Origin of the sequence: Psychrobacter sp. APC 3426, assembly GCF_030408035.1 — a bacterium.
In the GTDB taxonomy this organism is placed as follows: domain Bacteria; phylum Pseudomonadota; class Gammaproteobacteria; order Pseudomonadales; family Moraxellaceae; genus Psychrobacter.
In genome coordinates this window covers 1-57,671 of the sequence record NZ_JASDCF010000014.1, presented here as the reverse complement: position 1 = coordinate 57,671, position 57,671 = coordinate 1, and the positions used below count along the sequence as shown (strand labels likewise).

The window sequence follows — 57,671 nt, the reverse complement described above, 5'->3', positions numbered from 1 at the left end:
AGACTTAATAATGATAAGCTATCAACGCCCGCTTGTAGCTTACCCAGCACTTCTTCCTCAAAGCGTTTCTTTTCATGGACGTTTAACGATATTTTGGCATAGATAGCAGTGCCCGTTATTTTCTCTAAAATCGCTGCTCTATCGCCAATATCAGACTTTAAAAACGCGGCAAAACTGCCCTGTGCTAGCATGATAGAGCGGGTAAATTGATTAAAATCCATGCCAATTAGGTCTTGAATATAGGCGGATGTCTTAGATTTCTTCTCTTCTAAAATCTTGCCAGTTTTGACCTCACTAATCTCATGCTTAATCGGTAATAAGTTGCCCTTGGCTTTTTTGTGGGCGCGATGCTGGTACCAGTAGCATTGATAGCGTTTGGAATCTATCTCGATGATGACTTCTGCCGAGCATTCCCCCGTACCTTGGGTCATGATTTCGTTCGTTGAGCCGGTAATATCACCCAATCTTGGCGTTTGACTATATAGTGCTAAGCAAATCGCATCCAAGATGGTGGTCTTGCCCGCGCCCGTCTGCCCAGTAATGGCAAAAATGCCTTCATTTAAAAAAGCCGGATCACTAAAATCAATGTGCCATTCGCCTTTTAGGGAGTTTAAGTTTTTAAGTCGTAGTTCAATCAGTCGCATGGGTAGGTCTTATTTTTATATAGAACAGTTATGAAGATAATAGTGGTAAGAAGTTAGCATCTAAATGCGCTGCTATTATTCGGCCTGAGTATCTTCATGACGCAGGTTATAAACAATTTGATCATAGGCGTCACGTAAGGATGATTTTTGCTCATCAGGAATATTGTGAGCAATTAAGCAGCGCTCAAATACTTCTTCCTCATTTAAATCTTGTAGGGTCTCAGAGATTTGCTGTTGGTTCAAAACTTTATTATAGGTGCGCGTGTTTTTAATTTTTAATACTTCACACGGCAAACCATCTACCATCGCCTGAATATGCTCACGCAACTCACTGACCACGTCATCACCCGTATAAATAATTTCAAGCCAAACAGATTCTGTTGCATCAAGAGCTTGAATGGTTTTATCGATAGTCTTATTAATAGACTCCAGATCACCTGAGATTTGCGCCAATTTTTGGAATGTTGGAATGGGTAGGGAAACCACTTGCATCTGACGTGACTCATCATCATGCAGCAGTTGATATGCTAACTTAGCACCTGTTTGAGTTAAACCTTCTTCAACCGTGCTTTCTTCCTTTACATCACTCTCTTTGCCCTCTACTGATTCTACTGAGTCATCAAAGTCAAACAAGTCATCTATAAAACCAGTTGACCGACTTGCTACTTTTTTAGCGGCTTTTTCTACCGACTTTTCAATCTTGGTCACTGTATTGGCAAGTTGAAAAGTAATACTTTCAGCGAAACTATTTGAGGTTAATTTTTGATCGCTAAAATAATTTTCTACTGCGCCAAACTGTACTAGCAATACTTGCTTTTGTTGCTTAGCCTCACCAAAGCCCATGGCGATAGGCGAGCCTGAATAGCGAATGCTCTCACGACCACCGACACGCTGCGGGACATGCAAATGCCCAAGTGCGACATAGTCAAACCCTTCATCAAACATATCAGCGGAGATCTTGCCGAGGGAGCCGACATAAAGTTCACGCACACCATCATCTTCAGTAGTCGTACCACCTGCTGCGAATAGATGCCCTGTGGCGATGATAGGAATGTGACGCTGGTTTGCTTCGGCTAACTCAGTTTGCTTCGCTTTGGCAATGCTAGCCACTTCATCATAATGAGCGCGAATGCCTTTGATAACGTTGGCATCTTTACTATCTGCGGACTCGCCAGCGCTGCTACTGCGTACATCTCTATCACGCAGATAAGGGACTGCGGCGATGATGCAATGTGGTGTGCCGTCAGCATCGTCTAACACCAAGACCTCATCGTTTAAGTCTTCACAAGCGGTGCCAATGACATGCACATTTAAAAACTTAAGCACGTTACTCGGTGCATCCAAAAAAGTAGGGGAGTCATGATTGCCCGCGACGATGACGATATGCTGGCAGCAAGATCTAGATACGCGCCCTAAAAACTCATAATATAGCGCTTGTGCTCTGTTACTCGGCGTCATGGTGTCAAAAATATCACCGGCGACGATAAGGACATCGACTTTTTGCGCGCTAATGGTGTCGTATAACCAGTCAAGAAAGGCCTCAAATTCTTCATAACGCATACGGCCGTACAGCCTGCGCCCCAAATGCCAATCTGAGGTGTGTAAGATGTTTAAAGGTTTAGCAGGCATGAATTTGGTATCGGCAGGTGTGGACATAGTTGCGCTTAATAATGGATAAGAGACAGCGATTATTCTAGCAAGAATTGGTGGGGTTTGCTCTGACTTAAAAAGTTAGTTTATTAGTGACCAAATAAATCAACTTTGTTTCCTATTTTAGAATACAATAGTTTGGTTGTAAAAAATGATATTGTCAATTTAAAAAGGAATTAGTATGTTTGAATATATCAAATCCTCAAGAATAAGAGTCTCAAGTGCTATGCTGGCTAGTGTAGCAGTGCTGTTTTCCACAACCGCTATAGCAGATAATAACTCAAAAACAAGATATGGTATTACCGTTACGAACTGCAATTTTGATCATGATGATGAAGATTTTTGTGCTGATGGACGTATGGAAACCTTCGCAAACGTAATGAAGGCTCGAAAAGCAAACTTCGCAAATGATAGACTACTTTATATTTATAAGCCAGAAGGTAGTAATGTCTATCAAATGGTCAGTGTAGACAAAAACAAAAAAACAGTAACGCCATTTTATTGGAGTTTTGGTGAGGCAACTCAATCCGTCAATGCTAAAGGCGAAAAGATAGAATTTGATTTTGATAAAGCGTCTAATGAGTTTTGTTTTAAGGGTAATATATATGCTTATCGCAACGCATACGATTATGACCCTAAGTACCATCCAGAGTTCTGTTTTGACTATGATAGAAGCAAAAATGCCTTTGGTTGGTTTAAGCAATAGTTTTATTAATCAGCATCAAGGTTATCCGGTAAAAATTAAAATAAAAAAAGCCAAGCTAATAATTCTTAGCTTGGCTTTTTAAAATATGCAGATCGCACTAGCCAATAACCAAATGCTCTAAACTATCTTCTTTTGACTCAGAAAGAGTAGTAATCATTGATAACGCATGAGCTTGTTGATTAACAGCTTTACCCTTTGGTGTTGTTGCTGTCCCGCCACGCAGCCAATTACTTTCAGTATTAGCTAGACTTTGCTCATGCTGCTGCAGATGTAGATTGTACCAAGCCAAGTCATGATGCAATGCAACTACGTCTCCCATAATTAATAAAGCTGGCGTGGGCAGTTGGTTCTGCTCTTGCTGAGCAACAATAGTCTCAAGCGTACCAGTTAATACTTGCTGATTGGGCATACTGGCGTTAGAGACGATAGCAATTGGGGTGTCGCTACTGCGCCCTGCGTCAATTAAACCTTCAGTCAAACGCGCTAGCGAATGCAAACCCATATAAAACACGACGGTCTCATCGGTATTTAAAAAGCTTTTAAAATTACTGTTGGGTGCGCCAGCCTTCAAAAATCCAGTGACGAAACGTACTGATTGTGAGTGGTCACGGTGAGTCAGCGGAATTCCTGCATAGCTTGCAGCAGCATTAGCAGCAGTGATACCAGGTACTACTTGATAAGGGACGCCATGCGCACGTAAGCTTTCAATCTCTTCACCACCACGTCCAAAGATGAAGGGATCGCCGCCTTTTAGACGAACGACGCGTCGACCTTCTTTCGCACTATTGACTAGCAGCTCATTGATACCAAGCTGCGCGACCGCATGGTTGCTGCGTTTTTTACCAACAAACACTTTATCGGCATCACGGCGGCATAAATCCAATACTTGCGGAGAAACTAACGCATCATAATAGACAATGTCGGCTTGCTGCATGAGGCGCAGCGCTTTAAAGGTAAGCAGCTCTGGATCACCAGGGCCTGCACCAACGATATAAACTTCGCCCATTGTATTTTTTACGGTTTGGGATTCTGTAGATGTATTGTCTACTGCATTTTCCGCACTGATAGCTGCTGCTGTATGATCCAAATCCGCTTGCAATTGGGCAGCAGCTTCCTTTTCATTACCCGCAAACATCAGCTGACTGACGTCACCTTCAAAGGCGCGCTCCCAAAACTGCCTACGTCCGGTAAGGGTTGGTATTTTGGTTTTGACTTCCGCGCGAAACTCACCAGCAAGTTTGGCCAGTTTGCCATAACCTTGCGGAATTAGAGTTTCAAGACGTGCACGCAGTAAACGTGCGAGTACCGGCGCTTTGCCATTAGAGGAGATACCAATCACAATGGGATTGCGATCGACAATGGCAGGAAATATAAAGTCGCATAAATGCGGAGTATCAACCACGTTTACTGGAATGTTGAGTTCGGTAGCATCAGCATGTATTTGATGATTCAGCCCTTCGTCATCAGTCGCGGCGATAATAACGCGCGCACCTGTCATGTAAGCTTTATTGTAGTTTTCATAAATAAGTGCATGCTTGGCTTTGTACTTAGTGTGGCTGAGCAAGGCTTGTATTTCAGCGCTGATACTAGGTGCAAGAATTGTGATACAAGCTCCAGCGCGACTGAGTAAGTCTGCTTTACGTAGCGCGACATCACCGCCACCAACGATCAATACTTTGCGGTCATCTAATTTAAAAAATAAGGGAAAGGTGTTCATAGCATCACCAATGATTCAATCAATATAAAATATGCCACCATTATGAGGTATCACGCGCTACGTCTCATGCAGTGAATTGGCATTAGCATATTCGTTTTTGTCATGATAGAGAGATGTTTTGATGATATGTGGAATAGCTGAGTCTTTAAAGTAGAGAGGAGAGAGGTGAAAAACCACAAGCTAATTCTTGAGCTTGTGGCTGTTATTTATATTAGATTTTTGCGTTTAAGGACTAGATTGAATAATATAAAACAACCTATTCAAATTCACTTAGCATCTTAGTAATACGAGCATCTTTTTGTTGCCAAATATCCTCTAACCAATCAAACATCATTTTTTTAGTAGCCTCGTCACGGTCATAACCGCCGTCCATGATGGCAGAAAACAATTCGTCCGGTATGGTTAAGCGAGTCACATCGACTCCCAAGCGGCGAATATTGCCCTTCCATAAATCATCATAGTCAGGCGCACCGTCTGGATAGACGATTGTGATATCTAAAATAGAATCCAATTCATTGCCTAACGCATTAAGCGCCAATGACAACCCGCCAGCGCGGGGTTTTAATAAATGCTGATAAGGGGATTTCTGCTGGTCATGTTTTTCTTTAGTAAAGCGCGTGCCTTCTAAGTAATTCAATAAGGCAAAAGGTTTGTTTTTTAATTGACGACAGGCACGCTTGGCCTCAATTAAGTTTTGTTTTTTAAGATCTGGATTCTTGGCCATCGCTTTGGCAGAAAAGCGCTTCATCATCGGAAAGTCTAAGAAATAAAAAGCTTGACCGATAACAGGAATGTAAATCAAATTAAACTTGGTAAAAAACCGCGTTAAAGGAAGCGTATCTTGGCTGATATATTGTACGATACTGGTATCAACCCACGATTGATGGTTACTTACCAGTAGATACTGCTTGTCTTCGCTCAAATCGTCGGGCAGGTTAATGCGCCAGTCTTTATGGGGTAGTGCGTGGTCAATCACGGCATTATTACTATTAATCCAGTACTTGGTAATCGCAATTAATGCATCATCAGCCGCTTTTGCTCCAGTCAATACTTTTGCCGCGCCTAAGCTCCAAATAGGCAGACCAACCATCGCACTGTTGGCCGTGAGGACGCCTGTACCGGTCAAAAAGGAGGCTGCTTTACCTACAGCTGGCAGCTTATCGTGCAGTTTTTCATAGAATGAATCGATTTTTTTTATAAAGGGCATAACAAATATCCATATTGATGAGCGCGAGTGCCTATAAGGATTGGGCAACTTCGTCCATGATTTGGCTTTAAAAAGTCAGCTTAATGACGTGTAGCCCACTAAGGCAAGCCATAGAATACCTCAATGTTAAACAATAAGACGTTAACGAAACGTTATTTCGGCTTATAAAAATACCCAACATAGCCTAACATTGAGTGTTAGATGACTATGTTAATCTAATCCACAGACAATTAGATAAGAAATTAAATTTACAATACATAAAATAGGGATAAGCACTATGAAATTACAAGACAGAGTAGCCATTATATTTGGTGGCACATCAAGGACTGGGCGAAGCGACTGCGAAAGCGTATGCTAACGAGGGTGCAAAAGTAGTCGTCACGGGGCGCGATGATGAAGACGGCAAGCGCATTGTCAATGACATGACAGATAAAGGTCAAGAAGCTATCTTTGTGCATGCTGACGTGACAAAGAAAGCAGAGATTCAAGCGGTGGTCGATAAAGCCTTAGAAACTTATGGTCAAATTGACATCTTGTATAATGGTGCCAGCATCCATGACGCTTATGATAATGCCGTCGAGTTAGAGGAAGATTTATATGACAAATTGATGGCTATTAATGTCAAAGCGCCATATCTTGCCTCAAAAGCGGTGATTCCGCACTTTATCAAGCAAGGGCATGGAGCCATTATTAATGTTGGCTCCCAAGCCACGCAAATGGCAGGCCCAGGCGGTTCCGCTTATGTGACCTCAAAGCATGCAGTGCTAGGATTTACCAAGCAGTTGGCATTTGATTTCGGTAGTCAAGGCGTCAAGGTGAATATTCTATCGCCAGGCTTTATCGAAACCCCAATGACGGACGGTATTGAGGATGAGCGTCTAAATCGCATACCAGCTAAACGTGCTGGCAAGCCTGAAGAAATTGCAGCGCTTGCTGTGTTTTTAGCATCCGATGACTCAAACTATATGCACGGCTCGAACGTCTTTATGGATGGAGGTTGGGTGCTGGGACGTAAATAACTCGCTAAAAAATCATAAGCTATCTAAATAAAAAAAAGCCCTTTTATTCTTTAAAAGGGCTTTTTACATTCAAACATGGTGATTTATTAAGTCAGCAATATTACAGCTGAGTATGCAAGCCACACTCACGGCTTTCTTCTACTTTCGTTGGATCAAAGTAGTCATGCTCGTTTGGCAAGTTGTGCTCATCTAAGTACACGTCTAGATCAGCATCTGTTTTTTCAAACAATGGCGCTACCTTTAGTACGCCGTCTTTTGATAAGCTAAGTACATCAAGCCCTTGACGGAATTCTGTTTGGTCTTTACGAATCGCGTTAAACCATACGTCAGGCTTTAGCTCAGCAAGGGCGCGGCGGAATGGCTCAAGTTTCACTTGTTCAGTGAACTCGCCATGTTGCGGGTTGTCAATGCCTGGGATGCCATTCATGGTGGCGTCACGATGGGCAGCGGTTTGTTTTGGAATATACGTCACGACGTTGAGATCAAGATCACGAATCAATTTGTTGGCAAACTGATAGGTCGCATCGGTGTTATAGCCTGAGTCTACCCACAATACCGTGATATCAGGACGCTGTTTGGCAACCAAGTGCAAAATTGCTGATTCATATGGACGGAAGTTGGTCGTGATGATTGGGTTTTTTGCTTGAGTCAGTGCCCACTCAACGATTTGCTCAGGTGACTTACCTTGCAGGTCTTGGTTGGCTTGGTCGATATCTAGGTTTGGGTGTAATTGGCTCATAATACATTCCTTAATAATAGTTACTATAAAAATGGGTCTTTAATATTGAGTTTAGGTTTTTGAGAACATCGGTAATGCTGAAGCGTCTCGACCATCATAGCTACTGGCTAGGGCAGTGAACGCTTGGCTAATATCAGATTTAGCATCATGCTCATTGAGTACAAAGCTAGTAGCACCAGCGCGCAGCAAATAAGCGATTTGATCACGACCAAACGCGCCTGCCATGCGAATATCACCTTCATAACCAAGCTGACGCAGGGTCTGTGCAAAACTAAAACCGCGACCATCCACAAAACTTGGGACATGAATGACGATCAAGTCTTGCGTCAATAAAAATTCTTTTACATCAGACAGATCATCAGCATCGGTGTTGGATGTGATCCACACACCCAATCGGCTGCTGTGCTGCTTGAGGATATCCAATACTTGCTCTAGCAAACCGTTTGCCAGTTTTCCATCAGCATTTAATAAATCTGCTAGTGGGACAAGTACATCAACTTTTTCTTGTTTGTGTAACAGCTCAAGTAAGGTCAGGTTTGATAACGCGATACCGTCAGGCAGCTGCGCTGTCGCTAGCGCTTGCCAAGTATCTTCGCCACTGATGTCTGCGCCATGGCTATCGAGCACATGATGATTAGCCATAGACCTTCTCCTTAAAGGGGGCGATACCAACGCGGTCAATCACGTCACCAAAACCCTCAACATCTTGTTCGTTAGTGCCGCGTATATCGAGATACACATCTAAAATGGTTTGTAGCGTGCTGGCCACATCATCCGCTGGCACCGCTTTTCCTAAGATTTTGCCCAATTTGGCGTCATTACTAGAGTTACCGCCAAGGCTAATCTGATACCAGTGCTCGCCTTTTTTGTCCACACCCAAGATACCGATATCACCTGTGTGATGGTGGGCGCAGGCATTCATGCAGCCTGACATGTTTAGGCGAATATCACCAAGATCATACAAGTAATCCAAATCATCAAACTGCTTTTCGATTTGCTCAGCGATATTGTGCGTAGTCGCATTGGCCAGTGAGCAATAATCCCAACCTGGGCAGACAATCATGTCGGTTAGGGTGTTGATATTGGCGCGTGCTAAATGCAAATCTGATAGCTGCTGCCACAATTCATAAAGCTCATTGGTTTGCACATCAGCGAATACCAGATTTTGCTGATACGTACCGCGCAACTCACCAAAGCTATAACGATCAGACAAATCGGCGAGGGCGTCCATTTGCGACTCACTGATATCACCTGAAGGCACGTACTTACCATTGACCAACCCTGCTTTTAACGAAATCACCACGGCGCGATAACCTGCAATTTTATGGGCGACCGTATTTTGGTTATACCAATTGGCAAAGTCTTTATCAGCGTTTAATTGCTGCTGCAAGTCCGACTGTACTTGGAGCGCATCAAAGCTTAGATAATCAGGTTCGGTAAAATAACTACTGGCTTTGTCAAAGTTGGCATCGGTTAGAGTTAATGAGCCATCTTTGGTGTGTGCTTCCCATTCAGCGTCGACCAGTTTAGCAAAGGCAGGACCGCCCATGCTCTCGACTAATATTTTGATACGCGCTTTGAATTTATTATCGCGGCGACCATGCAGATTATAGACGCGCAAAATCGCATCTAAATAGCTGAGTAAATGATGGCGTGGTAAAAATTTATTAATGGTTTTGCCAATCACTGGCGTACGTCCTAAGCCACCACCAACGATCACTTCAAAGCCAAGCTCGCCTTCTTCATTGGTTTTTAAATGCAGTCCGATATCATGCACCTGCGTCGCTGCCCGATCATTGGCGGTACCAATGACGGCAATCTTAAATTTGCGCGGTAAAAAGGCAAACTCAGGATGAAAGGTTGACCACTGGCGAATAATCTCACAATAAGGACGTGGATCGGCAATCTCTTCTTTATGAATACCGGCGTAAGGATCCGTTGTCGTATTACGGATACAGTTACCTGAGGTTTGGATGGCATGCATCTGTACCGATGCCAGCTCCGCCAAAATATCTGGCACTTCTTCAAGTTTTGGCCAGTTCAGCTGCATATTGGTACGGGTGGTCATGTGCCCATAGCCTTTATCATACTTACGGGTAATCTCAGCCAATTTGCGTAGCTGATAGCTGGCAAGCAAGCCGTAAGGAATGGCGATACGGAGCATAGGCGCATAACGCTGGATATAAAGACCGTTCTGCAAACGCAGCGGCAAAAATTGCTCTTCTGGCAGCTCGCCTGCCAAAAACCGTTCGGTTTGGTCGCGAAATTGGGCGACTCGTTCTTCTACCAAGGCTTGGTCAGCGTAGTTATATTGATACATGACGTAATCTCAATTTTTTAAACATAAAAGCAGCGACGAAAATGATTGGCGTGTGTAATCAATCTTATTGCCAGTCGCAAGGTAAACAATTCAGAGTCACATCATATAAGCTTGCGCCTGCAAACATAAATTCCTTTAAGACATATGTATATCCAAAGTCAGCATAAATTTTCATAACGAAAGTTAGGTAGCCTATGCTTATCAAATTTATCACGACTTATTTCATCACTACCTATAAAGGTTTCAAAAAATGACATCTACCACTGCTAACCAACAGCCATCAAAACTTGTTCCGCCACATGGCAGCAGCGATCTTAAACCGTTACTATTAAAGGGTGATACCCGCAACCAAGCATTGAAACTTGCCAGCAGCTTGCCGACGATTACTCTGAGCTCGCGTGAGCGTGGTGATTTGATTATGCTCGGTATTGGTGGCTTTACGCCGCTAAATGGCTTTATGAACCAAGCGGATTGGCAAGGGGTGGTTGATGATATGCGCCTGCAAAGTGGTGACAATGCTGGCTTGTTTTGGCCGATTCCCATCACGTTATCAGCGCCTAAAGCGACTGCCGATAACTTAAACCAAGGTGATAAAGTCGCGTTAGTGGCGCAAGATGGTGAGATTATGGGCATCTTGACGGTAGAAGAGACTTATATCATTGATAAAGAACATGAGTGTCAGCAAGTCTTTACCACTACTGACAGTGAACATCCAGGCGTGCAACAAGTACTCAGCCAAGGTGAAGTAAATATCGCAGGTAGTGTCGAAGTATTGAGCGAAGGCGAGTTCCCAACCTTATATCCGGAAATTTATAAAACCCCTACTGAAACGCGGGAAATACTGGATGCCAAAGGCTGGAAAACGGTTGCCGCTTTCCAAACGCGTAATCCAATGCATCGCTCACACGAATACCTTGCCAAGATTGCTATCGAGATTTGTGATGGAGTCTTGATTCATTCATTGCTCGGGGCATTGAAACCAGGCGATATCCCAGCCGAAGTTCGTCAAGAAGCCATCAAAACCTTGATCGACAACTACTTTAGACAAGATACCGTTATCCAAGCAGGCTATCCGTTGGATATGCGCTATGCTGGCCCACGTGAGGCATTATTACATGCGCTATTCCGTCAAAACTATGGCTGTAGCCATCTGATTGTCGGTCGTGACCATGCGGGTGTCGGCGATTACTACGGTGCGTTTGATGCGCAGACTATTTTTGAATATGTCGGTAAAGACGATTTGATTACTCAGCCATTAAAGATTGGCTGGACGTTTTGGTGTAATGCTTGTAATGCCATGGCCTCTGATAAGACATGCCCGCATGAAGCGTCTGAGCATGTCAAAGTATCAGGCACTAAGCTGCGTAAAGCACTATCAGAAGATCTCGATGTGCCAGAGAACTTTAGCCGTCCTGAAGTACTAGAGATTTTGCGCACCTATTATGCAGGTATCGCAAAAGAGGAGCGTGCTGAGGTGAAATTAGTCGGTGCGTCTGCGGTATAGGTTCGATTAGTTATAGCTAGCACATTTAAAAAATCCCCAGTTTAACGACTGGGGATTTTGCTTTTATATCTATTCTATATGAGTCTATGCTATCTATATGAGTCTGCGCTACAGTTACAGCGTTACCTCATAACTCGTACTACGTCCTGAAGCAGCAGACTTCTCTAACATGCCTTTTTCTACCAAATCATTAATATCTCTTAATGCGGTATCCGCTGAACACTTCGTCATCGTCGCCCACTTTTTGGTCGTGAGCTTGCCATAAAAGTCAGTCAGTAATATATTGAGCATCTTTACTTGCCTTGGGTTTAATGATTGCTGACGGTGGGTCTGCCAAAAGCTGGCTTTACTGATGATTTTATCCGTTGTTTTCTGTGCGGATAACAGTGCTTGCTCTAGCGTTTGTAAAAACCAAATCAACCATTCTGTAATATCTGAATCCCCTTTTTGAGTACGCTCTAGTATTTTGTAGTATTCATTACGCTGTTTAAGTATTTGAGCCGACATGCTGTAAAAGCGTTGCATGCTACCGTCACTCTGCGCCAGCATTCTTTCGGTTATTGCACGTGTTAAGCGGCCATTTCCATCATCAAAAGGATGCAGTGTGACAAACCACAAATGAGCGACACCTGCTTTGATAACAAGGTCTAAATTATCCTGTTCATTAGCTGGCGTATTGAGCCATGATAAGAAGCGCTCTAACTCTATGGGCAACCTATCTGCACTTGGCGCCACAAAATGAACCTGTTCACGTCCGTAACCACCAGACACCACTTGCATAGGTCCTTTACTGTCATCACGGATTGCTCCTTTTTTAATGCTATACATCCCACTATATCCTGTCGGAAACAAAGCGTTATGCCATCCCAGTAAGTCGTTTAGTGTCAGCGCTGTCTGATAACCATAAGTGGCCGCAAGCATCATCTCAACAATCGCATCAATTTCACGCGTGGCAGCAGGCATGTCATTAGTCTCTATGCCCAAATGCCGTGCGACAGAGGAGCGTACTTGCTCATCATTTAACGTCTCACCTTCGATCTCAGATGTTTTAACGACTTCAAGAGTGACCGCATCTAACTGTGCTTCAACGTTCAAATCAAACCCTAACGTTAATAATTTTCCAAGCAAATGTCCCTGCAATACCCGCACACGACTCACTAGTGGTAGCAATTGTTTATCCGACCAGCACCACTGTGTCCAGTCTGGTCTTTCATGGATATAAGTCACATGTTTCATCGTTATTCCTAAGTGATGCGGTCATTAAAAGCCTAATCTCTGCATATTATGCGGTGATTATAGGGGTTATTCAATGCATTTTGAGTATTCAGGTCATGCTAATACCTATCGCTCAAGACCAACCTCTTTATTTATCCTGATACAGTAATGATTTATCCTGAGCTCAAACATGTTTATTATTCATTAAAAAAGGTGCCAGATATTAGATCTGACACCTTTTTATTGCTTGTTTTCAATAAGCCATTACTAGACATAGAGCCGTTAATGCAGCTTAAGCTTTTCAGCCAGTTTCTGATACTCTCCAACGATAGAGCCACCACCAGAACAAAAGTAATTCAACGCATATTTATCTTGGCTATCAATAGTTAACGTATCACCTTTAAATTGAAAAAAAGCCATGCTGTCATTGATGTCGCTTTGAAAAATAATACCATGCGCATCATCTTGGCCCATTAATGTTGCTTTGCCATCGTACTGACAGGTTGGTTTTTTTATATCACTGCGAGCACGTACTTTTATATTGATAGCGCTTGCTCCATCAGGGCTTACCGTGACAGCTACCCAGTCATTTCCTTGCGTGCGTTTGGCATAACCTTCAGAAGCATAGTCTCCAACCACCTTTTGTACGGCAGGCGTCTGAGTAACATTAGCACGGTTTACGGTAGTGCTGACATGCTCATTATGGCCATAACTACAGCCAGTCATGCTAATAGTAGTGGCCGCACACAACACTGCTGCAGTGGTCGCAAATGAACGATGGCTTGAGGGTTTAATCATATGGGGAATACCTTGGCTGTCATATAGGTAGGTCACATTATAGTATGCCATAGATAGCTAGCTGGTAGCACCACTCTGTTAACGCGTAATCGTGGGCATTGTTTTGCGCTCTGTGTCAGGATTTTCCCTCTCTACTTATGCCAAGATCGGCAGTTGATAAGCGGATTCATCACTAAGCATTACTGGGGTGAGCTGCTAGCATATCTCTCATCATCCATAGAGCCGCATCTAAAAGACTATAAACCGTAATAAGGTGGTCAATACTGTGGTAATCGGCTCTATCCACACTATCGAGAGCACGTATGCAACCAATCAAACAAAGCCCTAAAAAACTGTCTAATACGCTCAAATCTATTGACAGACAATCAATTATTAAAGATAAAAGCATACGATTAAATACGCCCAAGCTCAGTTTCAAAATGGCTGGCGTATTAGCAGCTGCCACATTCATGACTGCCTGTAGTCCTACTGAAGCCACACAGCCAGATGGCAAAGACACAGCAAATGAAACAAAAAACATTAGCCTGTTGAATGTCTCTTATGATGTGTCACGTGATTTTTATAAAGACTATAACGCCTTGTTTGGTGCAGACTATCAGACAAAACATCCTGAAAGTAAAGTACATGTTAATCAATCGCATGGTGGCTCTAGCAAACAAGCGCTGTCAGTCGCCAATGGCCTGCAAGCGGATGTGGTGACTTTAAATCAAGAAGGTGACATGAACCTGTTGGTCGAAAAAGGCTTGGTCGCTACAGACTGGCAGCAAGCACTACCCAACAATGCTGTGCCTTATACCAGCACCATGGTGTTATTGGTGCGAGATGGTAACCCTAAAAACATCAAAGACTGGTCAGACTTGGCGCGTCACGATATCGATGTGGTTATCCCAAACCCAAAAACCAGTGGCACGGCACGTTATGCTTTTTTGGGTGCTTATGGTTATGGGCTACATCAATTTAAAGAAAAGGTACAAAGCCCCGTTCAAACCGATGTCTTTATCAAAAAACTACTGGCAAACGTCGTCACTTATGACAATGGCGCGCGGGCAGCGACGACCAGCTTTACCCAGCGCGGGCTAGGGGATGTGCTCATTACTACTGAAAATGAGGCGCATTTGGCTGCTAAGAAGTTTGCCAAAGGTCAAGTCGATATCGTCTACCCAAGCTACTCGATTGTGATTGCTAACCCGGTGGCAGTCGTGACAGCGGTCACTGATAAGAGCGGCAAAACTGCGGCGGCAAATACTTATTTAAGAGGCTTATGGGATACGCCTGCCCAAGAGCTTATGGCACAGATGTATATGCGTCCCAGTAATGCACAAGTGCTTGCCGCGCACAAAGACACCTTACCTAATATTGAAACCTTTGAGCCTGTCACTGTATTTGGCTCTTGGGCGCAGATTATGGAAACATTTTTTATCGATGGTGGACGTTTTGATCAGCTGGCACACGTAGGCAAATAATGTTCAAAAGTCCTATTTAATTTGCAGAGTTTGCATAGATAGTCACTTGCCAGCTGTCAGGCAAAGAATACTGTCAAGTATTTATAAAAAAGGCGTCTGTCTTTATATCTTTATGAATGATGTTCTTAGTAAGTTTTTGTCAAACGATTGATAAGTTTATGGTTATTTTCCTGTTATTCCGTTTTGGCAATAACATACGCATATTCATCATTAAACATAATAAGATGGCGCTGTTAGCATACTTGCATTACCTAACAGACACCTTTGAGGGATTTATGACACACGCAGCGCGTTATCAACAAAAAAGTAAAACACTCAACGTTTTAAGCATTGCAGGCGTTGCTTTAACGTTAGGTCTTGCCGGCTGTAGCAATAGCGAGCAGAGCGACACTACGACCAATGCGGATGGCACAGCAGCGGCAGAAGGGCAAAATATTGAGTTGCTAAACGTGTCTTATGATGTGGCACGTGACTTCTATAAAGACTACAACCCATTGTTCGTTGACCATTACAAAACTGAAAACCCAAGCAGCAATATTCTAATCAAACAGTCACATGGTGGCTCTAGTAAGCAGGCATTGTCTGTGGCGAACGGCTTGCAAGCGGATGTCGCTACCATGAACCAAGGCTCTGATATTGAGCTACTTGAGAAAAAAGGTTTGGTTGAGTCGGATTGGGAAAGTAAATTCCCTGATAATGCCGTGCCATTTACCAGTACCATCGTATTTTTGGTACGTAAAGACAATCCAAAAGGCATCAGTGACTGGGAAGATTTAACCAAAGAAGGCGTTGAGATTGTGATGGCCAACCCAAAAGTGACGGGCAATGGTCGTTACGCATTCTTAGGTGCTTACGGTTATGGCTTGCATGCTTTTAACAACGAAGAAACACCTGCCAAAAACTATGTCAAAGACATGCTAAAAAACGTCAAAGTCTATGAAAATGGTGGCCGTGCAGCGACGACGACTTTCGTACAGCGCGGTATTGGTGATGTATTGGTCACTTTTGAAAACGAAGCCAACCTTGCAGCGACTGATTTCGGTGCTGGTCAAGTAGACATCGTGTATCCAAAGTACTCGATTAAATCAGAAAGCCCTGTTGCTATTGTGAAATCAGTGACGGATAAGAAAGGCACAACGGACGCGGCAAAAGCCTACCTTGATTATCTATGGAGCGAGCCTGCTCAGCAGTTAGCAGCCAACCTATATCTACGTCCTAGCGTACAAAGCGTGTTAGAGAAGAACGGTGATAAGTTACCTCCCATTGAAACTTTCCGTCCAAATGATGCCTTTGGCACATGGGATGAGATCATGGGTACATACTTCAGCGATGGCGGTGTGTTCGATCAGCTAGCCATTAATGCACCTCAGTAATGACTGATACTCATCGATACTGCTGTTATTAGTACCTCATTTATTGATAACAGCCGCTGCGCTATCCATTACCGATTACATTATAGATAATGCAGCCATCATTCATGAACCGTCATGAACAACTCCATAAAGGACATGGCACACACGCTATGTCCTTTATACCGTAAGCATACTAATAATAAGTTCGATATAACATGCTCTTACGATAAGCAGCAGTGCTATTAGTTAAGCAACAGGACATCACTATGAGTGCAACCTCTTCATCCGCTCGCAAAGCCCCTGCTAAAAAAGGCTGGCTAACGCGTTTGCGTCAGCGCAATGTACTGCCAGGTTTCGGTCTGAGCATGGGCATTACAGTCTTTAGCTTGTCGCTATTGGTAGTACTACCATTTGCCATGATGGCTTATACCACAACACAAATGGGCTGGACGGGCTTTTGGGAGACGATTAGTCAGCCGCAAGTCACCGCTGCTATCAAGCTGAGTCTATGGATGTCGTTTTTGGCGATGTTGACTAACATGGTGTTTGGGACGTTGGTTGCTTGGGTACTGGTACGTTATGAGTTTTGGGGTAAGTCGTTGATCAATGCGTTGGTCGATTTGCCATTTGCGCTACCAACGGCGGTTACTGGTATCTCGCTTGCGACCCTTTATGCTCCTAATGGCCTCATTGGTCAGTGGTTTGCCAAGTTTGATATTCAAGTTGCCTTTACGCCACTGGGTATTTGGCTGGCTTTGGTCGTGGTCAGCTTTCCGTTTATTGTCCGTGCTGTACAACCAGTATTGGCAGAATTGTCTGTTGAATTTGAGGAGGCGGCTGCAGTATTGGGCGCCAATCGTTTAACGACATTTCGTAAAGTGATTTTACCAGAGCTGTTACCAGCACTGTTAATGGGTGCTGGCATGATGTTTGCCCGTGCCACAGGCGAGTACGGCTCGGTGATTTTTATCGCCGGTAATATTCCGATGCAGTCTGAGATTTTACCGTTGATTATCATCAGTAAGCTTGAGCAGTTCGATGTGCAAGGGGCATCAGCGGTTGCACTATTTATGCTACTGATTTCATTTGTGATTTTATTGACCATTAATATCGTACAGTGGAAACTGTCGCGCCGCGTAGGAGCTCGCTGATATGCAAATCTCCAATAGCTACGACTATCAAAGCAACGCAGCCACCAAAGATAGCCCATGGATACGGCGCACTTTTATCACCATCGCAGTGCTATTCATGGTGGTTATGTTGGTCATCCCATTATTAGCCGTATTTTACGAGGCCTTCAAAAACGGTTGGCAGTTATATATTGCTTCTCTCGTTGACCCAGAAGCATTGCAGGCGATCAAGCTGACGTTGATTACTGCCGGCATTGTGTTACCGATTAACATGGTAATGGGTATCGCGATTGCTTGGTTGGTGACGCGTTATCAATTCAAAGGTAAGCAGTTGGTCACCACTTTACTGGATTTACCATTCTCTGTATCGCCAGTGGTTGCAGGTTTGATGTTTGTCTTATTATTTGGTTTGAACTCTACGATTGGTGGCTGGCTTGAGAGTATGGGCTTTCAGGTGATTTACGCGGTACCAGGTATTGTATTAGCAACACTGTTTGTGACCTTCCCATTTGTGGCGCGCGAGCTGATTCCTCTGATGCAGACCCAAGGTGATAGTGAAGAGCAAGCCGCACTTACCTTAGGCGCGACCGGTTGGCAGACCTTTTGGCATGTAACGCTGCCTAATATCAAATGGGCACTACTTTATGGTTTGATTTTGACCAATGCTCGAGCGATGGGTGAGTTTGGCGCAGTCAGCGTGGTGTCTGGTCATATTCGCGGTGAGACCAATACCATGCCGCTACTGGTTGAGATTGCCTATAATGATTATAACTTTACCGCAGCTTTTGCCTTATCAAGCTTACTTGCTGCGCTGGCTCTAGTGACGCTATTGATTCAGCAAGTCATGACCAAGATGCAAGAGCGTAAGTTTGCTAAGTCTGAGCGACTGGCTATTGCGCCCGAACTGCCAGTAAGTGGCGATGCTAATAACGCGACCAATTCGACTAGCGCTATTGAGGCAACGGCTGCTGAAAGCTCAGGTAAGCTATAAATAAAAATCTGCCACTATACCAAAGATATAATAAGAGACACCATTATGAGCATCGAGATTCGCAACGTTAATAAAAAATTCGGTCAGTTTACCGCTTTAGATAATATCAATATTACGGTACCAACTGGCAAGCTGACAACTTTGCTAGGACCATCAGGTTGCGGCAAGACGACATTGCTGCGTATTATTGCCGGTCTAGAATATGCAGACTCTGGACAGATATTGTTTGATGATTTAGATGTTACCAATACGCCGGTGCAAAAGCGCCATATCGGCTTTATGTTTCAGCACTATGCGTTATTCCGTCATAAAAACATCGCTGATAACGTCGCCTTTGGATTGACGTTATTGCCAAAGCATGAGCGCCCTAGTAAGGCCGATATCAACAAACGAGTTGCTGAGCTATTAGATTTGGTACAGCTGCCACAGGTTGCCAATGCTTATCCGCATCAGTTATCAGGCGGTCAGCGTCAGCGTATTGCGCTGGCACGAGCCTTAGCAGTGAAACCAAAGTTGCTGCTACTGGATGAGCCTTTTGGTGCCCTCGATGCCAAAGTACGTAAAGAGCTGCGTACTTGGCTGAAAAACATCCATCACGAACTTGGCATTACCAGTATCATGGTGACTCATGACCAAGAAGAGGCAAGGGCGGTATCGGATGAGATTGTGGTCATGAATCAAGGGCGAGTAGAGCAAGTAGGCACCTCTGAGGAGCTGATACACCAGCCAGCCAATGCATTTGTTAGCGATTTTTTAGATTTGGTATAACCTTTCCTGCGTTAGTAGGATGTTTACCACTATCTGAACCAAAAAAAGACCTATTAATATAGGTCTTTTTTTATGTCGCTAGTTTTAGCGATGTAAAATTATTGAATGATAATGATACGCTCTAATCTCATTTAAGCCAGTTTGGCCATATTCAAATCTGTATCAAGCGATGTCTGCTCATAAGTGATATCCAAGATATCTTGGCACCAATCTGGCAGGTCATCAGCGACCTCGTACCACATCCAAGTACCGTCACGCACACAGCTCAAGATACCCAATTTCTTTAAATGATTTAAGTGACGAGAGATGGTTGGTTGTGGCTGATCTAATATCTCAACCAGCTCGCCCACACAGCGTGCTTCTTTTTTAAAAAGAATTTGAAATATCTTTAAACGCGTCGGATCAGATAAGACTTTGAATAATTCGATCGGTCGTATCGTAAAATTAGTATCAGACATAGAATAATTCCAATAGGGGCTTGGTTAATAGGCGTTCAATATAACAGCAGTCATCCATAAAATCGATTAAAAATTAAGCTAAATTACAGTTCGTCGTGAATTTACTACCTTTGATACCATTGGGTTACATCAGTACTTATATGCAGTTACATGAATTAAGTGCCTGTGATGTTAAGAAGGTATCGTGACTGAACAATATCTCAAACGCTATTGCAAATGATAATGGTTATCGTTATTATACGTCAATCATTATGAATGACGTATATCGTCACTATTTGATACCTAATCTATATGTTAAATGGGTGGTGTTCTAAAAAGTATGCTGGCGCTAAAAGTCAATAAGAAGTCTATGCTAAGTTCTCTGATTATATATGGCTTTTAAAGCTTCAAAAATTGTTCAAATTTTGATCAGCATACTTTTTGACACACCACCGTTAAATGAATACTGCAACCAGTCTTCAAATAGAAAAGTTCAAAGGAGCCAATCCATGTACGTATGTATCTGTAACGACGTAAAAGACAAGCAAATCAAAGCTGCTATTGCTTCAGGTATCGATACTCTCGAAGGTCTTAAAGATACGCTAGACGTGGCGACTTGTTGTGGCTGCTGCGAACCGATGGTTAATGATCTATTAGATGAACATCATGCAAAGCTCGATGCGTTAGCCTACGCAGTATAAGCAATACCACCTCTAGCTGTTACCACCTCTTACTTATCCAGTTTTATGATATAGAGAGGGGCGGTAGTGAGCGTCTATACAACCTTACTAAGACACTCAACTCAATGGTGTATCGCTATGCTGAGAGGTTGGCTGCTGTAACCAGTCGCAATACTAACCAATTTAAAATTCTTAATTGATATTTATTCTTAGTTCACAACGTCACAATCCATCCAGCGGCTCTATGCTACTATATCTATGTTCGTTTGTAAGACTTCTTATAGGTTTTAATCTTTACTGAGCAGTTTATCAATAACGCTTTAATTATATGCATTATTGTGAATGTACGCTGCATAATAAATAAATACAGGAGTATGGGTGATGATAGGCAGTCAAAAAGTTATTGATTATTTAAATTTTTTGTTGGGTGGAGAGCTTGCAGCTCGTGACCAGTACTTTATTCACTCGGAGATGTATGCTGAGTGGCATTACGGCAAGTTGTTTGATCGCATCAATCATGAGATGGAAGATGAAACCTTGCATGCGCAAGCCATCATCCGTCGGATTTTGATGCTAAGCGGCACGCCTAAAATGAGTGTGAACGAGATTAACATTGGCACAAGCGTTCCTGAGATGCTGCAGTTCGACCTTGATTTAGAATATCAGGTACAGCAACACTTAAAGGACGGTATTGCGCTGTGTGAAGAAGAGCATGACTATGTCACACGTGAGATACTGGTTGAGCAGCTTAAAGACACTGAAGAAGATCATGCGCATTGGCTAGAGCAACAGCTGCGTCTGATTGATATGATTGGTCTGCCTAATTATCTACAAAGTCAAATGGCCGAAGTGAGCCCAAATCATGTTTAATATCGTGCTCGTTTAACCTCACGATGGATATAACTAAAAACAAAGATTTGGCTTAAATCATAATAGATAAGGAGAGGCGCCATGAAAGGGAATAAAGAAGTGGTTCGCAGTTTAAATAAAGTGCTGGGACAGTCGCTGATTGCAATTAACCAGTATTTTTTGCATGCTCGCATTGCGCGTCATTGGGGGCTTGAAGCACTCAATGATTCGTTATACAAACAATCTATCGCTGAGATGAAATGGTCAGATGACTTGATTGCTCGTATCTTGTTGTTAGGTGGTCTGCCAAACTTACAAGAACTTGGTAAGGTGCTCGTTGGTGAAGATGTACCAGAGATTATTGAATGCAATCTGCGTTTAGAGAAGCAAAAGTTTGACATCATTACTGACGCCATCACATTATGTGAAACGCAGCGTGATTATGTCTCTCGTCAATTGCTAACCACGTTAAAAGACGGTAATGAAGAGTATCAAGACTGGTTAGAGACGCAAGAGGACTTGATTGAAAGCATTGGTGTTGAGCGCTACATTCAATCGCAAATCAAGGATGATTAGGCGCCTTAACTAAGGCGCTTGCCAGCGACTATAAACAGAACCTTTTCTTAAATATATGAATGTGCCCGCCTGTTTTTGGACATAAAACCAAAAGCAGGCGGGCATTTTTTATTGGTAATCTCGTCCTTAAACTAGCGTATCAGTATATCAGTATAAGCCGCGACCATCCTCAGGCTTGAGGCGTAAAAAGTACAGTCCTGAAAGGATGGTTAAAATCCCAAGTATCCAGTATGTCGTCTGAAACGCAGCCAAGGTATCAAGCTCAAAGCGCTCACGCAATAAGTTGAGCAGTGCTGCGCCAAAGGCAATGCCAAAACTAATCGCCAATTGCTGATTGACGGCCATTAGGCTATTACCGCTACTGGTCTCTGTGCCCTCTAAATCGCCGATAGTAATCGTGTTCATGGCACTGAATTGCATCGAGTTACAAGCGCCCATGACGGTCAAGATAGGAATAAACCAAATCCATTGCGATGCATCATTGAACTGCGCCAAAATAATGATGAGTGCGCCCATAAAAAAGGTATTGAAGACCAACACTTTACGGTAGCTAAAACGTTGAATGATTTTGCTAACCCAAGGTTTGATGCCGATGGCACCGACAGCGATAGGAGCGAGTAGCCACCCTGCTTGTGATGGAGAGTATTCAAACACCACTTGCAGTAGTAGCGGTAGCAGGAATGGTACGGCACTGATGCCCAAGCGTGTAAATAAATTACCGGTAATCCCAATACGAAAGGTGCGAATATCAAATAAACTTAAGGGAAACAATGGCGCTTGTCGTTTTTTGGCATGCCAAACATAAGCACCTATCAGGATACTTGCCGCTAAACCGAGTAATAAACCATAAAGCCCGCGCCCCGTTTGTGAGCCAAATTCTACCGCAAGGGTAAACCCGCAAGCTGCTGCTGCAAATAATGCAAATCCAGTCCAATCCAAACGCTTGGTATCCTCAAATAGCGCTGGGACCAGTTTTTTGCCCATGATAAACCCGACAATACCCATCGGAATATTAATCAAGAATATCCAATGCCAACTGGCGTATTGGACGATATAGCCGCCCAATACTGGCCCTACCAAAGGGGCGACCAATGCCGGTATGACAGCGAAGTTCATGACGGTCAGTAACTTGTTGCGTGGGTAAGACTTTACCAGTATCAACCGAGCAACCGGTGTCATCATGGCGCCGCCAATGCCTTGAATCACCCGCGAGCCAACCAAGAAGTCTAATGTTGGAGACGCTGCACATAGTATCGAGCCGATAGAAAAGATGATAATCGCTGTGAGAAAGACACGTCGCGTACCGTATTTATCGGCCAAAAACCCACTGATAGGGATAAATATTGCCAAGGTTAACGCATAACTAATGACCGCCCATTGCATCTTCAGTGGCGATTCACCAAGCGCTTGAGCCATTTGTGGTAGCGACGTATTTAAAATCGTGGCGTCTAAGATTTGCATGAATAGTGCTACTGCTAACACGTAGGGCAGGTACTTATCTTGCGTCGGAGTTAGCGTAACCATGTAAATCTCATTAGTCAGTTTGTGTTCGTTACAACATTAGAAAAATAAGCGAATAGGGCAGATCATAACCCATTCGCTATTAGCTTGTTCTGTAAGCGATGTAGTATAAGAAAGAGTGAATAACAATAAAAGTGAATCAAGGTAACGGTTTATCATAAACTCGTTATGATTGATTCATTACCATAATTAGACAAGCAAAAACCTAGACGATAAAAATGCAGGATTTAATGAATAAAGCCTTGCTCACTAGATGCCTAAAACACTGATTACAAGAGAGGGCTTTAATAAAGTGGGCCGTTCTCGTTATAGTAAGGGCTTGCTTGTGACTGAAACTATTATGTCCACCAAGGATAAAAACTGAGATATCAAAGAATAAATGCTCTCTTGATTAGCAAAATCTCTATTAGCACTGTAAACCCTAATGCTATAGAGCCAAACCCATAATGATAAATTTGAACGGTAAATCGAAAAAATAAGGACACACTATGAGCCAAGATAATACTATTAATAATAATGAAAAAAGCAGCGCTAGCACTGCCTATGTACCACCAAAGGTATGGACAAACGATGCTGAAAATGGTGGTAAGTTTGCCAGTATCAATCGCCCGACAGCAGGCGCGCGTTATGAAAAAGAGCTGCCACTTGGCGATGCACCGCTACAGCTATACTCATTAAACACCCCAAATGGCGTCAAAGTAAACATGCTATTGGAAGAGTTGGCTGAGCTAGGTGTCAGCGGTGCTAAGTATGATGCTTATCAGATTGATATATCTAAGGGTGAGCAGTTTGGCTCTGGGTTTGTGACGATTAACCCCAATTCAAAAATCCCAGCTTTGGTGGATTATTCTAGTGATGCTGCTGGCGAGCCCATTGCTATTTTTGAGTCGGGTGCTATCTTAATATATCTGGCTGAAAAGTTTGGCAAGTTTATTCCGTTGTCACCAGGCAAAGCGCGAGCAGACTGCTTGTCTTGGGTGATGTGGCAAATGGGTAGTGCACCTTTCTTAGGTGGCGGCTTTGGACATTTCTATGCTTATGCACCCGAGCCATTAGAGTATCCAATCAACCGCTATACGATGGAGACCAAACGTCAGCTTGATGTGCTTGATACTCATCTAAAAGACAACAAGTACATGGGCGGTAATGACGAAACCGATTACAACATTGCTGATATGATTATTTGGTCATGGTATGGACAGTTAGTGTTAGGCAAGCTCTATGAAGCGGCTGAATTTTTACAGGTAGACGATTATACACATGTAAAACGTTGGGCGGAATCCATCGCGGCACGCCCAGCGGTTAAACGTGCCGTAGATCTGGTATTAAAACCCATTGATTAAATGCTTTTATAGGAATCTTATCTAATACTGAAATTAATGCCTGTTGAAGCACATTAGAATTAATGGTATTACGGTTATAAGGCTGGTAGGTGACTCACTTATCGGCCTTAGTCTTATCTCCATTATCCTGTCTATATACTCTTTATATTCAAAAATATGAATATATTTAGCAAAACTATATACTTTTTTGCTTACATAATGGTACATTATCATAACAGATAGAAACATTGATACGTTAAGATAGCAGGCCACCAATCCTAATGGACAGGTGGTTATACTTCTTCTATTGATGAGTAACGATTATGAGGAATGATAACGGTAATTTGAGCAGCACAAGCCTTAGCCCTATGAGCAAATATGATTTGAGTGTTGGCGATATCGCAGCTAATATTGTGAATAGAGACAGGGCTACTAATGTGAGTCATCATGGTATGGATAAAAACCATGCGCAGAGTAGTAAGCATCTAGACATTGCTGAGCTCTCTACATCAGACCTCATAACCGACCCATCAAATTCAAAAATAATAATAAAGAAACCTCTATTAATGATGAAAAATAAAATATTACTTCCAATGTTTGCCGCTATCAGTGCGGCTTTTTTTAGCACAGCCAGTATCGCGGGCACTGAGCTCACCAGTCAAGATTGGCAGGTTGCCTGCGATAATACCCGCACTTGCCGGCTGGCAGGTTACCAAGCGGATAACAACAGTGAATATCCCGTATCGATATTATTGGTACGTCGGGCTGGTGCGAATGCCACTGTCGATGGCAAAGTGAAGCTAGGCGGCGCTAAAGAAAGCTCGTCTAAAGCGCTCATGCAGTTGGGCAACCGCCATCGTATATCGTTGTTTATTAATGATAAAGACTTTGGCGAAACCAAGCCGTTTTCAACCGCTACTGGCAATGCTGAACTGACGTCAACACAAGTCACAGCGCTCATCGATGCTTTGAGCAAATCAAGCAAAATCGAGCTTGTACTACGTAACTCACGCTGGCATCTGTCTGACAAAGGTGCTAGTGCCGTCATGCTAAAGGCAGATGAGGTTCAAGGTCGAGTAGGGACACCAAGTGCTTTTATCGACAGTGACAAGGCGACCAAATCTAATAGTTCGGTGTTGTCACCTAAGCCTGCGCCGCAGTTAAGTTTGGTATTACCGGCCTCTAAAGCGGCAGTAAGAAATAATAAACAGTTTATGATGAAGTCATCTGAGTTATCCGCGTTAATGAAAACCACCTTGAAGGATGCAGATAGCACTTGCCCTAAATTATCTGATGCCTCATCTTGGCGCATCTTTAGACTCAATAATAAGCAGTTATTGGCAAAGCATGATTGTTGGATCAGTGCTTATAATAGCGGTACAGGCGTATGGGTCATCAACGATCGTAAGCCTTATAATCCTAAGCTAGTGACAACCATCGCGACAGACTTTGATAAAGGTAAATTAACATCAGTACAAAAAGGGCGTGGTATCGGTGATTGTGTTACTAAAATCGACTGGGTATGGACGGGTAATGCTTTTGAAAAAAGCCATGAAAGTACCACAGGACTTTGCCGTATGATTGAAGCGGGCGGGGCATGGCAGCTGCCAACCTATGTGACTGAGGTTAATATAGCGAAATAAAAACTCAGAAATGCTATAAATGGCCAAAACCTTCAATAACATGTAAATGCTTTACCACTTACAAGCAGCTTAGTGAATAGCTGCATCTTATTGAAAAAGTGGCCACTGCCAGCAGTCTATCTGAGGGTTGAACAGACCTTTAATGAACTACCCACCACCTATAGAGGTGGCGGTTTCTTAGGTAATACCCATACTTGATACGATATTTTGTATCAGTGGTTAGGCAAATGGACTAAGCTAACCCCGTCGTACCGACGGTTTTGAGTGTTGCCAGCCTTAGTCCTTCGTTGAGGATGTTGATACTGGCGTTGATGTCTCTATCATGCTTTTGCTGGCAACTCGGACAATTCCATATTCTAACCGACAGCGGCAATTCAGCTTTAGTCAGTAGATGGTTGCAGTTTGAGCAGGTCTTAGAAGAGGGATACCATCTATCAACCTTGATTAGCGTTTTGCCGTACCATTCAGCCTTGTAGTTCAGCATGGTGGTGAAGGTTGACCATGAGCTGTCTGATATGGCTTTAGCAAGCTTTTTGTTCTTAACCATGCCTTTGACGTTCAAGTCCTCAATCGCAATCACATCGTGGTTTTTGATGAGAGTGAATGAGAGTTTGTGTAGAAAGTCTTTTCGGCAATTCGTGATACGCTCGTAGACTTTGGCGACTTTGAGTTTTTGCTTTTGATAGTTGCGGCTGTCAGACAGCTTGCGTTGATTCGCTTTAGCAACGGCTCTACGTTTGGTTAATATTTTTTGCTCTCGCGCAAGCTTGCTTTGCAGCTTAGATAGAAACTTAGGGTTAGCAACTCTTGTACCGTCTGATAAGACGATGAAGTCTGTTAAGCCTAAATCAATGCCGATGTTAGAGTGGGTTTTTGGCAGTGTTGTAGCGATGGTTTCAACCAATAGGCTGACAAAATACTTACCTGTAGGCTCTTTACTGACCGTGGAGCTCTTAATCAAACCATTTATCATGGCTGGAAACTTGGCTTTGATATGACCAATCTTAGGCAGTTTGACGGTGCTATCTGTGATCGCTACTGTGCCTTTTTGATTATTGGTAGTGTAGCTGTCACGATGGCCTTTTTTTTTGAATTTTGGGAAGCCTGCGCCTTGCTTGAAAAACTTGTTATAGGCAGCTCTTAGGTTTTGTTGGACGTTAGCCAGTGCCAGGCTATCAACTTCTTTGAGCCAATCAAACTCTTTCTTATAGTGAGCAGGAGTATTTTTAAGCTCGGTCTTATGCTCGTTGTAATGATCAACCTTGTCACTAAGCATCCTATTCCAGATAAAGCGTGTACAGCCGAATGATTTGGCAAAGAATATTTGCTGTTCTTCATTGGGGTACAGCCTGACTTTATGGGCTTTTAGGATTTGTTTTGGCATGAAGCTATTGTACCATACCAAAAGTCTGACGCATTCATCCCACTACTTTAGAAGTAGGGGAATTCTGCGCTGAAAATGTTAAAAAAGGTACATATAGTTTTTTATTGTGTTATACTGCGTCGCCACGTTAGCAATGACTAGCGTGTATTATGAGATTGATAACATCGCCTGCGATTTTGGGTCTAGGATTGACCGAGAGTAATTGTTGCCGATGATTTTGTGTACTTAAATAACGCTTCACTAAAAATTGTTATTTTTGACTCATATCTTATCTACTGAATCATAATTATGGTTTAGATTGGTTGTTATTTGACTTTATCTGCTTTGGACAAAGCATCGATAATGCGCTTATATCAAACAAGGATAAGACACTCGGCACTACCACCAAAATACGTCAGACAGCACGAACGCATTTATTGTAGAGGCTCTAAGCTTTATTGGCTTGGCTTCTGATTATCGACACTTATACGTGGTCCGGTAATTCTTTAATAAAGGCAGCGTGGTGAACGGTTATCAGTGGTATGCATCAAGCTTGCTGAATTTACAGCAACTTATACTTACCAAGGATTCTCATGACTGATATCTTATCTGCAATCGCCGCTGAAAACGGCATCATCGAAAACACTGACACCCCAAATACTACTTCAAATACTGATACTCAAGCGGCAGCTACTGACGCCACTGATGAAGATCAAGTAACCTTTACTGACCTTAATATTGCCAAGCCGATTTTGACCGCGCTTGATCGCAGCGGTTATACCAACCCAACACCTATTCAAGCACAAGCCATTCCTTTTGCTTTAGCGGGTCGCGACTTATTATTGTCTGCACAAACCGGTAGTGGTAAAACAGCGGCATTTGTTATCCCAGTACTTGACCGTCTAAGCCGTGCTACTAGCTTTGACAAATTGACTAAAGCTCTTATCCTAACGCCAACGCGTGAGCTTGCTCAGCAAGTACATGATAGCGTTCGTACATACTCTAAAGACATGCGCGGCTTGTTCTGTGTACCATTAGTTGGCGGCGCACCATACAATGGTCAGATTACTGCTTTGAAAAAAGGCGTTCAAGTAATCGTTGCAACTCCTGGTCGTCTACTTGACCATATCAATGCGGGTCGCGTTGACTTATCAAACCTAGAAGTACTGGTACTTGACGAAGCTGACCGCATGCTAGACATGGGTTTTGCTGATGATATCAGTGACATCTTGCGCGCTGCACCAACAGATCGTCAAACGATTATGTGTTCAGCAACTTGGGATGGCCCAGTAGGTAAAATCGCTGCCAGCTTCACTAAGAACCCTGAGCGTGTCTCTATCAAGGTTGAGTCAGCACACATCGAAGAAAAAGTATACTACTGTGATGATTTCGATCACAAAAATCGTTTACTTGATAAAATCGTTTGCCATAAAGATATGGAACAGATCATTATCTTTGCTGCTACCAAACGTAGCACTGAAAAGCTGGCAAAACAGTTACAAGAAGCCGGTCACAAAGCAAGCTTCCTACATGGTGACTTGCCACAAAGCAAGCGTAACCGTATCGTTCAAGACTTGCGTAATGGTAAGTGCAAAATCTTGGTAGCGACTGACGTTGCTGCTCGTGGTCTAGACGTGCCAGCTATCTCGCACGTAATCAACTATGACTTGCCACGTCAAACAGAAGACTACGTGCATCGTATCGGTCGTTGTGGCCGTGCTGGTCGTACTGGTATCGCTATCAGCCTATGTAGCATGGATGATCGTCCACAGTTAAACGCTATCAACCGTTACTTAGATCGCAAAATGGAAGTATGTGTCATTGAAGGCATGGAGCCTAAGAAGACTTACGTACCTAGCGAAAACAAAGGTAATGGTCGTGGCCGTGGTCGCGGACGCTCTAACGGCGGTGGTGGTCAAGGCCGTGGTCGTTCAGGTGGTGGCTATGCTGGTAAATCTAGTGGCGGTGGTCAAGGCCGTGGTCGCTCAAGCGACAGCAACACTGGTCAACGCGCTAGCAATGACAGCGGTTATCAAGGCAAACCACGCGATTCATCTGGTAAGCCAAATGAGCGTTCAGGTGGCAAGCCATACCAAGGCAAGCGCAGTGGGCCAAGCCGTGGTGATAGCGCTGGTGTTCCACGCGGTGAGCGTGCAGCAACTGGTCGCGGTCGTCCAAGTGGCAGCCAAGGTCGCCCAGCAGGTCGTTCTGACAGCCGTGGCACAGGTCGTCCAACTGGCGGCAACCGTGGTAAAAACTCGTAATACCGTTATTGCTCACGGTTAATGAACGCTGAATATATGGTTGATTCTTTAATCGTATAACGTAGCATTAGAAAAGCCAGATACTTGTTATCTGGCTTTTTTGCGTTTGCTTACTGGTAGATTTAGGTGAATATTAATAAGTGTTCAGCACTGTATAGATAAATACCAGCTTGCACCTATTTTTTGCCTTGTCTATACTGACTGGCTTTGACCAATCGTATATTCCGGAGACTTCTGATGCCCGCCACCTCAAGTTTAGCAATAGACAGTCTGCCACTAGCGTTTGGCATCATTATGGCCATTATCGGCTTGGTGTTTTATACCCAAGGGCTGCCCGGTAAGTTTTGGCGACGCTTTTATGCCATATTGCCGGGTATCGTACTGTGCTGCTTTATACCAGCGACACTGAACAGCCTAGGCGTTTTCGCTGACGGTATTGGCTCACAGATTTATGGCTTCACAGCCACCTACTTGTTGCCTGCAAGTTTGCTACTAATGACCTTGTCGATGGATGTCCCAAAGATATTAGGACTGGGCTGGAAAGCGATTGCCATGTTTTTCGCAGCCAGTATCGCCATTGTCATCAGTGGTCCGATTAGTCTAGGCGTGGCTAAGTGGATATCGCCCAGTATGTTTACCGATGATACCTTGTGGCGTGGGTTTTCGGCAGTGGCGGGTAGCTGGATTGGCGGTGCGGCTAACCAAGCAGCAATGAAGGAGCTGTTTGGTGTCAGTGATGATTTATTTGGCATGATGATTTTGGTCGATACGACCAATGCCTCATTATGGTTATTGGCTATCTTGGTCATGGCTAAGCATAGCGATAAGATAGATCGTCTATTAAGGGCTGATAGCAGTAGTATTGATAAAGTCATCGCAGCGGTTGAGAGTTATGAGCGCGATCATGCACGTCCAGCGACAATAAACGACTTAATGGTGATGTTTGGCTTATGCTTTGCGATGGTAGGGGTGGCACACTTTATCGGCGGGCAGATAGCAGGCTTCTTTGCGCCATACAGCTGGGCAGTACAATACAGCTTTGCCAGCTCATTCTTTTGGATGGTGGTGATTATCACCTTGATAGGTGTTATCTTCTCCTTTACCAAGATTCGCAGGCTCGACCATGTTGGGGCTTCAAAAATCGGTACGGTATTTATCTTTGTATTGATTGCTGCTATCGGTATGCAAATCAATCTGGCCGGCATCGTCTCACAATGGCGTTTATTGCTCATTGGTCTATTATGGATGAGTATTCACGTCGTGATTGTCTTTGCGGTCGCTAGACTCATTCGTGCGCCATTTTTCTTTTTGGCGGTCGGCTCCAATGCCAATACGGGCGGCGCGTCATCGGCACCGATTGTCGCTACGGCATTTCATCCATCACTTGCGCCAGTTGGAGTATTCTTGGGTATTCTTGGCTATGCGGTGGGTACGTTTGGTGGTTATATTAGTACGCAGATGATGCGGCTGGTGGTGGGGTGAGAATATTTTATTTTCTCTTATTTCCTATTTCCTATTTCGGATATTAGATGCTTATAGAAAACAAGACCCGCCTAAAGGCGGTCTTTTTTTAGCTCATTAATTCCCGAGCGCTACTAACAACTGCTGATTGTTTAAGTTATCGTTTTGTCTATCTATGTATTAATACGTAAGCCTATCCATAGCTATCGATAGGTACGTGTTAACCTTTCTTCAAATAGGTATCTGTCTGCATTTATAGATATCTCACTACGTCTCTTATGAGAAAAACGATTTGCGAGGAATGATAACTTTATGGCTAATTCTAATAAAAATAAAATTTCCGACTGTTTTAACAGTCATGTGCATAATCAGAATCAAATTCAAGTCAGAGGCGCACGTGTTCATAATTTAAAAAACGTTGATGTTGATTTACCGCGTAATGCACTAGTCGTCTTTACGGGTATATCAGGCTCTGGTAAATCATCTTTAGCCTTTGGGACTTTATTTGCTGAGTCACAGCGCCGTTATCTTGATTCCGTATCGCCTTATGCGCGGCGTCTGATAGATCAGGTCGATGAGCCGGATGTCGATGCAATAGAAGGGTTACCACCCGCGGTCGCATTACAGCAGCAACGCGGTACGCCCTCTGTGCGCTCATCTGTTGGTAGTGTCACGACCATATCGAACGGCCTGCGTATGCTGTACTCACGAGCTGGCGAGTACCCTGCGGGTCAGGAGATGCTATACGCCGACGCATTTTCGCCCAATACGCCAGAAGGGGCATGCCCAACGTGCTCGGGCATTGGTCGTGTGTTTGAAGTCACCGAAGCGCTGATGGTGCCTGATGCGACTAAAAGCATTCGTGAGCGCGCTATTGCCTCATGGCCGCCCGCGTGGCAAGGGCAGAACCTCAGTCGTATATTAACGACGCTTGGCTATGACATTGATACGCCATGGAATAAACTTCCCAAAAAGACCCGCGACTGGATTCTATTCACTGATGAGACGCCGACGGTGCCTGTCTATCCTGAATATAATATCGAGCAGACACGTGAAGCGATTGAAAAAGGTGAGAAGCCAAACTATATGGGCACCTTTACCAGTGCAAAGAACTTTATCTTGCACTCATTTGCTAATACCCAAAGCCCACGCACCAAAAAACGTGTTTCGCAATTTATGCAGATATCCGAGTGTTCTGAGTGTCATGGGAAGAAGCTAAAAAAAGAATCGTTATCCGTTAAATTTGAAGGGCTAGATATTGGCGAGTTATCGCAGCTCACCTTAACCGAGCTAGCGCTTAAACTCGAAAAGACGGCTCGCACCAAGGTCGCTAATGAGACACCCAACCGCGAAAAAGCCATCGTTGCTCAGCGTATCGCCAGTGATATTCTCGCTCGTGTCGAAGCATTAACGAGACTGGGCTTGGGTTACTTATCACTTGAACGCACGACACCGACTTTGTCGCCAGGTGAGTTACAGCGTCTGCGTCTGGCGACCCAAATTCGCTCGCAGCTGTTTGGCGTAGTCTATGTGCTTGATGAGCCATCCGCTGGCTTGCATCCTGCTGATACACAGGCGTTGCTGGGTGCATTGGATGAACTCATCGCTGCTGGTAACTCAGTGTTTGTCGTTGAGCATGATGTGAGCGTTATCCGGCATGCTGATTGGGTAGTAGATGTGGGGCCAAAGGCTGGCACGCACGGTGGTGAAATTGTGTATAGCGGCCCTGTAGAGGGACTACGTGATGTCGCTTATTCACAAACGGCTCAATATCTATTTACTGATACTGATACTGATTTGGCGGATTCAACGACAAATCAGCTATCTACACCATCACTAAGACAGCCAACAGCGTGGCTAAAGCTGGCTGGTGTTGAACGCAATAATATACAAGGGTTAAGCGTTGAGTTTCCGCTAGGCGTTATGACCAGCGTCACTGGCGTATCTGGCTCTGGCAAATCAAGTCTTGTGAGTCAGGCATTGGTTGAGCTTGTCAATGAGGCTTTAGGACAAAAAGCGCACGTGGATGCTCCAACGGGCGAAGCGGATTTGCTTGAGCAAGAGTTTGAAACGGTTACGAATGGCAAAATCATTGCTGGCATGGACAAAGTCAGTCGTCTTATTAATATCAATCAAAAAGCCATTGGTCGTACACCGCGCTCAAACCTTGCGACCTATACTGGACTGTTCGATAATGTCCGTAAATTATTTGCGGCAACTGAGCAGGCCAAAGCGCGCGGTTATGATGCGGGTCGCTTTTCATTTAACACGGTCAAAGGCCGTTGTCCAAATTGTGAGGGTTTAGGTTTTGTCAGTGTTGAGCTGTTGTTCCTGCCTAGTGTCTACGCGCCTTGCCAAGTCTGCCATGGTCAACGCTACGATGATGAAACGCTTGAAATCACGTATCGAGATAAAAACATCGCTGAAGTGCTAAATCTAACGGTGGAAGCGGCTTATGAGTTCTTTGCCGATGAGGCGTCTATTGTGCGTGCACTAGCTGCATTACTCCAAGTCGGGCTCGGTTATCTGCGTTTGGGTCAGCCGGCGACTGAGCTATCAGGTGGTGAAGCCCAGCGCATTAAGCTAGCAACTGAGCTGCAGCGCACGCAACGAGGTGATACGCTCTATATCCTTGATGAACCGACCACCGGTCTACATCCAGCAGACGTATCGATGTTGATGGCGCAGTTGAACGGACTCGTCGATGCGGGTAATACCGTCATTATGGTTGAGCATGATATGCAAGTGGCCAGTAATAGCGACTGGATTATTGATATCGGGCCAGGGGCAGGGGATGAGGGCGGACAGATAGTCGCTCAAGGCACACCTGATGAAGTGGCAAAGTCAAAGACCAGCCGAACTGCGCCCTTTTTATTAGCGTAACGTTAATTGGCGTAGTGTTATCGATTAAAGTACTATCGTTAGATGGGTATAAATAAGATGAGATAGATAAAAACCCATTTGTCGCAAAATTTGCGTTAACTGCCACAGGTAGTAAAACCTACTCAGTATTTAATACAGGTTATACCTCTAAATATCTACAATATGTGAACGACTTAATTTACTCAAGGATATAAGTATGAATGCACAAGAATCGGTTTATCAAGCCTCAGTAGTTCTAGTGCAGCATTTCTCTAGCTGTATTAAACGAAAAAAAGCAGGTATTCCATCAGGAGTGCACTCTAGGATTTTATCTCATATTCTTCACCCAGAAGCGGAGTTTGTTGCTGTCGGAAGATCACAAGCGGTCGTAAATGGAGCAACTCCTTATCCAGAGCATATTGTTCCGTGCTCAACTATAATATGGGAATCAATTCGCTTACTTGAAAAAGGAAAACCAGAGGAGGAGGTTGCTAAACTAATAGCTAAACATTGGAAGATTGTATTCATCTCCAAAAACGAAGCAAAATTTATTGATACTAAAAAGGGGCTAAATCTTCAACGTAGTATGCCTAAAGATTGGGATTTTGAAACTGATGATAGCTTTGCGCGCTTAGATTTAGCTGAAATAAAGGTTTTACCACTAGATTAGAGTTAATAATAAGACTTAAAGTTAAAAGCAAAACTCCTCTATTAGCAATAAGGTAAGGATACAATATCCATGTTTAGCATAATAAAAGACTGGCGCGAGCAGCGTATATTGGATAACAGCGAGTTTACTGATGCAGATTGGATGCAGGCTGCTGAGCGTATTGTCATACTTGATAGGTTAGACAAGGATGAAATGTCTCGTTTGTTTGAGCTGGCGACATTGTTTTTGGATGACAAATCTATTAATGGCGCTCATGGTTTTGAGATTACAGATAGCATCAGGCAGTCTATTGCTTTGCAAGCCTGTCTACCTATCTTAAACTTAGGGCTTGAATGGTACGCTGGCTGGTCGTCAGTCATCATCTATCCTGGTTCGTATAAAAGCGAAACCAAAACAGTAGATGAGTTCGGTATTGTGCATGAGGGCACCCAACATCGTAGCGGAGAAGCGTGGCAACGCGGGCCGGTCATATTGTCATGGAAGGATGCCAAGCACTCAGGCGAACGTGATGGTCACAATGTCGTCATTCACGAGTTTGTGCATAAGCTCGATATGCTTAATGGCCGTGCTAATGGCTTCCCGCCACTACAGCCCGATATGAACCCTGAGCGTTGGACAACAATTATGAGCCGAGACTTTGAAGACTTTCAAAAGCACCGTAAATCAGGACTGGATCGCTATGGTGCGACCAATCCAGCGGAGTTCTTTGCAGTGCTTAGTGAAGTGTTTTTTGAGACCCCGCAAAAGCTGGTAGACGCTTATCCTGATATTTACGACATTATGGTGAAGTTCTTTCGGCAGACACCGATGTAATCACAGTAGTTAAATAGATCAGAAATACTAGGGCGTGTTGAACATTTAGAAATAAAAGGCAATGAATAGAAGACTGGGGCAGTGCATCGTATGTGATGCACTGCCTTTTTTGTTTTAACTTATTTTATTTTAACTTCAACGCTGGCAGGCATGAGAAGCAAACAAAGTTAGATTGTTATGGACACCAGTGTACACTCACAGTCAAAAACCCTGCACTGTCAGCCAATCTATTTGCCAAAAACCCCGCTATAGTAAAAAAGCTTAGTCATTAGGATGGATGACAGCCAGACAAAGAATGAGGGTATTTGTAAACATAAACGGCCACATCGGCCTATTTTACATATCACTTTTACATAGTCTCTCATATCTTCTGATATAAATTACTAGACAGGGAGTCTCACATGAGCAACGCTCACACTTCAATTGATCCTATTACCTTGTCCGTCGTACGGGGTGCCTTAGAAACGGCACAGCGCGAGATGACGACAACCTTAGAAAAAACCGCCCGCTCTAGTGTCTTCAACCTAGCTCACGATTACAGCAATGCGTTGTTTGATCATCTGCCTGAGATGATTTTGCAGGGTCAGGATATTCCTATTCATTTAGGTTCACTCATGCCAGCCATGAAAGCCGTTGCCGAATATTATGGCGATGATATTCATGAGGGCGATGTTATTTATCACAACGATCCTGTGATGATGGGCAGTCATATCCTAGATTGCTGTATGTATAAGCCCGTATTTTATCAGGGCGAGTTAGTATTTTGGACAGTGTGCAAAGGTCACGTCACGGATATCGGCGGCCCAGTACCTGCAGGCTATAACCCAGATGCCAAAGAGATATATGCCGAAGGCCTACGTATCCCGCCCATCAAAATCTGGGAAAAAGGCGTTAAACGCCGTGATGTCATCAACTTAATTCACAGTAATATGCGCTCTCGTCGCAACCAAGAAGGCGATCTCAACGCTCAGTTTGGTGCTTGTGCGGTTGGTGAGCGTAACATGATTGCGCTGCTAGACAAGTATGGCGTCGAGACAGTACGCGCGGCAATTGAAGAGCTAAAAAACATGGCTGATACCCATATGCGCTCTTTAATCGCCTCTATCCCAGATGGTCAGTATCATGGCGAAGCGGTGTTGGAAGATTCAGGGCATGGTTTGGGCGACTTGACCATCAGCGCGGATATTGAGATTACAGACAGCGACGTGCACATCAAGATTACCAGTCCGCCGCAAGTGCCTTACTTTATCAACTCCTACGCGGGAAATTCGATGTCTGGTGTGCTGCTGGGACTGATGATGTTTGCGCAAGTAGATCCTCCATATAACGAAGGGCTATATCGCTGTGTCACGGTGGACTTGGGCGAGCATGGCACACTGTGTAATGCTAAAGAGCCAGCTCCTCATGTCAACTGTACCACCACGCCGATGGAAACTTTGACTGATGCCGTACGTATGGCATTTGAAGATGCTGCCCCAGATCGGGTGATTGCCTCTTGGGGTCATGCCTCTGGCATCAATATCTCAGGCATCGACCCAAAAACGGGCGAGCAGTATGTGACCATGATTCTAGCCTCGATCATCTCTGGTGCGGGCGCGACTCAGCAGATGGATGGCTGGCACGCTTGTGGCCCATTGTGCTGTTTCGGTGCATTAAGCTCTGGTGATATCGAGCTGCTTGAGTATCAGTATCCCATCTTGATTCATAAATATGGTCTGGCAGAAGATAGTGGCGGCGCAGGCGAGTATCGCGGCGGCTGCGGCACGGTATGGGAAGTTGAGCCATTGGGTCATGAGATGACGGTGGTGGCATTCGGTGAAGGCCGCGAGCATCCGACGATGGGCGCTGCAGGTGCTGAGCAAATTTCACCTGAGCTGAAGTTAGGACGCTTGGAGATTATCCATAAAGACGGTGTCACTGACCTATATAAGCAAAACACCGTGACCGAAATCCAACCTGGTGACCGTGCGCGTAATACCAACCCTGGCGGTGGCGGCTACGGCAGCTCGTTTGTTCGACCCATTCCAGCCGTATTAAAAGACGTACTAGAAAGAATCATATCAGTAGCAGCGGCTAAGACTGAATACGGAGTGGTGATTGACCCACAAACACTGGCAGTCAATGAAGCCGAAACAGAGGCGCTGCGTCGTAAGCTGACGGCATAGCTATATCAAAATCAAATGGCAAATGGCAAATGGCAAATGACCAAATAACATTACGACACTGAACTGATATTAAATAATTTGAGTTAAGGATGACTTATGAAAAATGATTTCCGAATTGGCGTCGATGCTGGCGGGACGTTCACTGACTTTGTGCTGGCAGAAAAAAGCGGCGACGTGCATCTGTTCAAAGCCCCTTCCACGCCTGAAGACGGCACCTTGGCCATTGCCAATGGCTTACAGCAAATCGCCACCCAGTTTGACCGTCCTATCGAAGAGATTATTCAAGCCTGTGACCTATGTATCAATGGTACGACCGTGGCGCTCAACGCCTTGATTCAGATGAAAGGGGTTAAGGTCGGACTATTATGTACCAAAGGCCATGAAGACAGTATCGAGATACGCTTAGGCCATAAAGAAGAAGGGCACCGCTATGATGCCAGTTACCCGCCAGCGCCACAAATCGCTACCCGTGATCGTCGCTTTCCCATTCGCGGCCGTATCTTAGCTGATGGTACTGAGCATGAACCACTAAATGAGCAAGACGTCCTCGATGCCATCAAAGTATTGAAGGAAAAAGACGTCAAAGCGGTGGCCATCTCTTTTGTCTGGTCTATTCGCAATACCCAGCACGAGCAGCGCGCAAAGGAGCTGGTTGAGCAGCATATGCCAGGGGTGTTTGTCTGCTGCGGCAGCGACGTATATCCGCAGATTAAGGAATATACTCGTACCTCAACGACACTGGTCAATGCCTATTTAAGCCCAGTCATGGCCTCTTATGTCCATAAGATTGATGATTATTTTAAGGCGTTAGGCGCAGAGCAGCCCGTGCGTTATTTTCAATCGAATGGCGGACTTGCGGTTGGCGAGATCATGCGTGAACGGGCAGTGAATGCCATCAACTCAGGGCCAGCGTCAGCACCGCAGGCCGGTCTGTATATCGCCAGTCCTTTTGGTATTGACGATATCATCACGGTCGACATGGGCGGCACGTCTTTTGACATCACCATGGCAAAATCCGGTAGAACCAGTCTCAACCGTGATATTGATTTTTTGCGAAATCGCATTGGCGTGCCGATGATTCATGTCGAGACCTTGGGCGCAGGCGGCGGCTCTATTGGTCATGTCAATACCTTTGGTATGTTAGAAGTCGGCCCTCAAAGTGCTGGCGCCACCCCTGGGCCGGCGTGTTATGGTAAAGGTGGCGAGCAGCCAACGGTGACTGATGCCAACTTGGTATTGGGTTATCTACAGCCCAATGCGGTGTTAGGCGGTAGTGTGACCTTGGATAAAGAAAAAGCAGTACAAGCGGTACAGACGCATATTGCTGATCCACTGAAGATTGATCTGGCTCACGCGGCTTTTGGTATCAGTGCCATCGTCAACCAAAACATGTCCAATGCGATTCGCCGTATTACTATTGAAAAAGGTTATGACCCGCGTGACTTTACCCTGATATGTGCTGGCGGCGCGGGCGGTATGCATATTATCGCGCTTGCTGAAGAGATGGGTATTGGTACTATCTTAATCCCCAAGATAGCTTCTTGCCTGTGCGCCTTTGGCCAAATCATCTCTGATATCAAGTATAACTACTTGGCGACACAAATGATGATCATCGCCCCCGAGGCAGATCTGCATGATCTCAATACAAAACTACAAGAGCTCGAAGAGCAAGGCGTACAAAAACTACTCGAAGATGGCTTTACAGATGAAGACATCTCTATCGAACGTACCATGGAGATGCGCTACGTCGGTCAGGTACATGAATGTAATGTGCTGATACCAAACGGCAAGCTCGATGCTGAGAGCGTGCAAACCATCTTGGAGTCGTTTCATCAGCGTCACAAAGAGTTGTATACCTATGATGAGCGTGATAGTAAGGTTGAGCTAGTCAATATTGAAGTGGCGGTGATTGGTAAGATTAGTAAGCCAAAGCTACCAACTCTGCCTGCCCAGAAAGGTGACATCAGCCAAGCTCAGATTGACAGTCGTAAGATGTTATTTGATCAATCTTATGACTGGATCGACACGCCTATCTATGATGGCGAACAGTTCGGAGCTGGCGCTGTGGTCACTGGCCCTGCGCTTATTCAAGAGCCAACTACGACTCTGGTGATTAAGGACGGCTGGCAAGCAGAGCTGCATGAGACTGGGACCTATAAGTTGACTAGAGCGGCATAAAACAAAATTTAAGCTTTGTATTAACGTTAAGGCGTCAGGTATTGAACAGCGTTCAGTTCCTGACGCCTTTTTTGGCTTTATTTAGAATATAAAAGAGAATCGTTCATTATTAACTGCTAGGATATCAGTACAGTTGTGTACCAATTACTGAGTATTCAAGGATGACTGCAAATCACAAGCCAAACAACCCTCAATACACTGATCAAAATCCATCAGTTGAGTTATCGGTCACTGTCAAAGACACCTTAGATGATAAGAGTGTTTTAGACACCTCTGTGTTAGCGATACCACCGATAGGTAGGGTGCAGACACTAGACGCATTTGACTGGAAGCGCACCATTAATGATACTTATTTTGATCTTGATGTCAGCTTCAGGCAGCCAAATAAGTTTTCTGGTTTTTTGCAGCATTCTAAGCTGTTAGATATAGGCGTGTCGCGTTATTATGCTAATACGGTGCACTATGATCGCGGTGTGCAGAGCTCTGATTATACTGACGACAGTATTTTGATTACGTTTCCTATCACAGGCGATGTGCATTTTGCCCAAAAAGGACGGCAGCTGACTTCTAAGCCTGGGCAGTTCTTTATTGAGCTATCCAATTTACCTTACGAGTTTTACCATCTGCATGAAGCGTCGCTATATGTGATCAAAGTACCGCTCGCATTACTCACTGCGCAAATACGCACCATAGAGCGCCAGTTTGCCCGTAGCCTATCTATCGATGAAGGCGCTGGCAGGCTACTGGTTTTTCAGATGCGGCAAATACTGGAGTTTATGCAGAGCCATCAGCTAGACGATTTGGAGATAAAAATACTAGAGCAGCAGCTACTAAATCTCATTGTATTAACGTTGAGTGCACCTAAAGAAGTCATGATGAGTAACACTTCTTCTATACAGTCGGTGCATTTAAAACGTATCGAGCATTACGTATATTTGAACTTAGAAAACCCTGCTTTGACCCCAAAAAAAGTCGCCGCTGCTTGCCATATTTCTGTCAGATACCTGCACAAGCTTTTTGCTGACCTGCCTTATAGTTTTTCAGAGTGGGTAAAAGAGCTGCGTCTAAAACAAGCCAATCATATTTTAAAGAGTAAAAGTTATGTGACCATTGAGGAAGTCGCTCATAAAGTAGGCTATGGCGATCAAAGTTACTTTTCGCGTATCTATAAACAGTACTTTGGTTATACGCCTCGGGATACTTCTAAGCTGTGACATGCTGTCATATACAGACCTTGATGCTATTTTTCAAGGAAAATTATTAATAAATTAACAATTATTTACAAAAATAAGGGGTGAATTGCTCATTAAGTATACAAATTGTGCTATTTTTAAGTAAATCTTGATTGTTTTATAAGGCAAGCAAGCTTCTAAGAGCACTTGAATAGGAAGGTGACAGGATGTCGATACTTCTCACAGAGTACTACCAAAACCAAGGTATTCCGTACTTGAATGTGCCCAAGCCTATTCAAGACTTTATCGAACACTTTGAAATCGATATTGAGTCGCCAGAATCCTCACCAGATGTATTGATCGTATCGGGCAATCTGAAGCCGACTGATTCTTATGCCTTCCCAAAGACATTGGATGTCGGTATTGGTGACTTGACGCTGCCATTAACCAATGGCGGCTTTCCCGTTAGATTGATCGCCATGAAAGACGCTAATGGTACGGTCGACGGTTGGCAATTGGAGATTTTTTTATCAAATCTAATACTGACAGTAGAAGGGCTACGCCCCGCCATTTATGTTCCTGAGCAGGGTACTGCGCCCAGACATTTGCTTGCTGATCCTAAAAACAACAAGGTCCAAATCATCGGGCAGTCTGCTTGGTTACGTCTCTCAAGCCCCGTAGGAACATCAGGAGTAGACTTTTCATTTGTTGAGCAACCTCAGTCGGCAGAGGAGCTTCAAGGCTCACAAGCATTTTCTTCGGTCTTTTTTAGCCCTTCATCTTTTTTTATTGGATCCTCCGACTTTGGCCTGATAGTCGGCAAGGTCGTCTTTGATTTTTCAGAACAGCTGTCTCCTGCTTTTATCTCTAATGCTAGTGTGGGACCTGACTGGATGGGGCTTGCCATTCAAGAAGCGACATTTTATGCACCGCGCAACTTACCTTTGGTGGGCGATCTATCAGGGGGCGTACGTGAGGTTTTGTTAGGCAAGCCCTTTGGGCTTTATGGAGAGCTCGAAGTTCAGTTTGGTCGTAGTCCATTAGACCCCAGTACCTTTGAGTTTAGGCAACAAGACATCACCCCCGATATACCATTAGAAATAGCGGGCTCAGGATTGTCGCGAAAAGTTGAGATTGTGGCCACACAAGAGGAAAACGTGTTGATAGATGTGGCATTGACCGCGGCTGCGCCTACGCCTGATGGAAACCGTTGGACGGCGAGATGGACTTGGGGAGATAATGCCTCAGAGGAAGGATTGACAACCACAGGCACAGCTTGGAATACCCGTAAGCTCATCGTTGAGCCTATTGAAATAATCGTTGAAGAAGATCAAGAAACGCGCCTTCGTCATCCAGCCATTACTTTTCGGTTTAAGGCTTCTGGCACTGCACCAACGACAGTGAGAGCACATTTTGATAACAAGCCTTACGAAAAAGTCATTCATGTTAGTGGTACTGCCGCGGATATCAGCACCATTAAATGGTATGCAGTGCCTACACTACCTGCTGATGGCAATGCTACTCATACAGATAACAGTACTTATCAGTGGGAGCTGACCAATACTGCATTAAGCAAAAGCGGGCAGGGAGTGGTATTTGACCTCAGTGAGGTTGATGCCGATGAGTCTGAGCTATTAGGGCATCACACAATCAAATTGACCAAAACAACAGTCGTCGGTAGTGCTGAGACCAAGCAAGTCAACTACTTGCAGTTAGAGATATTGGCTGCAGGTGACCTACTGTTTGGTACCCAAAATGGCGTATTTAGCCACACAGATGAAAACAACCCCGTCAAACTTGCCGCTGTCGAAGCAAATTATGAGCTTTCTGCTTTTCTCACTCGAGGAATATTAATCTTTCATCCCTATCGAGCCGCTATCCTACCCACCAATCAGACCCAGCTAGACTTGCCAGCTGACAGTCTGGCTCAGGTCATCATAGCGCATCCTCTAAGCACTGAAACCTCTAGCTCCAGCCCCAGTATCGAAAGCAGTACCCTTGACCGTCATATTCAGGTGTTGATGGAATATAGTGAAAATCGGGTTTTACAATGGGGTAATAAAAACCCTGGTATTAATACCAAGCCGTCATTTGCCAATGAGGCAGATTTGCAAATACAGCTGCTTGCTTGGGCGGCCAAGTACCCTGGCGCAACTTTTGTTGTTATTGGCCGTTGTGATGATATCGGACAAGAAAAACCTAATATCGAGCCTGATGCCGCCAATATCGAGTTGGCAAAAAAACGGGCAAAAAAAGGTCTGGAGTTATTGACTAAGCTACTGCCTGGCGCTACAGGCGAGGTCATTGCCGAAAGTCAAGTTTGTGCACGCGGCGAAACAACCGATTGGCAGGCAAACGCATGCATGGCTAAAGAGGCCAGCTTGGCCGATGCAGTCATGATGCCAGAGGAAAAGGCGGAGGCGATTAATGCTGCCTTTAATTATGGTTGGCTGATGAGGCATAGATACCCAGAGCACCTCAATTGGGTCAACACCTTAGACAAGAGCAAGGATTACGAACGTTTTCGGCAACAGTACCGCCGCTTTGATATCTATGCCATTGGTGGTCAGCCAACGGCAGAGGCCATCATTATCGATGAAGTCACTAACACTACGGATACCGCGAATTTACGGCGTTCTATGATCGCCTCAGTCGATAGTCGAGCTGCGCCTACCGTTTCTAGTACCAATGAGATGGACTATCGAGTAAAATTGGTAGCGCGCTGGGCAAGTCCTTATGTGACTCAGCTAAAAGACGCCATTCCTGTTTTGGCTGAGGCAGAGTTTGCTTGGACACCAGATACCGTGCCTGCCATAGAGGGCCAGCCAGTACTGAGTAGTGGCACAAAAGTTCTGACGGCTTACGCAAAATGGATACACGATGCGCACACTGGCTTTACCAATACCACGCTAGGACTACGCTCAGAAGGCGATGCCGATGGTTTGCTATCGTCCGAAAATACAATCCTCGTTTCAGCGTTAGCTTTTGGTCCAGCCCTGCTCTCGACGGTAGACTTGGACCAAGACGTCATCGGCGCGGGCGGGCGTCTGGCAGCATTAATTGGTGTCGCTGTCGCTGGTGGCAATTATTTCGTCGATAACGGCAAGGTTGTGCTAATGAGCGTAGAAGCACAGGCTCAGACCAGCTCGATTGCACAGCCTACACAAGGCTATCAAGTCAGCCTGCTTAGCGATTACGTCTGTACCATTCATGCTGACAGCAAGGTTATGGGCATACAGACAAAAGCCGATCGGCCACTCAAAATACGCTATAAATCCGTTGGTGTTGAGTTTGATAACACCAAAACTGAGTGGGAAAAAATCGGGTTGGTATTTGATGACCAAGTCTCGATGGAGATTGAAGACTCAGGCCAATGGCAGATCGATGGGGTGTTAGCAGACCTGTTACGGATTGTCGATATTAGCTTTGGTACAGGTTCGATATGGGTAGAGATGGGTATTGCTGCTGCGCTCGATATTGGGATTGTAGAGATCTCTCAAGCTATTGTTAGAATCACCTATACAGACGCCTCACCCAAGTTTGAGTTGCGCGGCTTTGAGATTAAGGCGGACATACCCAATATCTTGACGAGTGTCGGCAATCTGAGGATAGCGGATGGAGGATTGATTAGAGCAGGGGTAGCGGTAGATATCGCCCCGCCTGTTGGCTTAAGCGGTAATGCAGCGCTGGCGATGCAAAAAGTAAACGCCTCTGCTACTACCCCTGAATATGTGTTTTTATCCCTTCTGCTTGGGGTGCAGTTCTCAACGCCTCTGCCGATAGGCCCAACTGGCATGGCGATATATGGATTCATAGGCAGTTTCACGATGCATGGCCGCCGTAATATGGGTACAAACGCTGATCCAGTAGCAAGGGAGCTGGATTGGTGGGCCAAACCTGCTTTTGATAAATACACAAAAGCACATGGGCAATATGCCTTAGGGCTCGGTGTGGTCGTAGGAACCTTGCCCGACTTAAGCTTTAGTTTCTCAGCCGCTGGCATGTTAGTCATGGCCTATCCCAACCCTGAAGTTATTTTAGGCGTCGATGTCAGCTTATTAACATTACCTGATACCGAGGCTACTGACGAAGGGGGAGCCGCTGGAAACTTAACAGGCTTGATTGTCATTAATGACACGGCGATAACGATCGCTGTTTTGGGCAGATACGAGATAGACAATCTACTGAGTATCAAAGTACCGTTTGGCGCTTACTTCCCAAGCGGGGGCAAGGGCACCTACGTTCGCCTGGGATCAGATGGTAATACCGATATTGCCAAACCCAGATACGGCGAGCCTATTACCCTGACGTTGTTACCGACTACCATCAATGAGCGGGCTTGGGCGTTTTTGATGATAGAGCAAGACGGCATAGAGGCACTACATGGCAATTTAGACTTTAGCTTCGATGGCTTTGCCGTCGGGTTTGGGGCTGGCTGGGGAATAGATTGGGGATCAGGAAAGATAAATCTATCAGCCTCAGCAACTATACTGGTGGGCTTTGGCACCAAGCCACTGATGATAAAAGGCGGTATATTTGTCAATGGTGAGCTGAATTTAGGCCCTATTTCTATCTCTGCTCGCGGCTCATTGACACTCACCTATATGAATGACAATGTTTATTTAGACGGTGAGTTTTGCGGAGAAGTCGATTTATGGTTCTTTAGCATCTCTGGCTGTGTCGGTGTCAGTATCGGTAGCAGTCATAGCTTAGAAGCGCCTGAGCCTCCTGCTCCACCGCTGGTTTCGATCACTTTAACCGATCGACATAATAAAATCATGGGCATGGCCGCCAAGGTAAATTACAATGATGAGGTAGTCTTAAAAAAACAAGCTATTTTTAAAATTGATGAGAATGGCAATAACATCGGTGCCAAGCCAGCTGACAATCATACCGTATGGCCAGATACTGCACCTGTGCTCCAGTTTTCACACTATATCCATAACGCCTTATCAGCAGATGTACAGTTTGCAATTGAGTCAACACCCATCCAGCCCAAGTGGTTTGGTAGCCATCAATTAAAATACACGTATCGCATGGACAAATTGACCTTATCTGACGTGACAGATCCTACTAACAAAAAATTGGTGGGTGAGATAAGCGTTGGTCAGTCTAAAAAACTACAGTCCACTTGGATGACATCCCCTTACCGTCAAAGCAATAGTAGCGGTGATAACAACCCGCTGCCAAGCGAACATGAAGGTCCGAACCTAAAACTCCTAGACATGAACGCCCTGTCTTGGGTAGCCAATATGAGTAATGGCGCAGAGGGCACTGATGGTGACCCTGCCAAAACCATCGAGCAAGTATGTGAGCCATTACCAGCGCCTAAGCATGGCTGCGTGTTTGGGCAGTCTGCTCGTAGTATCGGTCAATTCAAAATAAAAATAATTCAAACCCCAAGAGCCACAACCCCTTATCCCAGCCGCTTTTATGTTGTCGGTCAATCGGTCAATCGTGCATTTGGTCGTCTTATCGCTGGCAGAGACTTGGCGCAATTGCTGGCAAGTGCTTCTAACATAGCGCTGCAACCAGGCCGTATGATTGAGCTGCCAAGAGCCATCTCACGACATGGCACAGCCTTACGTCAAGGCTATAAACTACCTGCCATTCAAGTGATCAATCAAGACACAGCGCTTTGCCTGCCCATGCCATGGGAGGCGATGTTTGATAGACAAGTGCTAGACCCGATCGTCACCTTGCTGGTATGCCGAACCAGCACTTACTCTACTATAGCAAAAAAGAAGTGTGAAGCATTTGAGACCATCAAGCCTTATGGCTCAGGTCTTAGCAAAACCAAGCTTGAGCTGACCGACATGACCATAACAACGGTCAACCCTAATCACAACTTTAGTATCACGGATAGTGTGGATAAAAGAGTAGCGCCTGCGCGGGCAGGAAGGGATGGTCATGCAGACTTGTCTTTCCCTGATAGTGGTATCTATGTGTCGTTTGCTCAGCCTGGTAAACAAATAGAAGCTCGCTTTATGATACTTAAGCCTAAAGATATTAAGGTGCAAGGCTATAGCGAGCAAGGTGATAGGATAGTGAGTAAGACCCTAACCAGCACTCGGGATGAGCCCCTGATTGTACGCTTAAACGCCCGTGATCCCATTCAGCGGATCAAAATCACAGGGGGTGGCAATGCAGCGGTCTTATATCAGATCTGTGTGATACCCACTAACGACTTGATAACCGCAACTGAGCCCACTGAACCAACAACCAAGCTTATCTGTGAGCGCTTTAATGATTTAAAACCAGTATCGCGTCGGCAAAAGACACTTAAGCACAGTATTTTTTATATCACCCCTCTAGAGGCAGATCGTTATCTACAATTGGTAGATGCTGTAGATCAACGTAGAAAAGTACCTGTAGTCGGCCGTGATGGCTCATTAGATATTGCCCTTCCTGATACAGGTATACACGTCTCTTTATCAGCGCCATGTCACTATCTCGAGCTGTGGGTGGTGAGCTGGGCTAAATCCTCGATTAAGGCACAGGCGTTTAATAAGGATAAGAAAGTTATCGCCTCTATGACAGTATCAGGCGGCGCAAAAGAGTTTCATCGTATACAACTTGATCCTGAAAATACTGAGGACGGCATCACTGCTTTTACACTGCAAGGCGGTAGGAGTGAAGCTGTCCTTTTCAAAATCTGCTACAAGTTACCTGTTGAGACTGGCAAAAAAAGACGACTAGCGTCTTTATTGGATGCAGAGCGCATAGATATCAACAAGGTGATTGCCCATACTCAAACCACGTCTACAGAAGCAGATTCAGCAACGACGTCTAGAGTGAATAGCAAGATCAGCGGTGTGCCAAAGGTTACTGGGATTGTAAACGATGACCCGTCATTAATGTGGGATTATAAGATCATCAATTTGCCGACACTAGCAGATGACTGCTATCTGGTCGAATATCGCCCTGCGCCTAATAACAGACAAACTGCTTGGAACGGGTTTGCGATAGAAAGTCAGCCTAATTTTGATGTCAGCGTACTGTCAATATGCGCAATAGATAAGCTGGCAGTAGACAATCAAGAAGCCGATCAAGCCGCTAGGCAGAGCCTGCAAGAGAAAATAGAGCATCTATTAATAGAGCTGGATGCTAATGAGCGCCGTGAAATCCTATTAGATGCAGGCTGTACTTATGAGATAGCCTTGGACTGGTCATGGCAATCATGGCAACCAAAAGATGATGAAACCTCTCCACCAGATCCTGTAGCGGCAGATTGGACGGCAGGGGACTCACAACGATTCCAGTTTGCCGTAGCAGAGGAATCAGCGCTAGCTGATGATACCCAAGATGGGCTAAACGAGTATATTTTTGACCCAAGAGATATCGCTCGTTATCTCAAACTGGTCGAGCCTGACAATGGTCAGATAGCACATTTTACGGAGGATCCATTATGGGTGCATTTTGAGACTGGTCACGTTGAGCAGTTGCTGGCACGATATGATCGAAAGCTTTGGGTAGAAGTAAAACGTACAGATCCACCGCCGCAGTCTACCTTTAGTAGACTGCAAGCAATACTGCAATCCTTAAAACCCAAATCTCTTGACTGGCTCAATGCACCCGATCAGCTCAATAGCTTGGGATATCAGCGCATTAATGAGGCAGTAATGCAGTCACCTTGCTTACCTGATAGTACTTTGATGGGTGGGGCGTCGCTACAAGCCAGCTTTGAGCTGGAGCCCAATGCCATGTATGACTTCAATCTTATTGCATTAAAAGACGATGAAAGTGATCCTTTGGTGATATCAGCTTCTAGATTTAAAACCTCTATTTACGCGGGAGCTGACGAGCTGATCGAGCACCTAGGGTATGATTTAAGCGGTTCAGTCAATCCATATTACCCAAGTGATATTATCTTACCTAGTGGTACGGTCATAGCAAATAGTGATTTGCAGGTGTCTGACAGCCTGATAGATGAGCTCTTAACTATAATGGGCGTGGATATCTTACCGCTACCCGGGCGTCATCCGATGACTTATGCCGTTTGGTCTCTTACCGATTCTAATATCCACTCTCATGGCGATACCAATAGCAGCTCATGGCGACTTGAGGGTTTGTTTATAGACAGCCTAGAGCCTTTAAAACGTACTGGTGCGGTAGCCAGTGATGATAAGGCGATAATAAAAGACACGTTGATGCTAAACAAGGCGCTTATAAGTGGTCAAACGCTTAGTGTCCACAGTGCCAATAAAAACTGGACACGGGTGTTTTTAAAGCCTGCTCAGCCACTGCTGATATCAGATACAACCTCTCATATTGCATTGGTATTTATGAGTAAAGAAGGCATTAAAACGGGTAAAAAAACCATCAGCAATCAACCCGCTATTATCAACAGAGAGGGCTTATAACATGTTGCCATTAGTGAAACCAGGACTCTTTAATGCCCAAGCGCTGTCAGTTGATAATAACGACTCTCATCTACATAAGGGCAACTATATTAGACTTTCGGCGCACCCAAAACTGGGGTTGCCAGTCGCGCCTTTTGTGATTAAACGTACCGTTACCACGGCCAAAGATTTAAAATACCGTAATTTATTGCGTACGGCAGCTGTCTTCATCGACTCGATGGGATATGCTCTGGAGCCACCTTTTGATGTCACCCCTGATAATCCTGTTATTGCACGAATACCGTTACAAGCAGATGAGGTCTGCCTTTGGGCACAGGTTTTGGTCAAGCAGCCATCACGCCCTATATATAAATTTATAGATCAGAAATATGAGCGAGTACTAAACCCATTAAACAGAGTAAAATTTTTGGGTGGTAAGCGGCTGCCTGACACTGTCTTTGATAGCTTTGATAGGGTAGTCGATTACAGTAGGCGTAAGAAACCCTCAGTAGGCAAGTCATCATTACAGTGTGAAGCCTTTGTTAATACAGCCAACAGCGGACTTGCGTCAATTGGGAAGCGCTCTCAACATCGCTATGTGTTCAACTCACACAATATCACCGAGATTAAGATCACAGGAGTAGGTGAGGTAACAGGCATAGAGTGGATAGAAGCAAAAGAGCTGACCCAGCAATCACAGGGCAAAAAAGCCATTTCATACTTTCAGCCTTATGCTGTGCTCAATTTACCGCATGCCGGAGGCTTACGATATCTGTCACTACCGAATGCCGAGCGCCGCGCTTTTGAGCGTGTCAAAGCGCAAGCGCCTAAACGTCGACCGCTGCAAGAGACACTTAATACGCCTGCACCTGCTACCGCGCCGCTAAGTGATGATAGGTTTGAGAGTCGGCGAGTGGCTTCTTTATATGAGGGTATGGATGATGATTTAGAGTTATTACTCACAGGCAGCGACTCGCCATTTGCACAGACGATTGAAGAAGACATCATTGATGAAAATGCCACCCCAATTGGCAGCAATAACATATCGCGCTTAAGTTATTTTAATCAATTACAGATAGATCCTGGTACAGCTGCCCTTATTGGTTATAAATTATACGATGATACTCCAGCAGCTTCTGATGATGACATAGTCATCTATCAAATCAATGGTTTTTTTAACGACTACTCAGAGCCGATGCGCTCAACAGGAACAGGTAAAATTGCAGAGTGGCTAGCGAAATTAAATAATAAAGATCTATTATACAAACTATTACTGAATGATATTCCGCAGCCTTACAAAACAGCTTCGTCAGAAACCGTGATGGATTGGTACGTAAAATTGACGGAAGGTAAGTCAGAGTTTATGTTAAATAGACGTGTGTTGCAAAACTTTGCAAACACCAAGCGTTATATTGGTATAAGTACCATCGTCATTGCCGATCAGGGCTCTATTTTAGATCAAGTGAATGCGCCTACTATTAACAAAGCGGAGCATGTAGATTGGCTTCCCGCTATACCTCCGCTAGCTAAAAGGCATGTCAGAGTGGATTTAGCAGATACCTTGGTAGCAGGGTTACTGGCCGCTGGCAAGCAGCCATTGATTAAAACAGGTCAGTATCAAGCCCTAAATAGAAAGAATGCCAGAAGATTTCACATGCCAATCGTATTATCAATCAATACCAATAGTAGTATTGGTGACGTTGTCTCTGAGCCAGGTACAGGGTTTATCAGTGATCGCCTTGCCGTGCCTGAGGCGATCAAGTATGCAGTGGCGCAGCAAGACAGGTTTGGTCGTTGGTCAAACTGGACTTTTATCACAGCAGCAGCAGGTCCTCGTCCATATCCGCCACGTCCACAGCTTCAGGCGTTTTATACCATACCGACAGCCGAGGCGGCGGCAAGTGTCGGCGGTGAGATACTGATCAAAGTACCAGTGCCAGACTCTGATGTATTGGCGCCTGGCAGCTTCTTACTCAAAAAATTAAACCTAAGTTTGACAGATCTATCTACTCAAGAGCGCACTACCTTAACGATATTAGAATCCACAAAAGTTATTGTTGATAGCCTTCATAGCAATGCTAATAACAGCACTCATCACGACCCTAATCTTGATAACTACTGCTTGATGATCACTGTTACCGCACCGACACTTGAGCCAGCAGAGCAGCGCAAGATGCGTATCGTTGCCACGTGGCAAGATACCAACAATCGATTGTCAATGGAATCTGAACCCCTGACGCTGGTATTAAATGACCCACGGCCACCTGCACAAATAGATATTGAAAATACAGTTCAATATGCGGCACGTCCAGATATAACAGGTGTCAGTTGGATCGAGTATCGCTGGCAACCAAAAGATAAGCAAAGCACTTTTGACATATATTATACCGATGAAAACCGCTTATTAGCGCAGTTAGAGGCTTTGGGGAAGAGGGGTATATTAAACGATGCAGCCACTGCAGCGGATCGGGCAGCGATTTATCGTGAGCACCAAGCGTTTTTCCACGATGCCTTATTTGAAAAGCTAGCAGATGTGCAGGTGGTTTTTAATGCAGAAGAGGTTGGGTTTCGTCATGGCGTGTCAGGCTCATTAAAACTGCTCAACTTTTATAAAGTGGCGACAATGGCATCCACAGGAGCAAAGCCTGACCTAAAGCAGTTGGATATGCTGATATATGCCATTCCTAATACTGATCCGCCAGCTAGCCCTAGTATCTCGGTAACGCAAGTACCTGCAGAGCCATCTGAGCCTCCTTATGTCGCCAAGGTAGCGCTGACCTTAGAATCTGGAGTAACGCCAGGTCATCGCTGGCGCTTGAGACGCTCTTCTGTTAGCAGTAGTAATATACAAGACATGCTCATCGTTGCACAAAACTTGCCACTAGAAAACACCACAACGGGGCTACAGACAGCCATCTATCGAGATGATGGTAGCGTCGAAGTTGCAGCGACTGCACAGTTAAAACCTTGGGTTGAATATAGCTGGGTTGCAGAAGTACAAGCAGAACCAGAAAGCGAAACGGCTTCTAGTGTCGTAGCTGGACGTTGGAGCCGTGCATCAAACCCTGTCAGCTTGATTTTAGCACCTGCTACTGCGCCAAGCGCTCCGAGCATCGAAGAGATAAAAGGGACAACTGGCCCAACAGGCCTTAAAGAGGTTCAATTAATCGTCGATCATGAGGATGACTTATCTGGTGGCAAAGTAGGTAGCTATCGCATCCAAATAAGACGCAGATTAGCTACAGAACAAGCATTTGCTGTGATTAGTGAGGTCAAGGTATCAGGTAGAGGACCTTTTGTGATTAATGATGTTTTAACCGACCTTGCAAATGAAGAGGTTCCTTTTGGAACAGAATATCAAGTTGAACTGATTGACCCCTTAGGTCGTATCAGCGTAGCGAGCGCGATTGCAGCAGTAAATGCGATATAAGAATTGGTTTACTACAATATATGTTAAAAAGTGAATATGCTAGTGGTTTTTAATAGCACGAGACTTTGTGGCAGAATACAAAAAAAGGGCAGTGCCTGATAGATACATTGCCCTCAATCTTTAATATTTTTCATCATCTAAACAATCAAGCGCCTATACTGTCCATTGTTCATTAATAATAGCAACTAGGTAGCGTTTTCCCTGATACTCATCAAATACCAAACGCATGATGCGCCAGTCCATACCGTCAAACTCTTCTGTTCCCTTATAGTAAAACTCAACAAATTCTGAGTTTTGATATATATTTTTTAAGTTGTTTATCATGTTTCCGTTTTGCTTAAACTCATTAACACTCAGGGTAGATTCATTAAACTTATCAGCATCGACCCAAGTCTCCAAATAATCTGGTAGTGGAATGACTAAGGGATCGCCAGTACCGTCACGTTCACCCCAAGTAAAGCGAATTTTAGATTCTTGTAGATATTGGGCAAACTGGTCACGGCTAAAGACTTTATCTGACTCTGGACGTACATAGGCATACATCGAAAAACGCACACCGCGAGTTGGATGGATGTCGTTGGTGATTCTGGCATAGTCGTTATTGGCAAGCGCACGTTGGATACGTAATGCTTGCTGTCTAAGCGTTTGCTGACTCATGTCAGAGACGACAGGCGCTGATGAATTGCCGTTTTGATGATTGGGAATGGTCGTGTTGGACTCAGCAGAAGATTGACAGCCAGTTGCAGTTAGGATGGATGCGAAACACACAGCAGCAGATAACTTATATAGACAAGACTTAGAGATACTAAGGCAAGATGACGGCATCATAAAAATATCCTTATCGTAACTAAATTAAGTTAATTGAAATTATAATCAGTACTGCAATAAGCTTTGATTGAACAATGCTTGATTAAGCGTACAATGAATATCCTTACTAAATTAGCAAACATTAGGAGGGAGTTTTGTAATATTTGGTTTACAGAATACTCTCAAAGCTGTTAGTTTGTTTTCGCATAATGTATATTATGTTAAACTAGAGCTACCGCACAATAAGTTCATGGGATTATAATTAAACAGTAAATCGTTAGTCAGTCTGGTTGTTAATTGCTTAACCATGATATGTGTTACCTGTTCAAATAATCATTGTAATCACCGCTAGTATAATTACTAACTGATATATCTTGAAGCCTTAATGTATAGAGTCTTCATAGATCCTAGTGTATCCGTAATCGATTAATGTATTAATTCAAGTCGCTAATAGCCTCTCTCTATATATACTCCAGAAGCCTATTATAGACATGTTGTAGATACAGTAATTTTACTATTAATTCAAAGTTAGTCTGTTTGGTAATCTTGCTCTGCTCATCATTGCTAAGCTTATTACCTTCACAGTACCTACCAAGCCCTTTGCATAATCTGTCATTTCTAATCATCACCTAATAACCAAATCACTCATCAATCGATTTTTGGTAGCTTAGCCGACTTCATCATTAATGCGAATATGCTTGAACTACGTTAGGTACAGAAGTATTCGCCACCAAGTGACAATCAGTTCAAAGTAAAAGCAATAACCGTTCTGAATGCCTATTACTCTATATCATTGATAAGCACGCATACAAGCTCTGGCAATGCGCCTACTTGGCATATCAGTAAGTCCAAGTCTAGATACACCTTATAGCTGCTATTATCATAGCTAACTACGTTGTAATACGCTCTTATTTAAAGTCACCAAAATAGCCTTCTAGATTAGTGAAACATTCATTGGTCTTTTCTAACATCTCTCGTTCTTCCTGAGATATCTTAATCTAAGGCATTGAGTTGATGCCTCCCAAATTTGCACAGAACAGTACTATCACCCTGATTAAGGTATTCTGTGCGAGTACAGGATCACGGTTTTTCGTGCAAATACGTCGAAGGACTCTATTGCCAATAGCAAACAGCACTCTTACTTTTAATCTATGTGAAGTTTATTACTTCAAACGCCATATATATCAACAAAAAAATAGCTTACTCCTTCTTTCTCCACTATACTATAATTATCCCCAAGTGAGCCTTGGGAATGATTAGCTATTAAAATCCTTATTTTAAAAGGCTTTCAGGATATAAATTAATAAGAATGGTGTCCAAATTGGTGTCCAATTATGTATAGTCTTAATAAAGATCTTGATTTTCATGACCCATGGCACTTGTGCAAACCTAAGCATTCATTTGAATGTAAATTAATATTTATGACCTTAATTCATCTCACCTAAAGTATTTTCGGATATAAGTTATGTCTATCAATAATATAAATGATATTAACAGTCTTGAGTATAAAGATAAGATCTATTCAGTAAGCGTTTCAGGCATCGCTGGTTTAAGTGTACGCGTCTACCCAAATGGCAAGAAGGAATACTATCTTCGTTATCCTCATCCACATGTTGAAGGTAAACGTCCTAGAATAATGCTTGGCAAAATCGATGATATTAGCTTATATGAGGTTAAGCACAAAGCAGAATCCATACTTGAAACGGTCTCCAAAGGCATTGATCCTAAAGCTATAGACAGGCAGGAGAAAGTCAATAAATACGCTCATTTAAAAAACGCTACTTTTTCTGAGATCGTACAAGCTTGGAGAGATAATAAGATAGCGAGTCGTCATCAAGGCAAATCTAATAAACGTGCTTTTAGCGACTCGACCCTTAAGTTTTGGGATTTATGCCTAGGATACATGTGTGAAGAGATTGGCGACCTAAGAATGAACGATATCACAAGTGAGGTAATACTAAGTGTATGTGAGGCTATTCAAAATAATGAAAATCAGGCAGCTTTCGTTGGTGCGAGCACTCGACTTTATACTGAGAAGGTATTTTCATTCGCCGTAGCTCGAGGGTTATGCGATAAAAATGTGGCTATTGATACACGTGGAGAGCTTGCACCTGCTAATTCAGGCAACCACTTACCAGCCATTACTAAACCTGATCAGTTTACAACCCTCCTAAACGATATGTCCAATTTTCAGGGGGCAAGTAAAATCACATTGGAGGCAATGAATTTATTACCGTATGTCTTCGTGCGTAGTATCGATTTACGATCTATGCGCTGGCAAGATATAGATTGGGATAACAAACTATGGGCGTTCTCTCCTACTAAAGGCGAAGGTCGTGAGGACATGGTATCGCACTTAGTTGTACCCCTTGCCACGCAAGTCATTGAACGCTTACGAAGCATACAAGCAATTACAGGTCACAAAGAATATGTATTTGCATCGATGCGTGCCTCAAGTAATTCTTATATTAGTAAAGCGACGCTAGTACAGATATTTCATAGGCTTGGATACAAAGATATCCAGTGTGCTCATGGATTTCGAGCATCAGCTAAAACCTTACTTATGGAGCAACCTGAACTGCGTTACTCAGATATTGTAACTGAGCTGCAATTAGGACATCGAATAAAGGATACGCATGGCGGGGCTTATAACCGATTAGATGAAATCGATACTCGAATACTCATGATGCAAGATTGGGCTGACTATATAGATAAGCTCCTAACCAAAGTCAAAATTATATCGTCCATCTGAAGTAACTTTCATCTTGCAGGTTGTCCAACGCTTATTAGTCTGTTTCATTACATTATTTAATTCAGCGAATAGTTTATATAGGGCGTATTCATTACTTGCATTAATTTTATAATCCATCTCTTCAGATCCATTAAACCAAACTGACAATAGGCTGTTGTCAAAATCATCGTCTAATGGAATAAGTTCAAGATATTGACAGTATTTATCCCAATTTTCTGGAGCATTTTCAAATATAGTAATTACTATTCTTTCCTGTAACTCTTTAGATTTTTCTATACTCATTTATAGCTACTTAATTAAGAAAATTAGAAACTTGCATAATCTGGATGATATAGAAGGTCGTCTGCTGTTTCCCACTTCAAGCGTGGTGGTCTGTCATAACCAAAGTCAAAGTTGTATTTTCCATCTGAAGTAACTTTCATCTTGCAGGTCGTCCAACGCTCATCAATTTCAGCAATAACATTGTTAAGGTCGACAAATAGCTCTTTCATATTTGATTCATTTAAAGCTGAGATTTCAATATCAATCATTTCCTTATTATTACTATCGAACCATACTGTAGTCCAACTGTTATCCATATCTCCATCTATTAGTAACAATTCCATATATATACAGCATTTACTCCAATTCCTTGGTGCATGTTCAAATATCCAGTAAGCAATTTGTTGTTGAATTTCTTTAACTTTACTCGCACTCATTATTCTATCCTCCTGCTGGTTTATTTTAGCAGTTATTCTCTATTTTTAAGTGTTCTTATTTTTCGGGGGGATTACCACTCCAGCTCAATATAAGAAAGAGTTTGAATGGCTCAAAGACGTCGATAGCCTGGCACTGGCTAACGTACAGCAAAACCTAAGAGCCGCTTATAGTAAATTCTTCAAAGGATCGGGTTTCCCTAAATTCAAAAAGAAGGGGCAGCGTGACAGCTATACCACCAATAACCAAAAGGGCACAGTGGCGATCACAAACAATACCGTTAAACTGCCTAAGATTGGTCACATCAACGCTAAATTTCCAAGCAAGGTAAATGGCTTAATAAAATCAGCGACCATCAGCCGCACCCCATCAGGCAAGTACTATGTCAGCCTACTGGTTGAAACCATCGCTACAACACTGCCAAAAACCCACTCTAACATCGGCA

General features: G+C 44.0%; 40 protein-coding genes (1 of these 40 running past the window's edge). 25 read left to right on the top strand and 15 right to left on the bottom strand.

All coding sequences use genetic code 11. The features are described from left to right. Positions 1-644 carry the 5' end (the start) of an AAA family ATPase gene (locus tag QL919_RS08670; protein WP_290189152.1) on the bottom strand. Its footprint begins 3,307 nt before the window's first position, so only the first 644 of its 3,951 coding nucleotides appear in the window; its start codon is at positions 642-644; the stop codon falls past the left edge of the window. Between the two features lie 75 nt (positions 645-719). Further along, a complete protein-coding gene (locus QL919_RS08665; protein WP_290189151.1) occupies positions 720-2,300 on the bottom strand; it encodes an exonuclease SbcCD subunit D C-terminal domain-containing protein in 1,581 nt (526 codons plus the stop codon). 175 nt (positions 2,301-2,475) lie between these two features. Between QL919_RS08665 and QL919_RS08660 the strand changes: the two genes are divergently transcribed. After that, positions 2,476-3,000, top strand: coding sequence for a hypothetical protein (locus QL919_RS08660; protein ID WP_290189150.1), 525 nt, complete (start codon positions 2,476-2,478; stop codon positions 2,998-3,000). Positions 3,001-3,097: 97 nt separating this feature from the next. Here the strand turns inward: QL919_RS08660 and cysG are convergent, their stop codons facing one another. After that, positions 3,098-4,717, bottom strand: coding sequence for a siroheme synthase CysG (gene cysG / locus QL919_RS08655; protein ID WP_290189149.1), 1,620 nt, complete (start codon positions 4,715-4,717; stop codon positions 3,098-3,100). 256 nt (positions 4,718-4,973) lie between these two features. Then, positions 4,974-5,924: an acetyltransferase gene (locus QL919_RS08650; protein ID WP_290189148.1), complete on the bottom strand. Its 951-nt coding sequence runs from the start codon at positions 5,922-5,924 to the stop codon at positions 4,974-4,976. Positions 5,925-6,235: 311 nt separating this feature from the next. Here QL919_RS08650 and QL919_RS08645 point away from each other — a divergent pair, with 311 nt between their 5' ends. Further along, entirely contained in the window at positions 6,236-6,943 is a 708-nt protein-coding gene (locus QL919_RS08645) for an SDR family oxidoreductase (protein ID WP_290189160.1), read from the top strand. A 100-nt stretch (positions 6,944-7,043) separates the two neighbouring features. Here the strand turns inward: QL919_RS08645 and QL919_RS08640 are convergent, their stop codons facing one another. Genes QL919_RS08640 through QL919_RS08630 form a run of 3 tightly spaced genes read right to left on the bottom strand, consistent with a single transcriptional unit; the run spans position 7,044 to position 10,002 of the window. Next, positions 7,044-7,682 (bottom strand): phosphoadenosine phosphosulfate reductase family protein, encoded by a 639-nt coding sequence (locus QL919_RS08640; RefSeq protein ID WP_101205909.1) that lies wholly within the window; start codon positions 7,680-7,682, stop codon positions 7,044-7,046. Between the two features lie 51 nt (positions 7,683-7,733). Beyond that, positions 7,734-8,324, bottom strand: coding sequence for a DUF934 domain-containing protein (locus QL919_RS08635; RefSeq protein ID WP_290189147.1), 591 nt, complete (start codon positions 8,322-8,324; stop codon positions 7,734-7,736). Then, positions 8,317-10,002, bottom strand: a complete 1,686-nt coding sequence (locus QL919_RS08630) for a nitrite/sulfite reductase (RefSeq protein WP_290189146.1) — start codon at positions 10,000-10,002, stop codon at positions 8,317-8,319. The genes QL919_RS08635 and QL919_RS08630 overlap by 8 nt, the downstream gene beginning before the upstream one ends. Before the next feature lie 250 nt (positions 10,003-10,252). On the opposite strand from QL919_RS08630, the gene sat reads away from it, so the two are divergent. After that, a complete protein-coding gene (gene sat / locus QL919_RS08625) occupies positions 10,253-11,506 on the top strand; it encodes a sulfate adenylyltransferase (protein ID WP_290189145.1) in 1,254 nt (417 codons plus the stop codon). 114 nt (positions 11,507-11,620) lie between these two features. Here the strand turns inward: sat and QL919_RS08620 are convergent, their stop codons facing one another. Next, positions 11,621-12,742 carry a Fic family protein gene (locus QL919_RS08620; protein ID WP_290189144.1) on the bottom strand — a complete coding sequence of 374 codons (1,122 nt, stop codon included), beginning with the start codon at positions 12,740-12,742 and terminating at the stop codon, positions 11,621-11,623. Between the two features lie 261 nt (positions 12,743-13,003). Then, positions 13,004-13,570 carry a hypothetical protein gene (locus QL919_RS08615; RefSeq protein WP_290189143.1) on the bottom strand — a complete coding sequence of 189 codons (567 nt, stop codon included), beginning with the start codon at positions 13,568-13,570 and terminating at the stop codon, positions 13,004-13,006. Positions 13,571-13,821: 251 nt separating this feature from the next. Here QL919_RS08615 and QL919_RS08610 point away from each other — a divergent pair, with 251 nt between their 5' ends. From QL919_RS08610 to cysA, 5 genes are all read left to right on the top strand, one after another. Further along, entirely contained in the window at positions 13,822-14,982 is a 1,161-nt protein-coding gene (locus tag QL919_RS08610) for a sulfate ABC transporter substrate-binding protein (RefSeq protein ID WP_290189142.1), read from the top strand. Between the two features lie 275 nt (positions 14,983-15,257). Next, positions 15,258-16,355 (top strand): sulfate ABC transporter substrate-binding protein, encoded by a 1,098-nt coding sequence (locus QL919_RS08605; protein ID WP_290189141.1) that lies wholly within the window; start codon positions 15,258-15,260, stop codon positions 16,353-16,355. A 245-nt stretch (positions 16,356-16,600) separates the two neighbouring features. Then, the gene (cysT, locus tag QL919_RS08600; protein ID WP_290189140.1) at positions 16,601-17,485 is read left to right on the top strand and encodes a sulfate ABC transporter permease subunit CysT; all 885 of its coding nucleotides are present in this window, start codon (positions 16,601-16,603) and stop codon (positions 17,483-17,485) included. Position 17,486: 1 nt separating this feature from the next. Further along, positions 17,487-18,455 carry a sulfate ABC transporter permease subunit CysW gene (gene cysW, locus QL919_RS08595; protein ID WP_290189139.1) on the top strand — a complete coding sequence of 323 codons (969 nt, stop codon included), beginning with the start codon at positions 17,487-17,489 and terminating at the stop codon, positions 18,453-18,455. 45 nt (positions 18,456-18,500) lie between these two features. Continuing rightward, positions 18,501-19,223: a sulfate ABC transporter ATP-binding protein gene (gene cysA, locus QL919_RS08590; protein ID WP_290189138.1), complete on the top strand. Its 723-nt coding sequence runs from the start codon at positions 18,501-18,503 to the stop codon at positions 19,221-19,223. 131 nt (positions 19,224-19,354) lie between these two features. On the opposite strand, the gene QL919_RS08585 is transcribed toward cysA, so the two are convergent. After that, a complete protein-coding gene (locus QL919_RS08585; RefSeq protein WP_290189137.1) occupies positions 19,355-19,681 on the bottom strand; it encodes a metalloregulator ArsR/SmtB family transcription factor in 327 nt (108 codons plus the stop codon). A 488-nt stretch (positions 19,682-20,169) separates the two neighbouring features. Between QL919_RS08585 and QL919_RS08580 the strand changes: the two genes are divergently transcribed. The 3 genes from QL919_RS08580 (at position 20,170) to bfr (QL919_RS08570) (ending at position 21,765) form a co-directional block, all read left to right on the top strand. Next, positions 20,170-20,361 carry a (2Fe-2S)-binding protein gene (locus QL919_RS08580; RefSeq protein ID WP_102076433.1) on the top strand — a complete coding sequence of 64 codons (192 nt, stop codon included), beginning with the start codon at positions 20,170-20,172 and terminating at the stop codon, positions 20,359-20,361. A gap of 360 nt (positions 20,362-20,721) precedes the next feature. After that, positions 20,722-21,210 (top strand): bacterioferritin, encoded by a 489-nt coding sequence (gene bfr / locus QL919_RS08575; RefSeq protein ID WP_290189136.1) that lies wholly within the window; start codon positions 20,722-20,724, stop codon positions 21,208-21,210. Positions 21,211-21,291: 81 nt separating this feature from the next. Next, complete coding sequence (bfr, locus tag QL919_RS08570; protein WP_290189135.1) at positions 21,292-21,765, top strand: bacterioferritin; 474 nt, start codon at positions 21,292-21,294, stop codon at positions 21,763-21,765. A 147-nt stretch (positions 21,766-21,912) separates the two neighbouring features. Here bfr (QL919_RS08570) and QL919_RS08565 read toward each other — a convergent pair whose 3' ends face one another. Then, the gene (locus tag QL919_RS08565; protein WP_290189134.1) at positions 21,913-23,289 is read right to left on the bottom strand and encodes a DHA2 family efflux MFS transporter permease subunit; all 1,377 of its coding nucleotides are present in this window, start codon (positions 23,287-23,289) and stop codon (positions 21,913-21,915) included. Positions 23,290-23,774: 485 nt separating this feature from the next. On the opposite strand from QL919_RS08565, the gene yghU reads away from it, so the two are divergent. After that, complete coding sequence (yghU, locus tag QL919_RS08560; RefSeq protein ID WP_290189133.1) at positions 23,775-24,629, top strand: glutathione-dependent disulfide-bond oxidoreductase; 855 nt, start codon at positions 23,775-23,777, stop codon at positions 24,627-24,629. 347 nt (positions 24,630-24,976) lie between these two features. Next, positions 24,977-26,251 (top strand): DUF1176 domain-containing protein, encoded by a 1,275-nt coding sequence (locus QL919_RS08555; protein WP_290189132.1) that lies wholly within the window; start codon positions 24,977-24,979, stop codon positions 26,249-26,251. 232 nt (positions 26,252-26,483) lie between these two features. Here QL919_RS08555 and tnpB read toward each other — a convergent pair whose 3' ends face one another. Continuing rightward, on the bottom strand, positions 26,484-27,635 hold the full coding sequence (gene tnpB, locus QL919_RS08550; protein ID WP_290189131.1) for an IS200/IS605 family element RNA-guided endonuclease TnpB: 1,152 nt from the start codon (positions 27,633-27,635) through the stop codon (positions 26,484-26,486). Positions 27,636-28,207: 572 nt separating this feature from the next. Between tnpB and QL919_RS08545 the strand changes: the two genes are divergently transcribed. From QL919_RS08545 to QL919_RS08500, 10 genes are all read left to right on the top strand, one after another. Further along, positions 28,208-29,878, top strand: coding sequence for a DEAD/DEAH box helicase (locus QL919_RS08545; RefSeq protein WP_290189130.1), 1,671 nt, complete (start codon positions 28,208-28,210; stop codon positions 29,876-29,878). 237 nt (positions 29,879-30,115) lie between these two features. Continuing rightward, positions 30,116-31,360, top strand: coding sequence for a DUF819 family protein (locus QL919_RS08540; RefSeq protein ID WP_290189129.1), 1,245 nt, complete (start codon positions 30,116-30,118; stop codon positions 31,358-31,360). Between the two features lie 291 nt (positions 31,361-31,651). Then, positions 31,652-34,222 carry an excinuclease ABC subunit UvrA gene (gene uvrA / locus QL919_RS08535; protein ID WP_290189128.1) on the top strand — a complete coding sequence of 857 codons (2,571 nt, stop codon included), beginning with the start codon at positions 31,652-31,654 and terminating at the stop codon, positions 34,220-34,222. A gap of 196 nt (positions 34,223-34,418) precedes the next feature. Beyond that, the gene (locus QL919_RS08530) at positions 34,419-34,871 is read left to right on the top strand and encodes a hypothetical protein (RefSeq protein ID WP_201574762.1); all 453 of its coding nucleotides are present in this window, start codon (positions 34,419-34,421) and stop codon (positions 34,869-34,871) included. A 69-nt stretch (positions 34,872-34,940) separates the two neighbouring features. Beyond that, positions 34,941-35,684 carry a M90 family metallopeptidase gene (locus QL919_RS08525; RefSeq protein WP_290189127.1) on the top strand — a complete coding sequence of 248 codons (744 nt, stop codon included), beginning with the start codon at positions 34,941-34,943 and terminating at the stop codon, positions 35,682-35,684. 401 nt (positions 35,685-36,085) lie between these two features. Then, complete coding sequence (locus tag QL919_RS08520; protein ID WP_290189126.1) at positions 36,086-37,849, top strand: hydantoinase B/oxoprolinase family protein; 1,764 nt, start codon at positions 36,086-36,088, stop codon at positions 37,847-37,849. Between the two features lie 96 nt (positions 37,850-37,945). After that, positions 37,946-40,027 (top strand): hydantoinase/oxoprolinase family protein, encoded by a 2,082-nt coding sequence (locus tag QL919_RS08515; protein WP_290189125.1) that lies wholly within the window; start codon positions 37,946-37,948, stop codon positions 40,025-40,027. 161 nt (positions 40,028-40,188) lie between these two features. Beyond that, positions 40,189-41,241, top strand: a complete 1,053-nt coding sequence (locus QL919_RS08510; RefSeq protein ID WP_290189124.1) for an AraC family transcriptional regulator — start codon at positions 40,189-40,191, stop codon at positions 41,239-41,241. Between the two features lie 185 nt (positions 41,242-41,426). Further along, on the top strand, positions 41,427-49,562 hold the full coding sequence (locus QL919_RS08505; RefSeq protein ID WP_290189123.1) for a hypothetical protein: 8,136 nt from the start codon (positions 41,427-41,429) through the stop codon (positions 49,560-49,562). Position 49,563: 1 nt separating this feature from the next. Beyond that, positions 49,564-52,971, top strand: coding sequence for a hypothetical protein (locus tag QL919_RS08500; RefSeq protein ID WP_290189122.1), 3,408 nt, complete (start codon positions 49,564-49,566; stop codon positions 52,969-52,971). 153 nt (positions 52,972-53,124) lie between these two features. On the opposite strand, the gene QL919_RS08495 is transcribed toward QL919_RS08500, so the two are convergent. Beyond that, positions 53,125-53,799 carry a hypothetical protein gene (locus QL919_RS08495; RefSeq protein ID WP_201574756.1) on the bottom strand — a complete coding sequence of 225 codons (675 nt, stop codon included), beginning with the start codon at positions 53,797-53,799 and terminating at the stop codon, positions 53,125-53,127. 1,444 nt (positions 53,800-55,243) lie between these two features. On the opposite strand from QL919_RS08495, the gene QL919_RS08490 reads away from it, so the two are divergent. Continuing rightward, on the top strand, positions 55,244-56,530 hold the full coding sequence (locus tag QL919_RS08490; RefSeq protein WP_290189121.1) for an integrase arm-type DNA-binding domain-containing protein: 1,287 nt from the start codon (positions 55,244-55,246) through the stop codon (positions 56,528-56,530). Here QL919_RS08490 and QL919_RS08485 read toward each other — a convergent pair. Beyond that, positions 56,498-56,812, bottom strand: a complete 315-nt coding sequence (locus tag QL919_RS08485) for a hypothetical protein (protein ID WP_290189120.1) — start codon at positions 56,810-56,812, stop codon at positions 56,498-56,500. The genes QL919_RS08490 and QL919_RS08485 overlap by 33 nt on opposite strands. A gap of 23 nt (positions 56,813-56,835) precedes the next feature. After that, the gene (locus QL919_RS08480) at positions 56,836-57,228 is read right to left on the bottom strand and encodes an immunity protein YezG family protein (RefSeq protein ID WP_290189119.1); all 393 of its coding nucleotides are present in this window, start codon (positions 57,226-57,228) and stop codon (positions 56,836-56,838) included. Between the two features lie 49 nt (positions 57,229-57,277). Between QL919_RS08480 and QL919_RS08475 the strand changes: the two genes are divergently transcribed. Next, the coding region (locus QL919_RS08475) for a transposase (RefSeq protein WP_290189118.1) at positions 57,278-57,671 on the top strand (394 nt) is incomplete at its 3' end.

Coding starts and splice junctions, on each gene's coding strand:
- QL919_RS08610 (WP_290189142.1), top strand. CDS start 13,822: ATGCAACCAATCAAACAAAGCCCTAAAAAACTGTCTAATACGCTCAAA.
- QL919_RS08635 (WP_290189147.1), bottom strand. CDS start 8,324: ATGGCTAATCATCATGTGCTCGATAGCCATGGCGCAGACATCAGTGGC.
- QL919_RS08650 (WP_290189148.1), bottom strand. CDS start 5,924: ATGCCCTTTATAAAAAAAATCGATTCATTCTATGAAAAACTGCACGAT.
- QL919_RS08505 (WP_290189123.1), top strand. CDS start 41,427: ATGTCGATACTTCTCACAGAGTACTACCAAAACCAAGGTATTCCGTAC.
- QL919_RS08515 (WP_290189125.1), top strand. CDS start 37,946: ATGAAAAATGATTTCCGAATTGGCGTCGATGCTGGCGGGACGTTCACT.
- QL919_RS08485 (WP_290189120.1), bottom strand. CDS start 56,812: ATGAGTATAGAAAAATCTAAAGAGTTACAGGAAAGAATAGTAATTACT.
- QL919_RS08520 (WP_290189126.1), top strand. CDS start 36,086: ATGAGCAACGCTCACACTTCAATTGATCCTATTACCTTGTCCGTCGTA.
- QL919_RS08510 (WP_290189124.1), top strand. CDS start 40,189: ATGACTGCAAATCACAAGCCAAACAACCCTCAATACACTGATCAAAAT.
- QL919_RS08605 (WP_290189141.1), top strand. CDS start 15,258: ATGACACACGCAGCGCGTTATCAACAAAAAAGTAAAACACTCAACGTT.
- QL919_RS08500 (WP_290189122.1), top strand. CDS start 49,564: ATGTTGCCATTAGTGAAACCAGGACTCTTTAATGCCCAAGCGCTGTCA.
- QL919_RS08580 (WP_102076433.1), top strand. CDS start 20,170: ATGTACGTATGTATCTGTAACGACGTAAAAGACAAGCAAATCAAAGCT.
- QL919_RS08620 (WP_290189144.1), bottom strand. CDS start 12,742: ATGAAACATGTGACTTATATCCATGAAAGACCAGACTGGACACAGTGG.
- QL919_RS08495 (WP_201574756.1), bottom strand. CDS start 53,799: ATGATGCCGTCATCTTGCCTTAGTATCTCTAAGTCTTGTCTATATAAG.
- cysW (WP_290189139.1), top strand. CDS start 17,487: ATGCAAATCTCCAATAGCTACGACTATCAAAGCAACGCAGCCACCAAA.
- QL919_RS08585 (WP_290189137.1), bottom strand. CDS start 19,681: ATGTCTGATACTAATTTTACGATACGACCGATCGAATTATTCAAAGTC.
- QL919_RS08525 (WP_290189127.1), top strand. CDS start 34,941: ATGTTTAGCATAATAAAAGACTGGCGCGAGCAGCGTATATTGGATAAC.
- bfr (WP_290189136.1), top strand. CDS start 20,722: ATGATAGGCAGTCAAAAAGTTATTGATTATTTAAATTTTTTGTTGGGT.
- cysG (WP_290189149.1), bottom strand. CDS start 4,717: ATGAACACCTTTCCCTTATTTTTTAAATTAGATGACCGCAAAGTATTG.
- tnpB (WP_290189131.1), bottom strand. CDS start 27,635: ATGCCAAAACAAATCCTAAAAGCCCATAAAGTCAGGCTGTACCCCAAT.
- QL919_RS08630 (WP_290189146.1), bottom strand. CDS start 10,002: ATGTATCAATATAACTACGCTGACCAAGCCTTGGTAGAAGAACGAGTC.
- QL919_RS08640 (WP_101205909.1), bottom strand. CDS start 7,682: ATGAGCCAATTACACCCAAACCTAGATATCGACCAAGCCAACCAAGAC.
- QL919_RS08530 (WP_201574762.1), top strand. CDS start 34,419: ATGAATGCACAAGAATCGGTTTATCAAGCCTCAGTAGTTCTAGTGCAG.
- QL919_RS08565 (WP_290189134.1), bottom strand. CDS start 23,289: ATGGTTACGCTAACTCCGACGCAAGATAAGTACCTGCCCTACGTGTTA.
- bfr (WP_290189135.1), top strand. CDS start 21,292: ATGAAAGGGAATAAAGAAGTGGTTCGCAGTTTAAATAAAGTGCTGGGA.
- yghU (WP_290189133.1), top strand. CDS start 23,775: ATGAGCCAAGATAATACTATTAATAATAATGAAAAAAGCAGCGCTAGC.
- QL919_RS08545 (WP_290189130.1), top strand. CDS start 28,208: ATGACTGATATCTTATCTGCAATCGCCGCTGAAAACGGCATCATCGAA.
- QL919_RS08555 (WP_290189132.1), top strand. CDS start 24,977: ATGAGCAAATATGATTTGAGTGTTGGCGATATCGCAGCTAATATTGTG.
- uvrA (WP_290189128.1), top strand. CDS start 31,652: ATGGCTAATTCTAATAAAAATAAAATTTCCGACTGTTTTAACAGTCAT.
- cysT (WP_290189140.1), top strand. CDS start 16,601: ATGAGTGCAACCTCTTCATCCGCTCGCAAAGCCCCTGCTAAAAAAGGC.
- QL919_RS08480 (WP_290189119.1), bottom strand. CDS start 57,228: ATGAGTGCGAGTAAAGTTAAAGAAATTCAACAACAAATTGCTTACTGG.
- QL919_RS08490 (WP_290189121.1), top strand. CDS start 55,244: ATGTCTATCAATAATATAAATGATATTAACAGTCTTGAGTATAAAGAT.
- QL919_RS08665 (WP_290189151.1), bottom strand. CDS start 2,300: ATGTCCACACCTGCCGATACCAAATTCATGCCTGCTAAACCTTTAAAC.
- cysA (WP_290189138.1), top strand. CDS start 18,501: ATGAGCATCGAGATTCGCAACGTTAATAAAAAATTCGGTCAGTTTACC.
- QL919_RS08660 (WP_290189150.1), top strand. CDS start 2,476: ATGTTTGAATATATCAAATCCTCAAGAATAAGAGTCTCAAGTGCTATG.
- QL919_RS08615 (WP_290189143.1), bottom strand. CDS start 13,570: ATGGCATACTATAATGTGACCTACCTATATGACAGCCAAGGTATTCCC.
- sat (WP_290189145.1), top strand. CDS start 10,253: ATGACATCTACCACTGCTAACCAACAGCCATCAAAACTTGTTCCGCCA.
- QL919_RS08540 (WP_290189129.1), top strand. CDS start 30,116: ATGCCCGCCACCTCAAGTTTAGCAATAGACAGTCTGCCACTAGCGTTT.